Annotated in this window: 47 protein-coding genes and 3 pseudogenes (1 of these 50 running past the window's edge); 35 read left to right on the top strand and 15 right to left on the bottom strand. The window is 68.9% G+C overall.

The genetic code is table 11. From position 1 onward, the window contains the following. Positions 1 to 72, bottom strand: the start of a protein-coding gene (locus tag ACMV5O_RS15345) for an EAL domain-containing protein (RefSeq protein WP_416164273.1). It extends 2580 nt beyond the left edge of the window; 72 of the gene's 2652 nt are visible here — the first part of the coding sequence; it begins with the start codon at positions 70 to 72; its stop codon lies beyond the left edge, outside the window. Positions 73 to 293: 221 nt separating this feature from the next. Between ACMV5O_RS15345 and prfB the strand changes: the two genes are divergently transcribed. The 5 genes from prfB (at position 294) to ACMV5O_RS15320 (ending at position 7383) form a co-directional block, all read left to right on the top strand. Beyond that, positions 294 to 1398 (top strand): peptide chain release factor 2 gene (prfB, locus tag ACMV5O_RS15340; RefSeq protein ID WP_416164272.1). Its coding sequence is split into 2 segments (ribosomal slippage): positions 294 to 374 and positions 376 to 1398, totalling 1104 coding nucleotides; the frame shifts between segments, so codons are not numbered across the junction. Between the two features lie 3 nt (positions 1399 to 1401). Beyond that, a complete protein-coding gene (locus tag ACMV5O_RS15335) occupies positions 1402 to 2709 on the top strand; it encodes a hypothetical protein (protein ID WP_416164271.1) in 1308 nt (435 codons plus the stop codon). A 27-nt stretch (positions 2710 to 2736) separates the two neighbouring features. Then, positions 2737 to 3447 carry a hypothetical protein gene (locus tag ACMV5O_RS15330; protein ID WP_416164270.1) on the top strand — a complete coding sequence of 237 codons (711 nt, stop codon included), beginning with the start codon at positions 2737 to 2739 and terminating at the stop codon, positions 3445 to 3447. 3 nt (positions 3448 to 3450) lie between these two features. Continuing rightward, positions 3451 to 4569, top strand: coding sequence for a tRNA (uridine(54)-C5)-methyltransferase TrmA (gene trmA / locus ACMV5O_RS15325; RefSeq protein ID WP_416164269.1), 1119 nt, complete (start codon positions 3451 to 3453; stop codon positions 4567 to 4569). A gap of 21 nt (positions 4570 to 4590) precedes the next feature. Then, complete coding sequence (locus ACMV5O_RS15320; RefSeq protein WP_416164268.1) at positions 4591 to 7383, top strand: AAA family ATPase; 2793 nt, start codon at positions 4591 to 4593, stop codon at positions 7381 to 7383. A gap of 13 nt (positions 7384 to 7396) precedes the next feature. Here the strand turns inward: ACMV5O_RS15320 and ACMV5O_RS15315 are convergent, their stop codons facing one another. Then, positions 7397 to 9193, bottom strand: coding sequence for a methyl-accepting chemotaxis protein (locus ACMV5O_RS15315; RefSeq protein WP_416164267.1), 1797 nt, complete (start codon positions 9191 to 9193; stop codon positions 7397 to 7399). 69 nt (positions 9194 to 9262) lie between these two features. Continuing rightward, positions 9263 to 11392 carry a putative bifunctional diguanylate cyclase/phosphodiesterase gene (locus ACMV5O_RS15310; RefSeq protein ID WP_416164266.1) on the bottom strand — a complete coding sequence of 710 codons (2130 nt, stop codon included), beginning with the start codon at positions 11390 to 11392 and terminating at the stop codon, positions 9263 to 9265. Positions 11393 to 11654: 262 nt separating this feature from the next. Here ACMV5O_RS15310 and lysS point away from each other — a divergent pair, with 262 nt between their 5' ends. Both lysS and ACMV5O_RS15300 read left to right on the top strand, forming a co-directional pair. Beyond that, a complete protein-coding gene (gene lysS, locus ACMV5O_RS15305; protein ID WP_416164265.1) occupies positions 11655 to 13154 on the top strand; it encodes a lysine--tRNA ligase in 1500 nt (499 codons plus the stop codon). Between the two features lie 108 nt (positions 13155 to 13262). Continuing rightward, positions 13263 to 14075: an undecaprenyl-diphosphate phosphatase gene (locus ACMV5O_RS15300; RefSeq protein ID WP_416164264.1), complete on the top strand. Its 813-nt coding sequence runs from the start codon at positions 13263 to 13265 to the stop codon at positions 14073 to 14075. Between the two features lie 57 nt (positions 14076 to 14132). On the opposite strand, the gene ACMV5O_RS15295 is transcribed toward ACMV5O_RS15300, so the two are convergent. Further along, entirely contained in the window at positions 14133 to 14963 is an 831-nt protein-coding gene (locus ACMV5O_RS15295) for an ion transporter (RefSeq protein WP_416164263.1), read from the bottom strand. Between the two features lie 118 nt (positions 14964 to 15081). Between ACMV5O_RS15295 and mnmC the strand changes: the two genes are divergently transcribed. The 7 genes and pseudogenes from mnmC to ACMV5O_RS15260 all read left to right on the top strand — a co-directional run bounded on the left by mnmC (position 15082) and on the right by ACMV5O_RS15260 (position 22239). Next, the gene (mnmC, locus tag ACMV5O_RS15290) at positions 15082 to 17004 is read left to right on the top strand and encodes a bifunctional tRNA (5-methylaminomethyl-2-thiouridine)(34)-methyltransferase MnmD/FAD-dependent 5-carboxymethylaminomethyl-2-thiouridine(34) oxidoreductase MnmC (RefSeq protein ID WP_416164262.1); all 1923 of its coding nucleotides are present in this window, start codon (positions 15082 to 15084) and stop codon (positions 17002 to 17004) included. Continuing rightward, complete coding sequence (locus tag ACMV5O_RS15285) at positions 17001 to 18122, top strand: ATP-binding protein (RefSeq protein ID WP_416164261.1); 1122 nt, start codon at positions 17001 to 17003, stop codon at positions 18120 to 18122. Before mnmC ends, ACMV5O_RS15285 begins: the two co-directional genes overlap by 4 nt. After that, positions 18119 to 18787: a response regulator gene (locus ACMV5O_RS15280; RefSeq protein WP_416164260.1), complete on the top strand. Its 669-nt coding sequence runs from the start codon at positions 18119 to 18121 to the stop codon at positions 18785 to 18787. The genes ACMV5O_RS15285 and ACMV5O_RS15280 overlap by 4 nt, the downstream gene beginning before the upstream one ends. A gap of 130 nt (positions 18788 to 18917) precedes the next feature. Continuing rightward, a complete protein-coding gene (locus ACMV5O_RS15275; protein WP_416164259.1) occupies positions 18918 to 19358 on the top strand; it encodes a phasin family protein in 441 nt (146 codons plus the stop codon). A gap of 182 nt (positions 19359 to 19540) precedes the next feature. Continuing rightward, positions 19541 to 19660: pseudogene (locus tag ACMV5O_RS15270) on the top strand (cytochrome D1 domain-containing protein); the annotation flags it as partial. A 36-nt stretch (positions 19661 to 19696) separates the two neighbouring features. Continuing rightward, complete coding sequence (locus ACMV5O_RS15265) at positions 19697 to 21232, top strand: type IV pili methyl-accepting chemotaxis transducer N-terminal domain-containing protein (protein WP_416164258.1); 1536 nt, start codon at positions 19697 to 19699, stop codon at positions 21230 to 21232. A 53-nt stretch (positions 21233 to 21285) separates the two neighbouring features. Beyond that, positions 21286 to 22239, top strand: a complete 954-nt coding sequence (locus ACMV5O_RS15260) for an HPP family protein (protein WP_416164257.1) — start codon at positions 21286 to 21288, stop codon at positions 22237 to 22239. A 36-nt stretch (positions 22240 to 22275) separates the two neighbouring features. On the opposite strand, the gene gltX is transcribed toward ACMV5O_RS15260, so the two are convergent. The 4 genes from gltX to ACMV5O_RS15240 all read right to left on the bottom strand — a co-directional run bounded on the left by gltX (position 22276) and on the right by ACMV5O_RS15240 (position 26476). Next, the gene (gltX, locus tag ACMV5O_RS15255) at positions 22276 to 23682 is read right to left on the bottom strand and encodes a glutamate--tRNA ligase (RefSeq protein ID WP_416164256.1); all 1407 of its coding nucleotides are present in this window, start codon (positions 23680 to 23682) and stop codon (positions 22276 to 22278) included. 66 nt (positions 23683 to 23748) lie between these two features. After that, complete coding sequence (locus ACMV5O_RS15250) at positions 23749 to 24543, bottom strand: ABC transporter ATP-binding protein (RefSeq protein WP_416164255.1); 795 nt, start codon at positions 24541 to 24543, stop codon at positions 23749 to 23751. Between the two features lies 1 nt (position 24544). After that, on the bottom strand, positions 24545 to 25435 hold the full coding sequence (locus ACMV5O_RS15245) for an ABC transporter permease (protein ID WP_416164254.1): 891 nt from the start codon (positions 25433 to 25435) through the stop codon (positions 24545 to 24547). 69 nt (positions 25436 to 25504) lie between these two features. Next, on the bottom strand, positions 25505 to 26476 hold the full coding sequence (locus ACMV5O_RS15240) for an ABC transporter substrate-binding protein (protein WP_416164253.1): 972 nt from the start codon (positions 26474 to 26476) through the stop codon (positions 25505 to 25507). Between the two features lie 204 nt (positions 26477 to 26680). On the opposite strand from ACMV5O_RS15240, the gene ACMV5O_RS15235 reads away from it, so the two are divergent. Beyond that, positions 26681 to 30031 (top strand): error-prone DNA polymerase, encoded by a 3351-nt coding sequence (locus tag ACMV5O_RS15235; RefSeq protein WP_416164252.1) that lies wholly within the window; start codon positions 26681 to 26683, stop codon positions 30029 to 30031. Between the two features lie 10 nt (positions 30032 to 30041). Here ACMV5O_RS15235 and ACMV5O_RS15230 read toward each other — a convergent pair whose 3' ends face one another. Continuing rightward, positions 30042 to 31220 carry an MFS transporter gene (locus ACMV5O_RS15230; protein ID WP_324540221.1) on the bottom strand — a complete coding sequence of 393 codons (1179 nt, stop codon included), beginning with the start codon at positions 31218 to 31220 and terminating at the stop codon, positions 30042 to 30044. 411 nt (positions 31221 to 31631) lie between these two features. Between ACMV5O_RS15230 and katG the strand changes: the two genes are divergently transcribed. Continuing rightward, on the top strand, positions 31632 to 33806 hold the full coding sequence (katG, locus tag ACMV5O_RS15225) for a catalase/peroxidase HPI (protein WP_416164251.1): 2175 nt from the start codon (positions 31632 to 31634) through the stop codon (positions 33804 to 33806). 217 nt (positions 33807 to 34023) lie between these two features. Here the strand turns inward: katG and ACMV5O_RS15220 are convergent, their stop codons facing one another. Together ACMV5O_RS15220 and ACMV5O_RS15215 are read right to left on the bottom strand one after the other, a co-directional pair. After that, entirely contained in the window at positions 34024 to 34536 is a 513-nt protein-coding gene (locus ACMV5O_RS15220) for a hypothetical protein (RefSeq protein WP_416164250.1), read from the bottom strand. Between the two features lie 145 nt (positions 34537 to 34681). Then, positions 34682 to 35872, bottom strand: coding sequence for a class I SAM-dependent rRNA methyltransferase (locus ACMV5O_RS15215; RefSeq protein WP_416164249.1), 1191 nt, complete (start codon positions 35870 to 35872; stop codon positions 34682 to 34684). Positions 35873 to 36069: 197 nt separating this feature from the next. Here ACMV5O_RS15215 and ACMV5O_RS15210 point away from each other — a divergent pair, with 197 nt between their 5' ends. After that, on the top strand, positions 36070 to 37602 hold the full coding sequence (locus tag ACMV5O_RS15210) for an IS1096 element passenger TnpR family protein (RefSeq protein ID WP_416164248.1): 1533 nt from the start codon (positions 36070 to 36072) through the stop codon (positions 37600 to 37602). A gap of 203 nt (positions 37603 to 37805) precedes the next feature. Here ACMV5O_RS15210 and ACMV5O_RS15205 read toward each other — a convergent pair whose 3' ends face one another. The 3 genes from ACMV5O_RS15205 to ACMV5O_RS15195 form a co-directional block, all read right to left on the bottom strand. Beyond that, positions 37806 to 40742: a DEAD/DEAH box helicase gene (locus ACMV5O_RS15205; RefSeq protein ID WP_416164247.1), complete on the bottom strand. Its 2937-nt coding sequence runs from the start codon at positions 40740 to 40742 to the stop codon at positions 37806 to 37808. Then, positions 40733 to 42310, bottom strand: a complete 1578-nt coding sequence (locus ACMV5O_RS15200; protein WP_416164246.1) for a site-specific DNA-methyltransferase — start codon at positions 42308 to 42310, stop codon at positions 40733 to 40735. The genes ACMV5O_RS15205 and ACMV5O_RS15200 overlap by 10 nt, the downstream gene beginning before the upstream one ends. A gap of 174 nt (positions 42311 to 42484) precedes the next feature. Further along, a complete protein-coding gene (locus ACMV5O_RS15195; protein ID WP_416164245.1) occupies positions 42485 to 43927 on the bottom strand; it encodes a PLP-dependent aminotransferase family protein in 1443 nt (480 codons plus the stop codon). Positions 43928 to 44021: 94 nt separating this feature from the next. Here ACMV5O_RS15195 and ACMV5O_RS15190 point away from each other — a divergent pair, with 94 nt between their 5' ends. The 10 genes and pseudogenes from ACMV5O_RS15190 (at position 44022) to gstA (ending at position 49444) form a co-directional block, all read left to right on the top strand. After that, complete coding sequence (locus ACMV5O_RS15190; protein WP_416164244.1) at positions 44022 to 44672, top strand: pyridoxamine 5'-phosphate oxidase family protein; 651 nt, start codon at positions 44022 to 44024, stop codon at positions 44670 to 44672. 101 nt (positions 44673 to 44773) lie between these two features. Further along, positions 44774 to 46045, top strand: a complete 1272-nt coding sequence (locus ACMV5O_RS15185) for a bifunctional O-acetylhomoserine aminocarboxypropyltransferase/cysteine synthase (RefSeq protein WP_416164243.1) — start codon at positions 44774 to 44776, stop codon at positions 46043 to 46045. Between the two features lie 83 nt (positions 46046 to 46128). Beyond that, positions 46129 to 46263: pseudogene (locus tag ACMV5O_RS15180) on the top strand (D-aminoacyl-tRNA deacylase); the annotation flags it as partial. 116 nt (positions 46264 to 46379) lie between these two features. Beyond that, positions 46380 to 46637 carry a FitA-like ribbon-helix-helix domain-containing protein gene (locus tag ACMV5O_RS15175; RefSeq protein ID WP_324540195.1) on the top strand — a complete coding sequence of 86 codons (258 nt, stop codon included), beginning with the start codon at positions 46380 to 46382 and terminating at the stop codon, positions 46635 to 46637. Continuing rightward, the gene (locus tag ACMV5O_RS15170) at positions 46634 to 47053 is read left to right on the top strand and encodes a type II toxin-antitoxin system VapC family toxin (protein WP_416164242.1); all 420 of its coding nucleotides are present in this window, start codon (positions 46634 to 46636) and stop codon (positions 47051 to 47053) included. Before ACMV5O_RS15175 ends, ACMV5O_RS15170 begins: the two co-directional genes overlap by 4 nt. A gap of 153 nt (positions 47054 to 47206) precedes the next feature. Then, entirely contained in the window at positions 47207 to 47464 is a 258-nt protein-coding gene (locus tag ACMV5O_RS15165) for a type II toxin-antitoxin system Phd/YefM family antitoxin (RefSeq protein WP_416164241.1), read from the top strand. Further along, on the top strand, positions 47454 to 47732 hold the full coding sequence (locus ACMV5O_RS15160) for a Txe/YoeB family addiction module toxin (RefSeq protein ID WP_416164240.1): 279 nt from the start codon (positions 47454 to 47456) through the stop codon (positions 47730 to 47732). The genes ACMV5O_RS15165 and ACMV5O_RS15160 overlap by 11 nt, the downstream gene beginning before the upstream one ends. Positions 47733 to 47785: 53 nt before the next feature. After that, the gene (gene dtd, locus ACMV5O_RS15155) at positions 47786 to 48235 is read left to right on the top strand and encodes a D-aminoacyl-tRNA deacylase (RefSeq protein ID WP_416164239.1); all 450 of its coding nucleotides are present in this window, start codon (positions 47786 to 47788) and stop codon (positions 48233 to 48235) included. Positions 48236 to 48285: 50 nt separating this feature from the next. Then, positions 48286 to 48669, top strand: a complete 384-nt coding sequence (locus tag ACMV5O_RS15150) for a DUF423 domain-containing protein (RefSeq protein WP_416164238.1) — start codon at positions 48286 to 48288, stop codon at positions 48667 to 48669. A 169-nt stretch (positions 48670 to 48838) separates the two neighbouring features. Further along, positions 48839 to 49444: a glutathione transferase GstA gene (gene gstA, locus ACMV5O_RS15145; RefSeq protein ID WP_416164237.1), complete on the top strand. Its 606-nt coding sequence runs from the start codon at positions 48839 to 48841 to the stop codon at positions 49442 to 49444. Positions 49445 to 49497: 53 nt separating this feature from the next. On the opposite strand, the gene ACMV5O_RS15140 is transcribed toward gstA, so the two are convergent. After that, on the bottom strand, positions 49498 to 50034 hold the full coding sequence (locus tag ACMV5O_RS15140) for a sterol desaturase family protein (RefSeq protein ID WP_416164236.1): 537 nt from the start codon (positions 50032 to 50034) through the stop codon (positions 49498 to 49500). Positions 50035 to 50346: 312 nt separating this feature from the next. Here ACMV5O_RS15140 and ACMV5O_RS15135 point away from each other — a divergent pair, with 312 nt between their 5' ends. The 8 genes and pseudogenes from ACMV5O_RS15135 to ACMV5O_RS15100 form a co-directional block, all read left to right on the top strand. Further along, entirely contained in the window at positions 50347 to 50862 is a 516-nt protein-coding gene (locus tag ACMV5O_RS15135; RefSeq protein WP_416164235.1) for an SUF system Fe-S cluster assembly regulator, read from the top strand. Continuing rightward, positions 50859 to 52331: a Fe-S cluster assembly protein SufB gene (gene sufB, locus ACMV5O_RS15130; protein ID WP_416164234.1), complete on the top strand. Its 1473-nt coding sequence runs from the start codon at positions 50859 to 50861 to the stop codon at positions 52329 to 52331. The genes ACMV5O_RS15135 and sufB overlap by 4 nt, the downstream gene beginning before the upstream one ends. A 17-nt stretch (positions 52332 to 52348) precedes the next feature. After that, positions 52349 to 53125, top strand: a complete 777-nt coding sequence (sufC, locus tag ACMV5O_RS15125; RefSeq protein ID WP_416164233.1) for a Fe-S cluster assembly ATPase SufC — start codon at positions 52349 to 52351, stop codon at positions 53123 to 53125. After that, on the top strand, positions 53122 to 54429 hold the full coding sequence (sufD, locus tag ACMV5O_RS15120) for a Fe-S cluster assembly protein SufD (protein ID WP_416164232.1): 1308 nt from the start codon (positions 53122 to 53124) through the stop codon (positions 54427 to 54429). Before sufC ends, sufD begins: the two co-directional genes overlap by 4 nt. After that, entirely contained in the window at positions 54426 to 55694 is a 1269-nt protein-coding gene (locus ACMV5O_RS15115; RefSeq protein WP_416164231.1) for a cysteine desulfurase, read from the top strand. Before sufD ends, ACMV5O_RS15115 begins: the two co-directional genes overlap by 4 nt. Next, positions 55691 to 56155, top strand: a complete 465-nt coding sequence (gene sufU / locus ACMV5O_RS15110) for a Fe-S cluster assembly sulfur transfer protein SufU (protein WP_416164230.1) — start codon at positions 55691 to 55693, stop codon at positions 56153 to 56155. Before ACMV5O_RS15115 ends, sufU begins: the two co-directional genes overlap by 4 nt. A gap of 21 nt (positions 56156 to 56176) precedes the next feature. Continuing rightward, on the top strand, positions 56177 to 56746 hold the full coding sequence (gene sufT / locus ACMV5O_RS15105) for a putative Fe-S cluster assembly protein SufT (RefSeq protein ID WP_416164229.1): 570 nt from the start codon (positions 56177 to 56179) through the stop codon (positions 56744 to 56746). A gap of 101 nt (positions 56747 to 56847) precedes the next feature. After that, positions 56848 to 57098 (top strand): annotated as a pseudogene (locus tag ACMV5O_RS15100) (hypothetical protein); the annotation flags it as partial.

Below are 57098 nucleotides of genomic sequence, written 5' to 3'. Positions count from 1 at the left end.
CCCCGTGAAGGCGTTGAGTGCCAGCACGGTGGCGATCAAGGCCAGGAAAACCGTCTTCTTGTTCTGATGCATGGTTCCGCCGGACGAATGTGAGGGGCGATGACGGTCGGTTCGTCGTCGATCCAGCCTGGATGTTAACTGCGCCGGGCCGCTCGCTTCCAGTCATTGCGCGCACCGTGCGGGCACCCCGCGCAAGGCCGGCGCCGACCTGCCCGCGCCACAAACCCGACTGCAGCCCCCGGCGCGCTGCCGCTATAATGCGCGGTTTCCCAGATTGAGCCGGAGCCGCAGCCATGGAAGCCGAACGCCAGAACGCCATTGCCGAAAAACTCGCCGACCTCGCCGCCCGCGGTCGCGAACTACGGAGGTATCTTTGACTACGATGTGAAAGCATCGAAGCTCGAAGAAGTTAACCGCGCGCTCGAAGACCCGGCGGTGTGGAACAACGCCGAGCGCGCGCAGGAACTCGGCAAGGAAAAGCGCCAGCTCGAGGACGTGGTGCTGACGCTGCAGAAGATCGACGCGCAGTCGCGCGACCTGAAGGATCTGTTCGAGCTCGCCGAAGCCGAGGACGACGACGACACCTTCGAGGCGGTCGAGGCCGACCTCGTGGAGCTGCAGGGCGCGATCGAGAAGCTCGAGTTCCGCCGCATGTTCAGCAACCCGATGGATCCGAACAACTGCTTCATCGAGATCCAGGCCGGCGCCGGCGGCACCGAGGCGCAGGACTGGGCGGGCATGCTCGAGCGCATGTACCTGCGCTACGGGGAGAAGAAAGGCTTCACCGTCGAGCTGATGGAAGAGACCGAGGGTGAAGTCGCCGGCATCAAGAACTGCACGATCAAGCTCTCCGGCGAGTATGCCTACGGCTACCTGCGCACCGAGACCGGCATCCACCGCCTGGTGCGCAAGTCGCCGTTCGACTCCAACGCGCGCCGCCACACCAGCTTCACCTCGGTTTTCGTGTTCCCCGAGGTCGACGACTCGATCGAGATCGAGATCAACCCCGCCGACCTGCGCATCGACACCTACCGCGCCTCGGGCGCCGGCGGTCAGCACATCAACAAGACCGACTCGGCGGTGCGCATCACGCATGAGCCGACCGGCATCGTCGTGCAGTGCCAGAACGACCGCTCGCAGCACAAGAACAAGGCCGAGGCCATGTCGATGCTGAAGGCGCGCCTGTACGAGCTCGAGCTGCGCAAGCGCCAGTCCGAGCAGCAGAAGCTGGAAGACTCCAAGAGCGACATCGGCTGGGGCCACCAGATCCGCAGCTACGTGCTCGACCAGTCGCGCATCAAGGACCTGCGCACCAACTACGAGGTCGGCAACACCCAGAGCGTGCTCGATGGCGACCTCGACGACTTCATCGCCGCGAGCCTCAAGCAGGGCGTCTGAGGTTTGACCGAGCCCTTTCTCTCCGACTTCCTCGCGCCCGGCGTCGACGCCGACGAAGTGCCCGAGCTGGCGACGCTGACCTCGGCGCGCCCGCTGCTCGAGGCCTTCATCACGCTGTTCCGCGGCACCGAGGCCGAGGTGTTGATGCGCCTGCTGGTGCTGCGCGAGATCGGCCGCGAGGCGGACGCGCCGCGTTGGTCGCCCGAGGCGCTGCGCGCGCGCTTCACCTATCTCGACCCGGTCAAGCTCGAGACGGTGCTGAAGCGCCTGCGCGACAACGGCCTGCTCGCGATCGGCGAGGACGGCCACTACGCGCTCTCCGACGTCGGCCGCAACGCCGTCGCCGCCATCGCCATGCTGCTGCGATTTGGCGAGGAGGAGGATGCCGAGCTGGGCTTTCTCACCGCCCAGCTCGCCGGACTGCAGGCGGTGGGCAGCATCACGCCCGAAGCGCTCGGCCATCTGCTGTCCAAGCTCAACGACCTCAGCTGGCACTTCGAGGAGTCGATCGCATCCGGCTCGGAGTTCCGCATCCTCGATGCCCGCCGCCGGCTGTCGGCCAACGGGCGCTGGCTCGCGCGCGGCACCGACATCCTCAACACGCTGCTCGCCGACCCCGAGGTCGACTTCGACATCGCCCGCATCGCGCAGCGCATCGGCCTCGCGCAGTCGCGACTGGCGCGGGTGGATGCGTCCTTCCAGCGCGCCCTGAACAAGATCGAGGCCCAGCGGGTCACGCTCGGCGGCTCGGGCATCTCCTCGTCCGACGTCGCCGCCTGGCTGCGCAGCCTCGATGCGTCGGTCATCGCCGGCCTGGCGCTCGACAGCTTCGCCGCGGTGCCGGAGCTGGCGCTGCTGGCCGGCGGCCACGAGCTGCTCGATCGCGCCGAGGCGATGCTCGAAGGCGAGGCCCTCGCCGCCGAGTCGCCGGTCGGCCTGCCGCCGCCCGACGCGGCCGCCTCCGATGTCGCCCTGCAGGCCGAGGACCTGCGCCTGCTCGAGCACTTCACCCAACGCCTCACCGCCTTGCCCGCGCCCCAGCCGCTGCATCAGGTCGTCGCCGGCGGCGGTTTCGCCCCCGCCAGTTATCGCCTGTCGCTGCTGGCGCTGCTGGCCGACGGCGCCGAGGCCGGCCCCGAAGACGGCCCGGTCGGCAGCCTGATGCGGCTGCCGGTGGAGGTCGACTTCGGCGACAGCCTGACCCCGGTCGGCGCCGATGAGATCGCCGCGATGACACTGGGCGAAGTGCGCCCGCGCACGCCCGCCGCGGCCGCATCCCTCGCCCCCCTACAGCCCCAGGCGGCGGGCTGAGCCCGCCACCGACACGCCGCGCCCGTCATGGAACACGAACTCAAGACCCTCACCGCGCGCCTGCTCGCCCAGCGCTGGCTGCCCCGCAGCGACCGCCTGGTGCGGCGCGCGCTGGTGGACGAGACCTTTCGCCTCGAACTCGACCGCCGCCTCGCCGAGGTCGGCCTGCGCCTGCTCGACAACCCCTACGCCGCCCACGTCGGTGTCGCGCTGCAGCCCGAACTGGCCGAGCCGGTGTTCGGCGCCGGGCGCGAATACGCGGCCAGCAACCTCGGCCTGAACCGCGACGAAGTCGCCCTGCTGGTGATCATCTGGTCGCTGATCGTGCTGCCCAAGCGCGAACGCCAGGTCACCCGGCGCGAGCTGGTCGATGACGGCCAGACCGACCTCTTCGGCGGCGACAAGCCGGTCGCACACGGCGAGTCGGTGTCCGGCACGCTCACCGAGGCCTCGCTGATCGCCGACTTCGGCCCCCGCCTGGGCGGACGCACCAAGGTGCGCAACTTCATGCTCGGCAAGCTCGCCCGCCTCGGCTTCATCGAGCGCCGCAACGGCCTGATCAGCGAAGGCCCGCTGCTCGACCTCGCGCTCGACTACCGGGTGCTGGCCGACCGCATCATCCACGGCACCCTGGGCGAAGTGCTCGCTGCCGCCGGCCACCACCTGCCCGGCGCCAATGCCTTCGCCCTTGCCGACCGGCTGCCCGACGAAGCCGACGACGAAGAGGAGGCGCCCTGAGCCATGGCCCTGCCCGTCATCGACCCCGCGCGCTACGAGGACCAGCTCGCCGCCAAGCTCGACCGCTACCGCGCCGACTTTGCCGAGTTCGACCTGCCCGAGCCGGCGGTCTTCCGCTCCGCCCCGCTGCACTACCGGCTGCGCGCCGAGTTCCGCCTGTGGCACCAGGACGGCCGCGTCGACTACGCGATGTTCGACCGCGCCAACCCCAAGCAGCCGATCCTGCTCGAGACCTTCCCCGCCGCCGCCGAACCGATCGCGAGCCTGATGCCGCGCCTGCGCGACGCGATCCAGGCCAGCGAGCCGCTGCGGCGCAAGATCTTCCAGGTCGAGTTCCTCGCCACCCTGAGCGGCGAGTGCCTGGTGAGCCTGGTCTACCACCGCCCGCTCGATGAGGCCTGGGAGGCCGCCGCGCGCGCGCTCGCCGCCGCGCTCGACATCCAGGTCATCGGCCGCAGCCGCAAGCAGAAGATAGTGCTCGAGCGCGACTGGGTCCAGGAGGTGCTCGAGGTCGACGGCCAGCGCCTGCGCTACCAGCAGTTCGAAGGCAGCTTCACCCAGCCCAACGGTGGGGTGAACCAGCACATGCTGAGCTGGGCGCGGGCGCAGGCGCGGGCGCAGGCGCAGGCGGTGGGCGCGCGCCCCGAAGGCGCGGGCGACCTGCTCGAGCTCTACTGCGGCAACGGCAACTTCACCGTCGCGCTGGCGCCGCTGTTCGGCCGCGTGCTCGCCACCGAGATGAGCAAGACCTCGGTGCGCGCCGCCCACACCAACCTCGCCGACAACGGCGTCGGCAACGTCACCATGGTGCGCATGGCGAGCGAGGAGATCAGCGACGCGCTCGCCGGCGGCCGCGAGTACCGCCGCATGGCGGGCGTGGACCTGGCCGGCTATCGCTTTTCCACCCTCTTCGTCGACCCGCCGCGTGCCGGTCTCGACGCGGGCACGATCGCGCTGGCGAAGGGTTTCGACCACATCCTCTACATCTCCTGCAACCCGGAGACCCTGCGCGACAACGTCGCAGCACTGGCGGAAACGCACCGCATCGCGGCCGCGGCCGCCTTCGACCAGTTCCCCTACACCCACCATCTCGAGTGCGGGCTGCTGCTGCAGCGGCGCTGAGCCTCACCGCGACCCAGGCCCATGTTCCACATCAAGACCCTCGAAGTCGTCCACTGGGACTTCTGGCGCCGCTTTGCGCTGCCGCTGGACGCCCAGATCATCACCATCGTCGGCCCCAACGGCTCGGGCAAGACCACCCTGCTCGACGCCCTGCGTACCCTGTTCGCGCTGCGCTGCTCGGGCAAGCGCGACTTCCGCCGCTACGTGCGCCGCGCCGAGCGCAGCTTCGCCTGGATCCGCGCGGTGGTCGCCAACCTGCCGGGCAGCACCGGCAAGCGGCCCTTCTTCCCCTGCCTGACCGACGAGGTCACCCTCGCCTGCCGCATCCGCAAGGCCGGCGGCGACTGGATCCGCGACTACACCATCGTCGATGGCAACCTGCCGATCGAGGCGCTCGAGCAGACCAACGACTGGATCGGCCTGCGCGACTACCAGAACCGCCTGGCCTGGGGCGGGCTGACGCCGGCCATCACCAAGGTGCTGGCGCTGGAACAGGGCGACACCGACAAGCTGTGCGAGTACTCGCCCAAGGCGCTGCTTGAGCTGGTGTTCGACGTCTTCGGCGACAAGGAGGTGCTGGACAACTACCAGGCCGCGCGCGAGGAACAGAAATCCGCCGAGCGCGAGCTCGGCGAGCTGGGCATCGACCTCGACCGCCTCAAGACCCAGGCCGAGGAGAAGAAGGCCGAGGCCAACCGCTTCCTCGAATGGAAGCAGCTCGCCGACGAGATCCACGCCCTGGAAGCCGAGATCGTGCCACGCCTGGAAATTGCCGAACTCGAGCGCGACATCGCCACCGAGCGCGAGGCCTTGCAGCGCGTGGGCCACGAGCGCAGCGACAAGCTGGTCGAGCAGCGCGAGTCGCGCCACCGTCTGGAGATCGTGCGTGCCGAGCAGAGCGCCGCCCAGGCCGAGCGCAAGCGCCTCAAGGATGAAGACAGCGCGACCGAACAACGCTACCTCGCCGCCCACGACCGCGTGCGCGACCTGGAGAAGCTGCTCGCCGAGCGCGACGTGCTGCGCGCCCAGCTCGCCAGCGAGCACGGTGCCGACGCCGTGGCGCTGGAAAAGGAGCACGAGGACGCCGACACCGCGCTCGCCAGCCTGCGCCGCAAGGAACGCGAGCTCGTCGCCGCCTTCGAGGACAAGACCGACACCTTGCGCGGCGAGCGTCACCGCGCCGGCCCGCCGGGCGACGCCGAGGTTGCCCGCTTCCGCGTCACGCTGAGCGCCGAGGGCATCGCCCATCGCAGCCTCGCCGAGGTGGTGGAGGTGACCGACCCGGCCTGGCAGGCCGCCCTCGAAGCCATCCTGCGCCCCTATCGCCACCTCATCCTGCTCGAACGCGACAGCGACCGCCACACCGCCTGGGCGCTCGGCGAGCGCGAACGCTTCCGCCACTTCATCGTGGCGGAACGCGAGACCGCGCCGCCGCCACGACCGCTGAGCCTGGCCGAGGTGGTCGAGTTCGGCGCGCCGGTGCCGCGCTGGCTCGCCGACCTGCTGAACCGCATCCGTCGCGTCGACGACGCCGAGGCCGCACGCGATCTGCCGCGCGAGCAGGAGTGGATCACCCGCGACGGCTATCACCGCGAACGCCGCGGCGCCCGCCACCTCGGCCGGCCGCAGGAATTCCACTTCGGCGAGCTCGCGCGCCAGTCGCGCATCGCCGCACTGCAGGACGAGATCGCCGGGCTGGACAAGCAGCTCCACGCCCTGCGCCCCAAGCTCGACGCCGCCGCCGCCCGGCTCACCGCCATCCGCCAGCGCCTGCTCGGGCTGCAGTCTGCGCAACTGCTCGCGGCCAAGGCCGACACCTATGCCAGCGCCGAGGCCGAGCTGCCCGCCGCGCGCAAGGCGCTCACCGGGGCGATCGCCGAGCGCAGCGAGACGCGGGGCGCGTTGGACCGTCTTTCCGAAACGCTCAACGGCATCCAGATCGAACTCGATCGCCGCAATCGCGAACTCAAGGCAGTCGAGCTGCGCCTGGCCGACCTCGCCCGCGAGCACGGCCCGCGCCGCCACGCCCAGGCCGAACGCATCATGAAGCTACGCCGCCGCCGGCGCGGCATGCCTCCGCACTGGCTGGACGCCGGCGAGCTCGCCCTGCTCGCCGACAAGTACGGCGACGCCCGCGGCGCCCGCCTGCAGCTCGAACGCCTGCGTCGCCACCTCGACGAGGGCGACTGGATCACCGACCCCGCGGTGCTGGTCGTGCGCGACCGCCTCGCCGCCGACGTCGCCGTGCGCGAACGCGACTATCTCAACCGCCAGGGCTACTGCACCACCGCGCGCCTGCATACCGACAATGCGCGCGCCGCCTACATCGCCAAGCTGCGCGCCACCGTGCGCCAGTACGCCAGGAATCTGAAGGCGCTCGGCGAACTCGCCAACGTCAGCGTCGACTGCCCGACGCCGCACCTGGAGAACGACGACCTGTCGCTCGCCCAGGCCGGGCTGGAGGTGCGCTTCGACTTCGACCGCAAGGGCGCGGTCGGCCTCAACGACGGCGAGGCCTCGGGCGGCCAGCAGGTCATGAAGTCGCTGATCCTGCTCATCGGCCTGCTGATGGACGAGGCGCGCCCGGGCGGCTTCGTCTTCATCGATGAGCCCTTCGCGCATCTGGACGTCGCCAACATCGACCGCGTCGGTACCTTCCTGCGCGCCACCCGCGCGCAGTACCTGATCACCACCCCGGTCACCCACAACGCCAACGTCTTCGCCCCCGCGCAGCTCACGCTGGTCACGCGCAAGAAGCAACCCGGCAGCGACTGGGCGCCGCCGATCGGGGTGCTGCAGCGGGCGGTGGATTGAGTCCCCGCTGCCCTCAGGGCTCCAGCAGCGCTTCGGCCGGGACACCAACGCGGACGTTGCCCCAGTGGCGGCCGCCGACGCTGAGCGGCATGGCGATGTCGCACAGCACCTCGCCGGTGTCGCGCAGGTAGGTCTGCAGCAGCATCGGCTCGGTGTTGCGGGCGGCGCGCAGTTCGGGCGGGCGCTCGAACTTGCGGCAGGTGCGGTTGCCGCTCAGATCCTGCGCGGGATCGCCGGTCAACGGCCTGGAGAACTTGCTGTTGTGCGCCGACAGGTAGCTGTCGGTGTTGACGGCCACGGCAAAGGCCGCGCCGCGCGCCGCCGCCAGCGACTCGTCGAGGATGGACTGGCAGCGGCGGGTGAATTCGTCGCCCCAGCTCACCTTGAACTTCTGCGGATTGGTGCCGGCAAGCGGACGGTAGTTGCGGTCGAAGACATCGACGCGCGCATCGAGCATGGCCTGCAGTTCGGCCTGGATGCGATCGCGGAAGAGGCGGGTCTGGTTCACCACCGTGTCGAAGGCGCCGCTACCGATCCTGAAGCGCGAGACCATCTCCTGCACGGCCTCGGTCGCCTTGGCGAGCTCCTGCGTGCGCCGCTCGCAATCGACCATCTCCTGCACGACGGTTCCCGACAGGTCGTGGATCGCGGTGACGTTGGCATGGACATGGGCGTTGGTGTCGGTCAGCGACTCCATGCCGGCAGCGATGTGGATGAGCTGCTCGCTGGTGCGCTCGAATTCGCCCACCATGTGGTTGAACTGGTCGGCCGAGTTGGCGACGACGACGCGCGTCTGCGTCACGTCGGCGTTGATCACCTCGTTCTCGGCGCGCGTGTCGCCCACCAGCTCGAGCATGCCGTTGATGTTGCCGACGATCTCCTGGGTGGCCTTGTTGACGCGCTCGGCGAGCTTGCGCACCTCGTCGGCGACCACGGCGAAGCCGCGCCCGGCCTCGCCCGCGCGCGCCGCCTCGATCGCCGCATTGAGGGCGAGCAGGTTGGTCTGGTCGGCGATCTCGCGAATCAGCGAGGCGATCTGCTTGACGCTCTCCGAGCGCTGCGACAGGTCGTCGACGGTGTGGTTGAAACGCTGCAGCTTCTCGCCGACGGCATTGATCTTGACCTCGATGTTCTGCACCTCGCCCAGCGACTGACGGGCGATCTCGAGGTTGCGGCGGGTCGATGCATCGATCTCGCGCGCATTGAGCGACACCTCACCGATGGCGGCGGTCGAGCGCGTGCTGGCGTCGAACACGGTCTCGGTCATCTCGCCCTGCTGGCGCGCGTCGCGCGCCGAGGTCTCGACCCCGAGCTTGACCTGCACCGCCTCGCGGGCGATGCGCACGCTCATCTGGCGCACCTTGCCGATGATCTCGCGCATCTTCCCGGCGAAGCGGTTGTAGCTGGCGGCAAGCTCGCGCAACTCGTCATGCGTGGTCAGCGGCAGGTCGCGCGAGAAGTCCCCCTCGCCACGCGAGATCTCGTCGAAGATCCCGGTGATGACGCGGATCGGGCGCACGATGAGGTGCCGCAGATAGAGAATCTGGCCGACCATCACCACGAGCACCGCCACGGACAGCCCGAGCATCGCGTAGAGCCCGCCATCGAAGATCCCGGCCACGGCGGCCGCGGTGTGCGCCGGGACCTCGCCCGCCTGAAGCGCGGCCTCGATGCGCGAGCGCTGCAAGTGCCAGACCAGCAGGTAGCCGAGATTGAAGACGAACAGCAGCAACAAGCTGAAGAGCTTCTTGGTCAGCGAGTTCCAGAACGTCTTCTCGATGGTTTCGTACAGCTCCCTGTAGGTGCTCATGGGGCATTCCCGTGTGAAGGCGACAGCGACTGGGCTGTTATCGGTCCCCGTGCTGGCGACTTTAGGGCCTCAACGGCATTCCTCACTGAGGCTCGAGGAGGCCTGCAGCAGCAAGTACTCGCGAAACGCGTCTGCGGGCATCGGACGTGCGCACAGATAGCCCTGCACCCGCGTACAACCATGCGCGAGCAGGAAGTCGAGCTGCTCGTGCGTCTCCACGCCTTCGGCAATCGTCTCGAGGCGCAGGATGCGCCCGAGCTCGATGATCAGCCGCACGATGGCGGCATCCTCGGCGTCGGCACCGATGTCGCGCACGAAAGCCTGATCGATCTTCAGCTTGTCGATGGGAAAGCGGCGCAGATAGGCAAGGCTGGAATAGCCGGTGCCGAAGTCGTCGATGGCCAGCCTCACGCCGAGGGCCTTGAGCCCGCGCAGCGTATCCAGCGTGCGACCCGCGGGGTCCTCCAGCAGCAAGGACTCGGTGAGCTCGAGTTCAAGGCAGTGCGCCGGCAGCCCCGTTTCGGCGAGGATGCGGGCGACGAGCTCGACCGGATCGTTGCGACGAAACTGCAGGGCCGACACGTTTACCGCGATCGTGTGCAGCGCCAGGCCTTCGGCCCGCCAGCGGCACGCCTGCAGGCAGGCCTCGCGCAGCACCCACTCGCCAATGGGGACGATCTGGCCACTGCTCTCGGCGACCGGGATGAAGCGGTCGGGCGGCACCCTCCCGAGTTCGGGGCTGTGCCAGCGCAGCAGCGCCTCCGCCCCGGCAATGGCGCCGGTGACCAGGTCGACCTGGGGCTGGTAATGGAGCTCGAGCTCGCCGCGCCCGATGGCGTGACGCAGATGTCCCTGCAGCAGCAGTCGATCGTGCGCATCGGCGTTCATGCGCGCCGCGAAGAAGCGGTAGGTGTTGCGTCCCGCCTCCTTGGCCGCGTACATGGCCGTGTCGGCCTTCAGCAACAAGGCGTCGAAGTCGGCGCCGTCATCGGGATGCATGGCGATGCCGATCGAGAACGAGCAGGTCAGCGCATGGCCGTCGACCTCGAAGCCGGGCGTCATCGCATCGAGGATCTTCTGCGCCACCTGCGAGGCCGACTCGGCGCCGTGCAGGCCCGGCAACACGATCAGGAACTCGTCACCGCCCTGCCGGCTGATGGTGTCGCTGTCGCGCACGCAGGCCGACAGTCGTGCCACGACCGCCTGCAGCAGACGATCGCCGAGGGTGTGGCCGAGCGTGTCGTTGATGATCTTGAAATGATCGAGATCGAGGAACAGCAGCGCCACCTGCAGCTTCTCGCGTGCCGAGAAGGCCAGCGCCTGCTGCAGGCGGTCACGCACCAGCACGCGATTGGGCAGGCCGGTCAGGGCATCGTGGTGGGCGAGATAGGCGAGTTTCGCCTCCATCGCACGGCGCTCGGTGAGGTCGGCGAAGATCGCCACGTAATGGGTCGCACGCCCGTCATCGTCGCAGACGGCGCTGATGCGCAGCCATTCGGCCAGCGCCTCGCCGCTGGCCCGCCGGCTCCATGCCTCGCCCTCCCAATGCCCGCTGTCGCCCACGGCCGCCCACACCGTGGCCAGATCGGCGGCGCCCGCACGCTGCTCGATCAGCGAGTCGATGCTGAGCTGATCGATGTGTTCGGCGCCATAGCCCATGATGCGCTTGAAGGCGGCATTGGCCGCCACCGCCCGGCGCCCGGCATCCAGGATCAGGATCGCCTCGCCGCTGCGCTCGAATACCTGCGCGGCGAGCCGCAACTCGCGCTGGGCTTCGCGCTGCGGGCGCAGGTCGACGTCGACGCAGTACATCTCCGGCCGATCCTGCTCGTTCTTTAGCAGGACGTGACTGGAGAAGACCGGCAGCAGGTGACCGTCCTTGTGCCGCAGTTCGATCTCGCCGGCGGGAATCGGCCGACCCAACTCGACCCAGTCGCGATGCAGGGCGATGACGTCTTCCCGCATCGGCTCCGGGATGATGAGCTCCTCCAACCGCCGCCCCAGCGCCTCTTCGCGCGTATGGCCGTACAGCCGTTCGCTCGCCGAGTTCCACACCACCACGCGGCGCTCGATGTCGTAGCCCTGCACGGCGATGTTGTCGATGTCCTCGAAGACCGCGCGCAGGCGCTGCTCGCTCGTCGGTGGAGCACTGGGTGCCGGGCCGCCATCGGCGAAACCAGGTTGGGGCGGAGAGTTCATGACAATGACGCGGACGACAGGGGTCCGCCATCATGCTGCGCGGCAAGCTGGCCGGTCGCGGCAATAGCTCACGACGGCAGACGAATTCCGGCGGTGACGCGCCGCGCGCGCCGCGACCGCGCACCACGGCGAGCCGAACGCCGCAGGCGTGCGCACGGCCCGGCAATTGCTCCGTCTTCACGGGCCTGCCACAATTACGCCTTTCGCGCCGGCGCAGCGCCTCGCCGCCCCACCCCAATCTCCACGCATCGAACGCCAAGCCATGTCCGACCAGACGAACTCCCAGCCGCAGGACGAAAACCACCTGATCGCCGAGCGCCGCGAAAAACTCGCCGCCTGGCGCGCCAGTGGCCGCGCCTTCCCCAACGACTTCTCGCGCGAGAACACCGCCGGCAAGCTCGACGAACTGTATGGCGACAAGGAGCCCGAGGCGCTCGAGGCGACACCGGTCGAGGTGAAGGTCGCTGGCCGCGTCATGCTCAAGCGGGTGATGGGCAAGGCCAGCTTCATCACCATCCAGGACCTGTCGGGCCGCATCCAGCTCTACGTGCAGCGTGACGGCGTGGGCGAGGACGTGTATGCCGAATTCAAGACCTGGGACATCGGCGACATCGTCGGCTGCGTCGGCACGGTGTTCAAGACCAAGACCGGCGAGCTCACCGTCAAGGCGGCCGAGATCCGCCTGCTGACCAAGAGCCTGCGTCCGTTGCCGGACAAGTTCCACGGCCTCACCGACGTCGAGCAGAAGTACCGTCAGCGCTATGTCGACATGATCATGAACGAGCAGACGCGCTTCACCTTCGTGGCGCGCAGTCGCATCGTGCAGTCGATCCGCAACTACATGACCGGCCACGGCTTCCTCGAGGTCGAGACGCCGATGATGCACCCGATTCCTGGCGGCGCAACGGCCAAGCCCTTCACCACCCATCACAACGCCCTCGACATGGAGCTGTTCCTGCGCATCGCGCCCGAGCTCTACCTCAAGCGCCTGGTGGTCGGCGGCTTCGAGAAGGTGTTCGAGGTCAACCGCAACTTCCGCAACGAGGGCCTGTCGCCGCGCCACAACCCGGAATTCACGATGATGGAGTTCTATGAGGCGTATGCGGACTACCGCAGCCTGATGAACTTCACCGAGGGCCTCATCCGCCAGGCCGCGCGCGAGGCGCTCGGCACCGAGTCCTTCGTCTACCAGGGGCGCGAGCTCGACCTGTCGCGCCCCTTCCATCGCCTCACCATCGTCGAGGCGATCCGCAAGCACCACCCGGGCTTCAACCTCGAGCAACTGGCCGACGCCGAGTGGCTGAAGGAAAAGATCGTCGCCTTCGGCGAGAAGGTGAAGCCGGGCGGCCTGGGCAGCCTGCAGCTGCAGCTGTTCGAGGCCTGCGCGGAAGACCAGCTGTGGGAGCCGACCTTCATCATCGACTACCCGGTCGAGGTCTCGCCGCTGGCACGCGCCTCGGACACCAACCCCGAGATCACCGAGCGCTTCGAGCTCTTCATCGTCGGCCGCGAGATCGCCAACGGCTTCTCCGAGCTCAACGATGCCGAAGACCAGGCGGCGCGCTTCCTGGCCCAGGTCCGGGCCAAGGACGCCGGCGACGAAGAAGCCATGTACTTCGATGCCGACTACATTCGCGCGCTCGAATACGGCCTGCCCCCGACCGGCGGCTGCGGCATCGGCATCGACCGCCTGGTGATGCTGCTCACCGACGCCCCCTCCATCCGCGACGTCATCCTGTTCCCGCAGATGCGCAAGGAATGAGCGCCTGAGCGCTGTTCCTGCCCGCGGCGCCCATCCGATCCCCGCCGGCGCCCCCGCTCATGAGCCGGGGCGCCGGCGGCCGCATCCGTCCAACTGCCTCGTGCCGCCATGGATACCGTCCAGATCGTCGTCCTCGCCATTCTCCAGGGGCTCACCGAGTTCCTGCCGATCTCCAGCTCGGCGCACCTGATCCTGTTCCCGCGCCTTGCCGGCTGGGAAGACCAGGGCCTGGCCTTCGACGTGGCGGTGCACCTGGGCACCCTCGTTGCGGTGCTCGGGTACTTCCGCGACGAGATCCTCGCCATGACGCGCGACTGGGCGGCGTCGCTGCTTCGACGCCAGCGCGTGGGCGACAGTCGGCTGGCGTGGGCGGTCATCCTCGGTACCATCCCGGTCGGACTCGCCGGACTGCTGCTCAAGGGCTTCGTCGAACAGGCGCTGCGCTCGCCGCTGATCATCGCGTGGACGACGATCGGCTTCGGCCTGCTGCTCTGGGTGGCGGACCGCCACTGCCGCACGGTCGAGCGTCCGCGCAGCGAGCATGCGCTCACCCGCCGCGACATTCTGCTCATTGGCTGCGCGCAGGCCCTCGCCCTCATCCCGGGCACCTCGCGCTCCGGCGTCACCATGACCGCCGGCCTGCTGCTCGGCCTGTCGCGCTCGGGCGCGGCGCGCTTCTCGTTCCTGCTGTCGATCCCGGTCATCGTGCTGGCCGGCGGCCTGAGCGCACTCGACCTGATCAAGGAAGAGCACGTCGTGAATTGGTCGGCGATGGCCATGGGCGCGCTGCTCTCCGCGCTCAGCGCCTATCTGTGCATCCACCTCTTCCTGAAGCTCCTCGACCGGGTCGGCATGCTGCCCTTCGTCATCTACCGGCTCGCCCTCGGCGCCTTCCTGCTGGCACTGTTCTGGGGCCAGTAAGCTGAGCGCGGCCACCCGCACGCGGATCGCGCTGGGCGCCGACGTCCGCCTGACCCGCTACCGGCGGATCGCGGCCGCCTGACCGGCCTCGCCCGGCGCACCGCCGGCACGTTCGGCGCGCAGTTCGGCCAGTTCCTGGCGCAGGTTCCTGAGCTCGGCCATCACCTGCTCGTGTTCGCTCGCCACCAGCTCGCGCGTTTCTTCCTGCTCGGCGTGGTCGCTGGTGTTCATCGCATCGACGACGATGGCGATGAACAGGTTGAGCACGGCAAAGGTGGTCGTCAGGATGAAGATCACGAAGAACAGCCAGGCCAGCGGGTGCACCGCCATCACCGGACGCACGATGCCCATCGACCACGACTCCAGCGTCATGACCTGGAACAGCGTGTAGAAGGACGCGCCGATGCTGCCGAACCACTCGGGGAAGTCGCCGGCAAAGAGCTTGGTCGCCATCACCGCCGACACGTAGAACACCAGCAGCAACAGGGTCAGCACCGAGCTCATACCCGGGATCGCGCGCAGCAGCGCACTGACCACCTTGCGCATCGAGGGCACGACCGAGATCAGGCGCAGCGCACGCAGGATGCGCAGGGCACGCAGCACCGACACCCCCTCGCCCACCGGCAGGAGGGTCACGCCGACGATCAGGAAATCGAACACATTCCAGCCGCTGCGAAAGAAGTTGTGCCGATACACGATGAGCTTGAGCACGATCTCGAGCACGAAGATGGCGAGCGCGATGCGATCGAGCACGACCAGCAGGCTGCCGGCCGTGGCCATCACCGAGGGCGAGGTCTCGAGACCGAGCGTGATCGCGTTGATGACGATCACCGCAATGATGAAGTTCTGGAAGCGGGAAGATTCGACGAGAGCTTTGAGTGCGGGCATGGGTCAATACGGGCTGATCAAAATGGCCGGCGCGCAAGCTACCATTACGCGCTTGCAAAAACCACCTCGAGGCCGGGCCCACGCCCCGGGCCTCGACGCCCCCAGGCAGCCGCCGCCCATGCCCATCGTTCCCGCCCGCCTCGAACACAGCGCCGAAGGCGTCCCCTACTCCAGCGCCTTCGACGACATCTATCACGCCAGCGACGGCGGCCTGGGCCAGGCCCGGCACGTGTTCCTGGCCGGCAACGGACTGCCGCGGCGCTGGCAGGGGCGCGAGCACTTCGTCGTGCTCGAGACCGGCTTCGGCCTCGGGCTCAACTTCCTCGCCACCTGGGCCGCCTGGCGCGAGGACCCGAGCCGTTGCACCCGCTTGCACTTTGTCTCCTGCGAACTGCACCCGTTCACCCGCGAGGACCTCGCCTGCCTGCAGGCACGCTGGCCCGAGCTCGGCGCGCTGGCGGCGCAATTGCAGGCGCAATGGCCGGCCCTGACCCCCGGCGTGCATCGCCTGCACCTGGACGAGGGCCGCGTCATGCTGACCCTGTACCTGGGCGACGCCCGCGACGGCCTGGCACAGCTGGTGGCGCGCGCGGATGCCTTCTACCTGGACGGCTTCGCCCCGGCAAAGAACCCCGAGCTATGGTCGCCGCGGATTTTCCATCTGCTCGCCGGCCTGGCCGCGCCCGGCGCCACGCTGGCCACCTGGTCGGTCGCCGGCGAGGTCCGCAACGGCCTGCGCCACGCCGGCTTCGAGCTCGAGAAGGTGCCGGGCTTCGCCAGCAAGCGCCAGATGTTGCGAGGCCGGCTCGTCCACGGCCGCGGCCAGCTCGAACGCAGCGCCGGGGCGCCGGAAGCGGCCCGGCACGCCCTCGTGATCGGTGCCGGCCTGGCCGGCTGCAGCATCGCCGAGCGCCTCGCCGAGCGCGGCTGGACGGTGGAACTGATCGAGCGGGCGACGGGGCCGGCCAGCGGCGCCTCGGGCAATCTGGCCGGCGTGCTGCGCCCGCTGCCCAGCCTCGACGACAACCGCATGAGCCGGCTGACCCGCGCCGGCACGCTCCATGGCTGGGCCCACATTGCCCGCCTGCGGGCACGCGGTGTCCACGTGCGCGCCGAGGCCTGCGGCGTGCTGCACCTGGCGCGCGATGGAGCCCAGGAGGCCAAGATGCGGGCCGTGGCCGAACGCCTGGCCATGCCTGAGGCCCACCTGCGCTACCTCACCGCCGGCGAAGCGGCGGACCTGGCAGGCTGCGCGGTGGCCGCCGGTGGCTGGTGGTTTGCCGACAGCGGCTGGGTTCAGCCCCCCAGCCTGTGCGCGGCCAACCTCGCCGCAGCGGGGCCCCGACTGCGGACCCTTTTCGGCCAGGCCGTGAGCCGGCTCGAGCGCCACGCCGATCTGTGGCAGGCAATGGATGCTGCGGGCCGCTGCATCGCCGCGGCGCCGGTGGCGATCCTCGCCGCGGGGGTGGGCGTGCGTGAGCTGATCGGCGCCGAACGCCTGCCCGTGGTCAGCGCCCGCGGCCAGGTCTCGCTGCTGCCGGCTGACGCTGCCAGCCCACCGCGCGTCGTCGTGTGCCGCGGCGGCTATGTCAGCCCCGAAATCGACGGCCTGCGCTGCGCGGGCGCCACTTTCGACGTCAACGATGAGGACCCCGCGCTGCACGCAGCGGATCACGCCGAGAACCTCGCCAGGCTCGAAGCGATGCTGCCGGGCTTCACCCGCGCACTGGGCACGGTTCCGCTGCAGGGCCGCGTCGGCTTCCGCCCGGCCTCGCCCGACCGCCTGCCGATGGTCGGTGCCCTGCCGCAGGTCGGGGTGACCCACGCCAATGAAGGGCTGGCCGGGCTTGCTCGCCAGCCCGGGCTCCACGTGCTGTCGGGCTACGGCGCACGCGGCCTGGTGTGGTCGGCGCTGGCAGCCGAAGCCCTCGCCAGCGCGCTGTCGGGCGAGCCGCTGCCGCTCGAGCGCGAGCTATGGGACGCGCTCGACCCCGGCCGCTTTCTGCTGCGTCCAGCCCGACAAGGCGCCATCAGGGAATGACGACCGCGCGCATCAAGGCGCTGCGGGCAGCCCTCGATCTGACCGAGTGGCGCCTGGAGACCACCCAGCGCCTCGCCCAGGTGGGCGACTGGGAGCTCGACCGCGACAGCGGACGCATGACCTGGTCGCGTGAGCTGTTCCGCCTGTTCGAGCGCCCCGAGGCGCTGGGCGAGCCCGACATCAACGAGGCGCTCGCGCATTACACCCCTGCCTCGCTGGACCGCACACGCGACCTCTTCTGGCACGCGATCGACACCGGCGACCGCTGCACGCTCGAGCAGGAGGTGCTGCTGCCCTCGGGCCAGTTGCGCCACCATGTCACGGTGATCGAGCCGCACAAGGATGCGAACGGGCGGGTGTTCAGGCTCTACGGCACGGTGCAGGACATCACCGCGCGCAAGCGCCTCGAGGCCGAGCGCCTGCGCCACCTCGCGCGCCTGGCCGAGCTGTCGCGCCACCTGATCGCGGTCGAGGAGTCCGAGCGCCGCCAGCTCGCCAGCGCCCTGCACGATCGCGCCAGCCCCAACCTCGCGGCGCTGCACATCCTGCTCGCCAACCTGGTCGACAGCCTGCCCGACGCGGTTCGCCGCGCGTGCGAGCCCACGCTCGAGGACGCTGCTGCCCTGCTTGCCGACACCACGGCGGGAATTCGCGAGATCTGCACCGACCTCAGGCCGGCGACGCTGGACTACGCCGGCCTCGAACCTGCGCTGCGCGAGTATGTCGAAGCCTTCAGGAAGCGCACCAGGATCGACGTGGTGTTCGCAGCGACGGGCGAGCACATCCACAGCCTCGAATCGAGCGCGCAGACCTTGCTGTTCAGGCTCGTGAAGGAGGCCCTGACGAACTGCGCCAAGCATGCCTGTGCCGGGCGCATCCAGATCGCTCTCGACAGCAATGCGAGGCAGACGCGGCTGAGCATTGCCGACGATGGCGTCGGCTTCGATTTCGCCCAGCTCGGCGAACCAGGCAACACCCCGGGTCTGGGCCTGATCACGATGCGCGAACGCGTCGAACTGGCCGGGGGCGTGTTCGTCCTGTTGACCCGTCCGGGAGACGGCACCGTGATCGAGGTGTCGATCCCCCACTCCCGTCCGCTGCCGGAGCGACCATCATGAAGCTTCGCATCGCGCTTGCCGACGACCACCAGATGTTTCGTCACGCCCTGCGTGCGCTGCTCGCGCGCGCCCCCGATCTCGAGGTCGTGGCCGAGGCGGCCAGCGGCGCGGAGGTGCTCGCCGTCGCCGCCACACAGCCCATCGACCTCGTCTGCATGGACATTGCCATGCCCGGCATGAACGGCATCGAGGCGACGCACAAGCTGCTTGCCGCGCATCCTGCGATACGCGTGATCGGGCTGTCGGCCTACGCCGACCGCCAGTTCGTCATCGAGCTCCTCAACGCCGGCGCCCGCGGCTACATCACCAAGGCCGAAGCAGGCGACGAACTGCTGCGTGCGATCCGCACCGTGCGCCAGGGCCGCACCTACCTGTGCCCCGACGTGGCGGGCACGGTGACCGGCGCCTTGCGCGACCGCGACGAACTCGACACCGCCGTACCCCGCCTCACGGCGCGCGAACGCCAGGTGCTGCAACTGATCGCCGAGGGCTACACCTCGCCGCGCATCGCCGAGCGCCTGCACGTCGCGCCCTCCACCGTCGAGGTGCATCGGCGCAACATCATGCGCAAGCTCGACCTGCACAACGTGGCCGAGCTCACCCGCTACGCGATCACCAACGGCATCAGCCCGAGCGCGGTCAGCGAGGTTCCACGGCAGGTTTGAAGGGTGCACAGGGGACGCCTACCGGTTTCCAGGTAGGCAGAACAAGCGGAAGCGGGTATGTGCCCACGATGGGCATTTCGCTAGCATTTACAGCTTGAGGTTTTCCAGTACCTCGCTTCCGGAGATCGCCATGAGCACCTATTCCACCACCGCAAGATTCGCCGCAACGGCCAACACCAGCATCGCGCACCTGCAGGCCTACGCCCAGATCGCCATCGACGCCTCCGAGAAGCTTCTCGCCCTCAACCTCGACACCGCCCGCACGCTGTGTGAACTGGCCTCCAGCAGCGCCGCGCAGATCGACCTCAAGGATCCGCAGGACACGCTGGCCAGGCAGTCCGCCTCGCAGAGCAAGGGCTTCGAGCACCTCACCGACTACCTGCGCGGCGTCGGCGAACTGTACGTGCAAACCCAGAACGACGTCGCCGATGTTGGCGCGCGCCAGTTCGCTGACCTGCAGCGCTCCTTCCAGTCGCTGTTCGACGAGGCCGGCAAGCTGACCATGGTCAACCCGCTCGACATCATCGCCGCACCCGAGACGAGCAGCCCGCGCCAGCGCAAGGCGGCCTGATCGCCCCCGCTCGCAGCCAGAAAAGCCCCGGCCCGACCGGGGCTTTTTCTTGCCCCCGAGCGGGATGCTTGATGATCATCAAGCATCCATCGGCACAGAGCCCGCGGATCGACTGAGGCTTCACGATTCTTGATGCCGATCAACGCGGCTATCCGTCAGCCTGCAAGAGTGCGCACCAGGAGTCGGTCATCGTCGTGGTCGACGACAGGACGCGCAAGCTCAAGGTGGTGATCCGCGATCCGCGCCTGATCACACCGACCGGCAAGTTCAACGTCTATAACACCCAGCACGACGTCCCTTAAAATCGAGGGGCCCGGAGGGCACAGCGTCCGACCGGCATGGTGCCGGCACCGCCGGTCGGACGACGGACGAAGGGCCTGACTCTCTTGAACACACGGTTACGACGCGGTACTTGGGCACAACGGGACTTCCTGTCCCGCTGTGCCATCTTTTTTGGACTCTCGCCCGAACGCCTCGACGGGCTCGAGCGCGCCGGGCGCCTGCTCGAGCTTTCGAGCCACGCCATGCTGTATCGCGCCGGTGAGCCGGTACGCGAGGCCTGGCTGCTGTGCAGTGGCAGCGTCGTGCGTTTCCTGCCCCTCGAGGACGCTGGCCGCAAGGTCATCGAGGTCGTGCAAACCCCGCAGCTGCTCAACCTGGGTGAAACCTTCAGCGCCACGCACTACCAGTCATCGTGCGAGAGCAGCACGCGCTGCATCCTCGTCGCCATCGACCTGCGGGTGCTGCGTGCGATGATGGCCGCGGAGCCCGCGCTGAGCGCGAACCTGATCGAGACCCTGGCCCGCCGCCAGGTTGCGGTCGAAACCGACAGCCGCGGACATCATCGCAGCACCACCGGCGCCCAGCGCATCCTCGACTACCTCCTCGCACAGGCAGGCGACCGCAACGCGCTGGCCGGTGAGACCACCGTCACGCTCAAGGCCACCAAGAAGGTGATCGCCTCGCAGGTGGGCCTCACGCCCGAGGCCTTCTCGCGCAGCCTGCGCCAGTTGATCGACCAGGGCGTGCTGATGGTCGACAAGCGCAACTTCCATATCCAGCACGCCGCCCTGCTCGATACCGGACTGGGCGACTCCGCCCACCGTCTGAAGTTCGCGCGCAAGTCGCGACGCGATGCCGCGAACACGGCTGGCCAACCCGCCCCCGGTGCGCTCATCAATCTCTGCGGTCGGCTGCGGTTTCTGTCGCAGCGACTGGCGATTGCCTGGGCCCGGCTCGCCTGGTCGATCTCGCCCGCCGATGCGAGCGTCAGCCTGCGTCAGTTCGACAGCGAGTTCGAGCGCATGCTGGCACGCCTGCGCGGGCTGCCGCTCGAGGCCGCCCTGCACGAACCCCTGGCGGCCGTGCTCCAGGCCTGGCCCGCCTACCGCCAGGCCCTGTTTGCCGGCGGCGTCTCCGCGGCGGACAGCGCGAGCCTCCTGCGCCAGAGCGAAGCGCTGCTCGAGGCCGCAGACCGCCTGACCGGCGCGGCCGAACACTGCGCCGGTACGCCGGACGCGCGCTACGTCAACGTCGCAGGCAGAAACCGCATGCTGTCGCAGCGCATCGGCAAGCTGTACCTCTTTCGCGAGCTGGTCGACGCCCGCAGTTGGGTCGACGAGCAGATCGCCGCCTCGATTGCCGAGTTCGAGGCCAATCTTGACGAACTGCGCCACAGTGGCCGCCGGCTCGCGGAACTCGTCGCCCAGCTCGACGAGGTCGGCCAGCAGTGGGAAAAATTCCGCCGCGCGCTCGAGCCCGACCCGTCCCATCTGAACAGAACCCGACACGCCCGCCTGCTGCTCGCCGAGGGCGACCGCCTGCTGCGCTATGTCGACACGACCGTCAAGCTCTACGAAAGGCTGAGCAAGTGAGGCGCCACGACCCGGGCCGGGGCTGGCGCATGGATACAGGCACCTGAACGTCAATGTCATCGAAATCAACCCTGAAGCACGGCCTTGAGCATGTCCGCGAGCTGCTCGGCATTCCCCACCGCGGCCAGCACGGCGGCGAGCCCTGGGTGGCGAGCGTGGGCGGCCTGCTCGGCATCGCGCTCGTGGTGGCGGTCACCCAGGCCATGCTCGGCACCGAGGCGGCGGTCTTCGTCGTGCCCTCGCTCGGCGCGGCCGCGGTGATCGTGTTCGCCGCGCCACACAGCCAGTTCGCCCAGCCCTGGCCGCTGCTTGCCGGCAACATGTTGTCGGCGCTCGTGGGCGTGCTGTGCCAGCTCGTGATCCGCGAGCCGACCCTGGCGGGCGCGGCGGCGGTGGGGGGCGCGATCGGCGTCATGCACCTGGCGCGCTGCATCCATCCGCCGGGGGGCGCGACCGCGCTCGCCGCCGTGGTCGGCGGCCCGGCGATCCACGAACTGGGCTTTGCCTACGCGCTCTACCCGGTCGGGCTGAACTGCCTGATCCTGGCCGCTGCCGCGGCCCTCTTCAACTACCCCTTTCCGTGGCGGCGCTACCCGGCCAGCCTGACGCACTACGCGCCGCTGCCGCCGGGCCGTGGCGGCGCCGGCTACCCCCGGCCCAGCGACGATCAGGTGCGCGAGGCCATGGACGAGCTCAATGTCGTCATCGACGTCAGTCCGGAAGAATTGCGCCAGGTGATCCACCACGCGATGTCGATCGCGCAGCGCAACGCCGACAGCCTGCTGCCCCAGGTGAAGGCCGGACACTTCTACTGCAATGACCGCCCCGGCCAGCAATGGTCGGTACGCCAGATCATCGACGAGCACCGCTCGGCCAATCCGGACCAGGACATCGTCATCTACCGGGTGGTCGCCGGGAAGGGCTTGAATCGCACCGGGAGCTGCACCCGGCTCGAGTTCGCACGCTGGGTGGGGAGCGAGTTCCGCCCCCGACGCAAGCCATCGTGAGGCGGGCCCAGGCCGCTTGGCCCAGGCAGTGAGGCTTCAGAGCTGACGATCGAGTCGTGCCAGGACGCGATCGCGGCCGAGCACCTCGAGCACGGCGTCGATCGACGGCGTCTGCGGCACGCCGAGCACCGCCACCCGCAGCGGAATCGCCACCTGAGGCATCTTCAATCCGTGCTCGGCCATGGTGTCCTTGATCGCCTGGCTCAGCGCCGCCCTCTCCCACGCGACCTCGGCGAGCCGGCCGCGCAGGCTGGCAAGGGCCGCACGCGCGGTCTCGGTCAGGTGCTGGCCGATGACCTCCGGCGCAGGATGGACGTCGGCGACGAAGAGCGCCGCCGAGTCGGCCAGCTCATTGAGGTTGGCGACCCGGTCCTTGTACAGCGCCACCACCGCCTCCAGCGCCACCCCGGTTTCGGGATTCACGCCACGGCGCGCCAGGCGGTTGGCCACCTCGGCCGCCAGCAAGCGATCGTCGGCCTTCTTGATGTACTGCGCGTTGAGCCAGTTGAGCTTCTCGGTGTTGAACTGCGCCGCCGAGGGCGTGATGTGGTCGAGGTCGAACCACTCGACGAACTGCTGGCGGCTGAAGATCTCGTCGTCGCCATGGCTCCAGCCCAGGCGCGCGAGGTAGTTGATCACCGCCTCGGGCAGGTAGCCGTCGTCGTCGTACTGCATCACGCTCACCGCGCCGTGGCGCTTGGAGAGCTTGGTGCCGTCGTCACCGAGGATCATCGACAGGTGGGCGTACAGCGGCACCTCGGCACCGAGCGCGCGCAGCACGTTGATCTGGCGCGGGGTGTTATTGACATGGTCGTCGCCGCGGATGACATGGGTGATGCCCATGTCCCAGTCATCGACCACCACGCAGAAGTTGTAGGTCGGCGTGCCATCGGCGCGGGCGATGATGAAGTCGTCGAGCTCCGCATTGCCGATCTCGATGCGGCCCTTGACCAGATCGTCCCACGCCACCACACCCTCGGTCGGGTTACGGAAGCGCACCACCGGCTGCACGCCTTCGGGCGGCGGCGGCAGGACCTTGCCCGCCTCGGGCCGCCAGCGGCCGTCGTAGCGCGGCTTCTCACCGCGCGCGCGCTGCTCCTCGCGGATGCGGTCGAGCTCTTCGGGCGACATGTAGCAGTGATACGCGGTGCCGGCAGCCAGCATCTGCCGGATGACCTCCTTGTACCGGTCCATGCGCTGCATCTGATAGAACGGGCCTTCGTCGTGCTCCAGGCCCAGCCAGTGCATGCCGTCGAGGATGGCCTGCACCGCCTCGGGCGTGGAGCGAGCGACGTCGGTATCCTCGATGCGCAGGATGAAGGCGCCGCCGTGGCGACGGGCGAAGGCCCACGAGAACAGCGCGGTGCGGGCGCCACCGATGTGCAGGTAGCCGGTGGGGCTGGGGGCGAAGCGGGTACGGATGGGGCGGGATGCTGAAGTCATCGTTCTAAGTCGGTTCTGGGTCGATTGAATGCAGTGTTATCTCGGGTCGAGGCGCCGGGGCTGAGCTCAGCTCAGCAACAGCTTGTCGTCGTCGACCTCCTCGCCGCGCACCTTCTCGAACATCTCGAGCAGGTGATGCACGTCGAGGCCTTCGCGCTCGGTGCCGGACACATCCAGCACGACCCGGCCCTGGTGCAGCATCACCGTGCGCTGGCCGACGTCGAGCGCCTGGCGCATCGAGTGCGTCACCATCATCGTGGTGAGCTTGTGCTCGGCGACGATGCGCACCGTGAGCTCGAGCACGAAGGCCGCGGTGCGCGGGTCGAGCGCCGCGGTGTGCTCGTCGAGCAGCAGCAGGCGCGAGGGCTGCAGCGCAGCCATCAGCAGGCTCACCGCCTGGCGCTGGCCGCCCGAGAGCAGGCCGATGCGGTCGGACAGGCGGTTCTCCAGGCCCAGGCCCAGGGTCGCCAGCTGGGCGCGGAACTCCTCGCGCAGCGCCGGCTTGACCGCAAACGAGAAGCCGCGCCGCTCGCCGCGCATCTTGGCGAGCGCCATGTTCTCCTCGATCGTCAGGTCCTCGCAGGTGCCGGCGAGCGGGTCCTGGAACACGCGCGCGACGTGGCGCGCACGCGCCCACACCGGCTGGCGGGTCATATCGATGCCGTCGATCTCGATCGTGCCGCTGTCGACCCGCTGCTCGCCGGACACGGCATTGAGGAAGGTCGACTTGCCGGCGCCGTTGGAGCCGATCACGGTGACGAACTGCCCGGTCGGGATCTCGAGCGACATGCCGCGCAGGGCCTGGGTCTCGATCGGCGTGCCGGGGTTGAAGGTCAGATGCAGGTCGGTTGCCTTGAGCATGTCAGTTTCCTTTCCTCCCGGACCAGTGGGCGCGTAGCCTGGGCACCACCAGCGCGACCGTCACCAGCACGGCGGTGACGAGGTTGAGGTCCTGCGCCTGCAGGCCGATGAAGTCGGAATTGAGCGCCACGGCGATGAAGAAGCGATAGACGATGGCGCCGACGATGACCGCGATCGTCGCCAGGTAGAGCTTGCGCGAGGGCAGCAGGCTCTCGCCGACGATCACCGCCGCGAGGCCGATGACGATGGTGCCCACGCCCATCGAGATGTCCGCCCCGCCCTGGGTCTGCGCGAACAGCGCGCCCGCCAGGCCGACCAGCGCGTTCGACAGCGCCATGCCGGCGAGCACCGCCAGCCCGGTATTGACGCCCTGTGCGCGCGCCATGCGCGCGTTGGAGCCGGTGGCGCGGATGGCGAGCCCGGTCTGGGTGGAGAAATAGGCGTCGAGGCCGAGCTTGACCACGATCACGATCAGCACCAGCAGCAGCGGCCGGAAGACGTAATCGACCAGCGCCTCGGGCTGCAGCAGGTTGAACACCGTCGGCTCCATGATCAGCGGCACATTGGGCTTGCCCATGATGCGCAGGTTGATCGAGTACAGCGCGATCATCATCAGGATGCTGGCGAGCAGGTCCATGATCTTGAGGCGCACGTTGAGCCAGCCGGTGATCATGCCGGCGACCGCCCCCGCGACCGTCGCCGCGATGGTGGCGGTGAAGGGGTCGGAGCCGGAGGCGATCATGGTCGCGGCGACGGCGCCACCGAGCGGAAAGCTGCCATCGACGGTCAGGTCGGGAAAGCGCAGCAGGCGAAAGGAGATGTACACACCGAGGGCGACCAGGCTGAAGATCAGACCGATCTCCAGCGCCCCGAGCAAGGTGTAGAGCGACATGAGCAATGACCGATGAGGGAAGACAGTGGGGCACCCGCGACGGGCGCCCCGCGCCGGTGCGCCGGCGGCTTACTCGACGACCTGGGCCGCGTCCTTGACGAGATCCTCGGACAAGCTGATGCCCTGGCGCTGGGCCGCCGCCGGGTTCACATACAGCTCGAGCGTGTTGCTGGTCTCGGAGGCGATGTCGCCGGGCTTCTCGCCGTTGAGGATGCGCGCCACGATCTGGCCGGTCTGCACGCCCAGCGCCTTGTAGTCCATGCCGTAGGCTGCCACCGCGCCGCGCTTGACGCTGTCGGTGTCGGCGGCCACCAGCGGAATCTTCGCATCCATGCCGACCTTGACCAGGGCCTCGTAGGCCGACACCACGTTGTTGTCGGTGCTGGTATAGAAGACGTCGACCTTTCCGATCAGGCTGCGCGCGGCCGAGCCGACGTCGACCGAACGCGGCGCCGCCGCCTCGACCAGGCTCATGCCGTGCTTGGGCAGCAGGCTGCGCATGTGCTCGAGCACCACCACCGAGTTGGCCTCGCCCGGGTTGAACACCATGCCGACGCGCTTGGCCTCGGGCGTCACGCGCTTGATCAGCTCGATCTGCTTGTCGAGCTCGAGCGCATCGGACACGCCGGTGATGTTGCTGCCCGAGGCGGTGAGCGCGGGCACGAGCTTGGCCGCGACCGGGTCGGTCACCGCGGAGTACACCAGCGGGATGGTCTTCGTGGCCGCCGCCACCGCCTGGGCCGAAGGCGTGGCGATGGCCACGATCACATCGACCCGGTCGCCGACGAACTTGCGCGCGATCTGCGCCGCCGTGCCGGTATTGCCTTGCGCGCTCTGGTACTGCCACTTGAGGTTGCTGCCCTCCTCGAAGCCGGCCTCGGCCAGGCCCTGCTTGACGCCATCGCGCACGGCGTCCAGCGCCGGGTGCTCGACGATGGCGGTGATGGCGACGGACTTCTGCTGGGCATGGGCCGGGGCGGTCATCGCAAAAGCCAGCGCCAGCGCGCCGAACAAGGCATTGCGGGTGATCTTGAAGCGCATGAAAAACTCCTTGGCGGCCCTGTCGGCCTGAAATGGTCAGCAAACGCAGCCTGCCGCGGCGCAGGCGAAAACGCGCAAGTGTACCGAGGGCAAGCGTTTTTCGCGACAGAAACCGACAAGGCCAGCGAAGCCTGCCGCGCGCAGGACGAGCCGCGCCACCGGCATCCGCTTGCATCAAAGACTGTATTTTTTTACAGTTCCAAAGTGATTCCAGCGTATGCCGAACTCCATTGCCTCAGCAACTTCAGCTTCCAGCGTGGCGCCTCGCACCCCGAGGAGCTCGTCGCGCAGGCGGCGGCCTTCGGCTATGCCGCAATCGCCCTCACCGACGAGTGCTCGCTCGCGGGCGTGGTACGCGCCCACCGCGCCCTGCAGGCCCTGCCTGGCGAGCACCGCCCGCGGCTGATCATCGGCAGCGAGCTGCAGCTCACCGACGGCCCCTGCATCGTGCTGCTGGCGACGACGCGCGCCGGCTACGGCCAGCTGTCGCGCCTCATCACCCAGGCCCGGCGTGCCGCAGTCAAGGGGACGTACCAGCTCACGCGGGCCATGCTCGATGCGGCCTGCAGCGCCGGCGCGCAGCGCGACTGTCTCGCCTTGCTGGTGCCACCCGCCGCCTTTCCTCCCCCGGCCTTCCCCGCCGCCGCCTTCCCACCCTCGGGACACCCACCCCTCACCGCGCTCGACCCCCCCCTCGACGCCGCCAGCACAGCCCCTGAAGGCCCCCAAGCCTCCCCCGCCCACCAAGCTCTCGAAGCCGACGCGGTCTGGCTGGCGCAGCGTTATCCCGGCCGCGCCTGGATGGCGGTGACGGTGCGGCTCGACGGCCGCGACCGCGCGCGCATCACCCTGCTGCGCCGCATCGCCCGCAGCGCCGGCATCCCGGCGGTGGCCGCCAGCGGCGCGCTGATGCACGCCCGCGAGCGCCGCCCACTGGCCGACGTGATGACCGCGCTGCGCCTGCACTGCAGCGTGGCCGAAGCCGGGCTGGCGCTGGCCGCCAATGCCGAGCAGCGCCTGCACGACCGCGACACCCTCGCCCGCCGCTATCCGCCCGCCCTGCTCGCCGAAACCCTGGCGGTCGCCGAACGCTGCAGCTTCAGCCTCGACGAGCTGCGCTACGAATACCCCGCCGAACTCGTCCCCGACGGCGAAACCCCGGCGCGCTGGCTGCGCCGGCTGGTCGAGGGCGGGCTGGCATGGCGCTACGGCAAGGATGCAAAGGCCCCCTGCGCGCCCCCTTCCGCGCCTGCGGGCAGGCAAACCACACCGCCGCGCATCGCCCGCCCCGCCTCCACCGCCACCCCGCCACGACCGGCCGAGGACCCCGCACCACCGCCGGTGCGCGCGCAAATCGAACACGAGCTGGCGCTGATCGCCGAGCTCGGCTACGAGCCCTACTTCCTCACCGTGCACGACATCGTCCGCTTCGCCCGCGAGGCCGGCATCCTGTGCCAGGGCCGCGGCTCGGCGGCGAACTCGGTGGTGTGCTGGGCGCTCGGCATCACCGAGGTCGATCCGCAGCTCGGCATCATGCTGGTCGAGCGCTTCATCTCGCGCGAGCGCAACGAGCCGCCCGACATCGACGTCGACTTCGAGCACGACCGCCGCGAGGAAGTCATCCAGTACATCTACCGCAAGTACGGCCGCGAGCGCGCCGCGCTGGCCGCCACCGTGATCAGCTACCGCGCGCGCAGCGCGCTGCGCGACGTCGGCCGCGCACTCGGCCTGGACGAAGCGCTGGTCGAGCGCCTGACGCGCGCGCACCACTGGTTCGACGGCCGCCGCATCCAGCCCGAACGCCTGATGGAGGCCGGGCTCGACTCCGCCAGCCCGGTCACCCGGCGCCTGGTCGCACTCACCGAGGAACTCATCGGCTTTCCGCGCCACCTGTCGCAGCACGTCGGCGGCTTCGTCATCGCCCGTGGCCGGCTCGACGAGCTGGTGCCGGTCGAGAACGCCGCCATGGCCGAGCGCACCGTGATCCAGTGGGACAAGGACGACCTCGACGCCGTCGGCCTGATGAAGATCGACGTGCTCGCGCTCGGCATGCTGTCGGCGCTGCGCCGCGGGCTGGCACTGGTATCGGCCTGGCGCGAGCGACCGCTGACGCTGGCGACGATCCCGCGCGAGCGACCCGAGGTGTACGAGATGCTGTCGCGGGCGGACTCGGTCGGCGTGTTCCAGGTCGAATCGCGCGCCCAGATGACCATGCTGCCGCGCTTGAAACCGCGCCGCTTCTACGACCTCGTGGTGGAAGTCGCCATCGTGCGCCCCGGGCCGATCCAGGGCGGCATGGTCCACCCCTACCTGCAGGCGCGCGAGCGCGCCGCGCGCGGCGAGGATCCGATGGACGGGCTGCGCGAGGAGATCCGCGGCGTGCTGGCGCGCACGCTGGGGGTGCCGATCTTCCAGGAACAGGTGATGCAGCTCGCCGTGGTGGCGGCCGATTTCAGCGGCGGCGAGGCCGACCAGTTGCGCCGCGCGATGGGCGCCTGGCGACGCCCGGGCGAGCTCGAGCGCTACCGCGAAAAGCTGCTCGCCGGGCTGGCGAAGAACCGCTACGACCCCGACTTCGCCCAGCGCCTGTGCCAGCAGATCGAAGGCTTCGGCAGCTACGGCTTTCCCGAATCCCACGCCGCCAGCTTTGCGCTGCTGGTCTATGCCTCGGCCTGGTTGAAGTGCTTCGAGCCTGCAGCCTTTCTCGCCGCCCTGCTCAACAGCCAGCCGATGGGCTTCTATTCGCCTTCGCAACTGATCCAGGATGCGCGCCGCCACGGCGTCGAGGTGCGCGCGGCGGACGTCACCCGGAGCGAATGGGATTGCACCCTGGAGCCTGCCACCTCGCAGCCCGCTGTGCGCCTCGGCCTGCGCCTGATCCGTGGCCTCGCCCGGGACGCCGCCGCGCGCATCGTCGCCGCCCGCGCCGAGCGCGCCTTTGCCGACACCCAGGAGCTCGCCGCCCGTGCCCGGCTGGACGCCGGTGACCTGCGCACGCTCGCCGCCGGCGGCGCCCTCGTCACCCTCGCCGGCCATCGCCGCCAGGCCCTGTGGCAGGCGAGCGGCGCCGCGCCCCTGCCCGGCCTGCTCGCCGGCGCCCCCGGCGGCGACGTCGCCGCCACCCTGGCGGCACCGGCCGAGGCCGAGGATCTGCTGGCCGATTACGCCCGTCTCGGCTTCACCCTCGGCCGCCACCCGCTGTCATTCGTGCGCGAGCAGCTCGCCCGCCTGCGCTTTCTCACCGCGGCCGACATCGCCCTCGCCGCCGACCGCATGCTCGCCCGCGGCGCCGGCCTGGTCACTTGCCGCCAGCGCCCCGGCACCGCCAAGGGCACGCTGTTCGTCACCCTGGAAGACGAAACCGGGCTCACCAACGTCATCGTCCGCGCCGAACTCTTCGAGCAGCAGCGCCGCATCCTGCTCGGCGCGCGGCTGCTGGGCGTGTTCGGCCAGATCAGCCGCCAGGGGCGCGTCGTGCATCTGGTGGCGAGCCGGGTGGTCGACCACTCCGCGCTGCTGGGCACGCTCGAGGCCAGCAGCCGGGACTTTCACTGAAGGCCCGCGATCACCCCTGCTGCATCGCCTCGCGCCGCTGCCGCAGCGCCAGCCAGATCAGCGCGACACCGGTCAGCCCCACCGGGACCAGCGAGCCGACGTTGAGCCAGGTCCAGCCTTGCGTGGTCACCAGCGCACCGGAGGCGAACGAGGTCAGCGCCATCACCGCGAACACCGCGAAGTTGATCGCCGCCTGCGCCTTGTCCTTCTCTTCCGGCCGATAGGCCTGCATCGCCAGCGTGGTGCTGCCGGTGAAGAGGAAGTTCCAGCCCACGCCGAGCAGGAACAGCCCGATCAGGAACTGGTGCAGGTCCTGACCCGACAGCGCGACCCCGATGCAGGCCAGGTTGAGCGCCACGCCCACCCCCATGACCTGCAGCACGCCGAAGCGCTTGATCAGGTGCCCGGTGAAGAAGCCCGGCGCGAACATGCCGATCACGTGCCACTCGAGCACCAGCGCGGCGTCCGAGAAAGGCATGCCGCACACGTCCATCGCCAGCGGCGTGGCCGCCATCAACAGGTTCATCACCCCATAGCCCAGGGCCGCACCGAGGGTGGACACGATGAACACCGGCTGGCGCATGATCTCGGCGAGCGGGCGACCACCGCCCGCTCCGGCCTTCTTCCCGGGCTCGGGCGGAAACGCGATGCCGGCCATGACCGCCATCGACACCAGGGCCACCACCGCCAGCGCCAGGTAGGAACCCATGAAGGGCGCCCCCATCGCCTCGCGAGTGTGATTGGCCAGGTTGGGGCCGACCACCGCGCCGATCAGGCCGCCCGCCAGCACCAGCGACACCGCCTTCTCGCGGAAGGCAGGCGGCGCCAGTTCGCCGGCGGCAAAGCGGTAGAGCTGGCCGTTGGCGCTGTAGTAGCCCGCGATCACCGTACCCGCCACCAACAGCCAGAAGCTGCCGATCGACAGCGCGAAGGCGCACAGCAGCGCGGTCGCGAAGGCCACCGCCAGGCCGAGCTGGAACGAGACCTTGCGCCCCCATTGCCGCTGCGTGCGCGCCACCAGCCCGGTCGACAGTGCCCCGCCCACCACGTAGCCCATCACCGGCAGGGTTGCCATCCAGGCCGCGGGCGCGAGCGCCAGCCCCACCAGGCCGTTGATCGCGATGAAGACCACGTTGTTCGTCAGGAACAGGCCCTGGGCAATGGCCAGCAGCCAGAGGTTCTTCTTCATAAGGAAATGCTTGTTTTAAAGGATGGGAAATGTACCTGTAATTGACCGCTCACCCCAGCCTTGCGCGGCAGGCGGAACCATTCGCCGCCCGTCTTCTCTTCTTTTTTAGCCGGTAACGTGCACCAGCGGGCCTCAATTTGAGCTCGGGTCAGGTCGGTCCAAGCCTGCGACCATAGCGGGCTGCGTCTAGAATAGCTTTCATTGTGCGTCGCAGCATTAACTCATAGGTCGGCACAATGATGCTCATTGACTCGCAGATGCCGTTGTTTTGCTAACCTGCAGATGTGAGCAGCGAAGACAGGGCCGGGCGATGCTTCCGGGCAGCCCTTGCTGGAGCGGCGAAAGTCAGCTTTGCCGGTCGATCACGAAGTTGTCGTTCCTGAGCCAATACAGCCAACCAAGGAGATGCAAATGAGTGCGGACAACACCTCAAGCGCCGGCAAGTGCCCGGTCATGCACGGCGGCAACACGGCGGCGGGCAATTCAGTCATGGAATGGTGGCCGAAGGCCCTGAACCTCGACATCCTCCACCAGCACGACACCAAGACCAATCCGCTGGGACCGGACTTCAACTATCGCGAAGAGCTCAAGAAGCTGGACGTCGACGCGCTCAAGAAGGACCTCAAGGCGCTGATGACAGACAGCCAGGAATGGTGGCCGGCCGACTGGGGCCACTATGGCGGCCTGATGATCCGCATGGCCTGGCACGCCGCCGGCACCTACCGCGTGGCCGACGGCCGCGGCGGCGGCGGCACCGGCAACCAGCGCTTCGCGCCGATCAACTCCTGGCCCGACAACGGCAACCTCGACAAGGCGCGCCGCCTGCTGTGGCCGATCAAGAAGAAGTACGGCAACAAGATCAGCTGGGCCGACCTCATCATCCTCGCCGGCAACATGGCCTACGAGTCGATGGGCTTCAAGACCTTCGGCTTCGGCTTCGGCCGCGAGGACATCTGGCACCCCGAGAAGGACACCTACTGGGGTGCCGAGAAGGAGTGGCTGGCCCCCAGCGGCAGCGAGGGTAGCCGCTATTCGGGTGAACGCGACCTGGAGAACCCGCTCGCCGCGGTGATGATGGGCCTGATCTACGTGAACCCGGAAGGCGTCGACGGCAAGCCCGACCCGATCAAGACCGCCCATGACGTACGCGTGACCTTCGCCCGCATGGCGATGAACGACGAGGAGACCGTGGCGCTCACCGCCGGCGGCCACACCGTCGGCAAGACGCACGGCAATGGCAGCGCGGCCAACCTCGGCCCGGCCCCGGAAGGCGCCGAGATCGAGGAGCAGGGCCTGGGCTGGATGAACCACACCACCCGTGGCATCGGCCGCGACGCCGTGACCAGCGGCATCGAAGGCGCATGGACCTCCCATCCGACGAAGTGGGACAACGGCTACTTCGACATGCTGTTCAAGCACGACTGGTGGCTGCAGAAGTCGCCCGCCGGCGCCTGGCAGTGGGAGCCGGTCAACATCGCCGAGGAAGACATGCCGGTCGACGTGGAAGACCCGTCGATCCGCCGCAAGCCGATCATGACCGACGCCGACATGGCGATGCGCTTCGACCCCGAATATCGCAAGATCGCCGAACGCTTCCGCAACGACCAGGCCGCCTTCGAGGACGCCTTTGCCCGCGCCTGGTTCAAGCTGACCCACCGCGACATGGGCCCGAAGGCGCGCTACATCGGCCCCGACGTGCCTTCTGAAGACCTGATCTGGCAGGACCCGACGCCGGCCGGCAACAAGAACTACGACGTCGCCGCGGTGAAGGCGAAGATCGCCGCCGCCGGCCTGTCGGTTGGCGACATGGTTGCCACCGCCTGGGACAGTGCGCGCACCTTCCGCGGCTCGGACTACCGCGGTGGTGCCAACGGTGCGCGCATCCGGCTCGCCCCGCAGAAGGACTGGGAAGGCAACGAGCCGGCGCGTCTGTCCAGGGTGCTGGCGGCGTACGAGAAGATCGCTGCGGAGTCCGGCGCCAGCGTGGCCGACGTGATCGTGCTCGGCGGCAACGTCGGCCTGGAGCAGGCGATCAAGGCCGCCGGCTTCAATGTCGACGTCCCGTTTGCCCCGGGTCGTGGCGATGCCAGCCAGGCGCAGACCGACGTCGAGTCCTTCGAGGTGCTCGAGCCGCTGCATGACGGCTTCCGCAACTGGCAGAAGAAGGACTACGTGGTCCAGCCCGAGGAGATGCTGCTCGACCGCGCCCAGTTGCTCGGCCTGACCGCGCCCGAGATGACCGTGCTGATCGGCGGCCTGCGCGTGCTCGGCGCCAATCACGGCGGCAGCCAACACGGCGTGTTCACCGATCGCGTCGGCGCGCTCACCAACGACTTCTTCGTCAATCTGACCGACATGGCCTTCAGCTGGAAGCCGACCGGGCGCAACAGCTACGCCATCGTCGATCGCAAGTCCGGCGTCACCAAGTGGACGGCAACCCGCGTCGATCTGGTGTTCGGCTCCAACTCCATCCTGCGCGCCTACGCCGAGGTCTATGCGCAGGACGACAACAAGGAGAAGTTCGTGCGCGACTTCGTCGCCGCGTGGACGAAGGTCATGAACGCCGACCGCTTCGATCTGGCCTGAGGTCCTCCGGGCCCTATCCGCCCGCCGCGTGCGCAAGCATGCCGCGGGCGGAGCGCGGATCGTGTCATGCCATCGAGCCCAATGGGGCCCCTGCTTCGGCGCCTGCTAGTGATCCTTGCCGGCCTCCGCCAGCATGGCGCCGAAGTATTTCTCACCCACCCAGATCAGCACCGCAGGCGGGATCATTTGGCCACGCGCCGGGTTGACCGATGTGCGGTCAAGGACGGCTGCGCCTGTTGCCGAAGCGGCTGCCGCCAGGCCGACGCCCTTGCGGACGGCGCCGTTCGTCCTCATCGTCGCGCTTGGGTTTGGGCATCAGCAGATTCTTTCCGCCCTGCTGCGCCAGCTTGGCGTGCTCCTGCAGCGCGGCTTCGAAGTTCGCCGCACTGATCTCTGCACTGGTCTCAACTCCCGCCTGCTCGGCCGCCGGCTTCCAGGCCGCCAGGCGCTCACGCACCAGGAAGACACGCTCGTCGGCTTCGGCCTTTTTGGGCAGACCCTCGACCAGTTGCACGGCCACCGGCGTCAGGACGTAGCCCTCGCCTGCCTTGACCAGAAGGCCATGGGTGAAGAAGCGCGCAAAGGCCGTCGCCCACGCGCCGGGCGCGGTGACCGGAAAGCCCATGAACTCGGCCGCCGCGACGATATCGGTCAGCGCGGCGGGCCGCCGCTTGGCGGCGATCAGGGTCGCCAGCAGCAGCTGCGCGTCGGTGTCGTGGATGGGATACATGGAGGGTCTGTCTGCCGGTTACGTTGTCAAGCGCGCCATGATGCCTGAGGCGCGGCGATCCGGTGGGGCGGAATTCGGCCGCAATCGGGCGTGCGGGGTCGTCGCAAGGGTCGTGACGAATCGCTCGGCGCCACACCCGGACGACTCACCCGACCTGGCAGGCCAGCCCCTTGAGGTATTCGCCTTCCGGCACCGCGAGCCCGATCGGATGATCCGGTGCGGCCGAGAGCCGGTAGATGATGCGCGCGTCCACACCGGCATCGATCGCCGCGCCGGCGACGATCTTCTGGAACAGTTCCTGGCCGATGCCACCCGAGCACGAGTAGGTCATCAGGATGCCGCCCGGATTGAGCAGGCGGAAGCCGAACAGGTTGATGTCCTTGTAGGCGCGCGCGGCACGCTCGGCGTGCGCGGCCGAGGGTGCGAACTTGGGTGGATCGAGCACGATCAGGTCGAACTTGCGGCCCTCGTCCTTCAGCGCGCGCAGGGCCTTGAACACGTCCGCCTCCTGCCACTCGGCGCGGCTCACATCGAGCTGCGGGTTGAGCGCGAGGTTGCGGCGCGCCGAATCCAGCGCCGGAGCGGAGGAATCGATCGAAAGGACGGACTCCGCGCCGCCGGCGAGCGCCTGCAGCGAGAAGCCGCCGGTGTAGCAGAAGCAGTTCAGCACCGCGCGCCCGGCGGCGAGCTGGCCGGTGAGCAGGCGGTTGTCGCGCTGGTCGAGGTAGAAGCCGGTCTTGTGCCCGCCCTCCACATCCACCTCCATGCGCACACCGTTCTCGACGATGGTGATCCCGCCCGCCGGCAGTTCGCCATGCGCGCAGCCGGTGCGCGGCTCCAGGCCTTCCAGCCCGCGCACTTCCGAATCCGAACGCTCATACACCGCTGCGCAGCCGGTGGCCTGCACCAGCCCGGCGACGATGGCCTCGCGCCACTTGTCCGCGCCGGCGCTGGTGAGCTGCAGCACCACCACGTCGCCGTAGCGGTCGGCGATCACACCCGGCAGGCCGTCCGATTCGCCATGGATCAGGCGCACGCCCGCCTGCCCACGCAGCGCCGGGATCGCAGCGCGGCGCGCCACCGAGGCCGCCACCGCGCGCTTGAAGAAGGCGTGGTCGATCGCCGCCTCGGCATCGAAGCTCCACACCCGCGCGCGGATCTGCGAAGACGGCGACCACGCTGCACGCGCCAGCGCCTTGCCTTCGGCCGTCACCACCGTGACCGTGTCGCCCGGCCGCGCGCGGCCGTCAAGGCGCTCGACCGAACCGGCGAAGATCCAGGGATGGCGGCGGAACAGCGAGCGTTCCTTGCCGGGGTGGAGGATGAGTTGGGCCATGGCGGGATTCCAGGGGGGATGCAATCAGGTCGGCGAGTGTACCGGCTCGTCGTGCCATGGCCCAAGCGCAGCACCATGCGTGCGGCAGCATCGACAATGACGATGGACGTAACGCGCGACAAAAAGCTAAGGTTCGCCCCACGCCCAGGGAGCCAGATGAATCCATGAACAGCCGCGCCAAACCGACGATGCCAGCGATGCAACAATCCGTGCCGACTGATGCCGACCTCCAGACAATCATGGAGCTCGCCTTCCAGAGCGCTGTCGGCGTCATCATCGCGTCCAACGACATCGCGGCGGTGATCGCCCACCTGCGCCAAGCGCTGCAGCCGCTTGCCGCGCTGGTCGTCAATGAACAGGGTGGCACGCCAGCCGAGATCGAACGCGCAGCGCAAGGCATGGCGATACGACTTGCTTACGAGCTGTGGAACGCCACCCCGATTCCCGAGAATCACTTCCGTCCGCGCAAGCTGGCGCCCCCCGAGCGCAACGCGCCCTGCCCCTGCGGCTCCCAACGCAAGTACAAGCAATGTTGCGGTGCGGGTAACGAAGGTCCGCTGATCCTGCCGCCCGACGAAATGCTCGGGCGCGTGCTCGATCACCTGCCCCGAGCGCGGCTCGGCGAGCCTGTTTCGCAAGGCGTTTCACCGCACCTGCTCGCGCTGGTCGCCAGCCGCTGGTGCGACGAGCAGCGCTTCGACGACGTGATTTCCCTGCTCGAGCCCCTGTTCATCGACCTCGGAAAGCGCGACGAACGCGCCACCGACGCCGCCAACATCCTGATGAACTGCTATCTCGCACGCCAGCAGTACGATGCACGCAACGCGCTGGTCGAACGTCTGAAGAAGTCCCACAACCGCGTGTTGCGCAGTGCCGGAATGCAACGCGAAGCAACGGTCTGTTCCGACCGTGGCGACGTCCGCAACGCCTGGCGGGCCTTCAACGAGGCACGCCACCTGACCCCTGACGACCCGTCGCTATCGCATCTGGAAGTGCTGTTGTTGCTCGCCGAAGGACGCGACATCGAGGCGCGCGAGCGCGCGGACTACTGGATCGCCGTGCTCGCCGCCGACCCGCGCCACGACAACCGTACCCTGATCGAGGCCCTGCACGCCCTCGTGGCAGAAGCGGCTGCGGACGACCCGCTGCACGATCTGCCCCAGGACTACCCGGCGCGCCGGCTGGTGCTGCACATCGCCCTGGAAGACATCGACCCGCCGATCTGGCGCCGCGTCGAAGTGGAGAACACCCTCACCTTCGAGGCGCTGCACCACGTGATCCAGGCCGCGATGGGCTGGGAGGATGCGCACCTGCACGAGTTCAGGGTCGGCGACTACCGCATCGGCATGGGCGACAGCTACGACAACCCGTTCGACGAGGAGGTCCTGCCCGGCGAGGATGTCGAACTCGGGCAGGTCATCGGCCGCCGCCGCAGCTTCATCTACGAGTACGACTTCGGCGACGGCTGGCGCCACCGCATCACCATCGAAAAGCGTCTGCCGAGCGCCCCGCGGCGCAAGCCCGCCGCCCTGCTCGACGGCGAACGCGCCTGCCCGCCCGAGGACTGCGGCGGCGTGCCCGGCTACTACAACATTCTCGAGGCCAAGCGCTCGCCGCGCAGCGCAGAGAGTCGCGAGATTCTCGACTGGCTCGGGCCGTACAAGCCGGGATCCTTCAAACTCACGACACACCAGAAACAGGTGGACGCGCTGTTCAAGCGCATTCGATAAGGCCAGACGCGCATAGCCACCCACCCGGGGTGCGGGCTCGCACGCTCGTCACGCAGCGGGGTAGGCAGTCACCAACCGAGGACAGCCTGCGCCGGCGCGCAACTCCCAAACGGTGCGAATGCACGGTGCGGAGTCGTCCGGCATCGTTACGTGGCAATCGTCGACCTGAGCGCACTCCACCCCCGGCAGCCTGCACGCCCCGGTCACGACGGCACCCTGCGCAGCGTGCCGGCAGCGGCGAAGACCACGCCCATCTCGCCCGCCACTGCACCGAACTCGACGGCATAGCCGGCACCTTCGTCATATACCGACACCACGGTACCCAGGTTGCCGGCCGGCACCACGCCGCCGTCGAAGGCGATGTCGACCAACGCCACCACCCGGGCGTGCTCCGCAATCGCAGCGCTGCCAACGCAGGCGCGCAACTGCTCGGCCACGCCACGCCCGTGCACGTCGCGCGCCACGGCGAGCAGGAACAGGTTGCCGCTCAGGCGCGCCCACAGCTCGCCCACGCGCCGCTTCTCGATCGCATCGTCGGCGCTCTTGTAGCCCTCGCCCTTGTATTCGACCACCAGCAGGCGGCCATCTTCGAGTTCGGCGACGAAGTCGGGATAGAAGCGGTCGCTCGCGGTCGGCAGCCAGAACGAGAACTCCGGAAAGCGCGCCAGGTTGCGCACCCAGTGCCGGACCTGCGGCAGACCGTCGAGCGCGACGGCGCAGTGATATTCATGGTCGGTCTGGCGCGCCCCCGCCTCCTGCAGATCGCCGATCACCCCGTAGTAGTGCTTCGCGAAGCGGTGACGGCCGGTGTAATACGGCGGGCGCGCCGGATACAGCCCGCGGCCGAACACGAAGACGTACTCTGCGCTGATGCAGCCTGGCGTCTCGAAACCGGTCAGCACGCGCTGCAGGCCCTGGCGCTGCGCCTTCTCGCGCAGCACGCGCAGACGTTCGGCGAGCGCGTCGGCGAGCCGGTTGCGGTGGCGCACCAGGGCGGTCAGGGTGTGGCCCTCGTGGTGCTCCAGCCAGCGCAGTACGCGGCTGAGCCAGGCGAGCATCTGCGGTTGCGGCGTGCCGGGCTCGCGCAGGCGGGCATCCAGCCAGTGCAGCAGGTCGGCCTCGGTCACCGTGGTCGGTACCAGATCCAGGTTCACCGCATAAGCGCCGCGTTCCTGCTCGATGCGCAGACGGCCATGGTCCAGATCCACCAGGTAGGCGCCCGGCGATTCGTCGGGGCGGAAGCCGGGCAGTTCGGGCGGCTGATCGGCGAGGACGAAGCCGGCCAGATCGAGCAGGGTCTCGCGCTCGGCCAGCTCCAGCTCGCCCTGCGCATCGCGCACGCACAGCAAGGGTAGCGGGCGGAAGTCCACGCCACGCTGGGAGGGCGAGGCGAAGGTCCGGTGGCGCAGTTCGAAGCGGTCGAGCTCGCGCGTCAGGGCCTCGCGCGCCTTGCGCTCGGGTAGTGCCGCGACCAGCGCGGCGCGCAGCGCGGGCGGTGGCGGCTGGTCCAGGCTCACGCGCAGTTCGCCATCCGGCCGGGTCTCGATGCGCAGCGCCGGCGTTGCCGCGCCCACCTCGAGCGCGAACAGGTCGGCCGCCGCGGCCGCCGGCAGCACCAGCTCCAGCGCAGGCAAGGCTGGGGCGGACGGTTCGCCCACCGCGCTTGCATCACCGAACAGCGGCAGGCTGGTCGGGAACACCGCCTGCACCGCCTCCAGCTCCTCGAAACCCATCGCCACCAGGCGGTCGGCGAGCTCCCCGGCCACGCGCGTGCTCTGGGCGCTCGCCAGGTGGGCATAGGCGCGATTGAGCAGCTCGCTGCGTCGCCGCCTGGCGTAGGGCATGCGCAGCACGCGGCCGAGCAACTGCTCCATGTCGCGGCTCGAGCCGACGTTCTGCAGGCTGCAGAACACATAGGCGAAGGAGCAGTCCCAGCCCTCCTTGAGCGCCTCCACGGTGATCACCACCTCCACCGGGCAGGCCGGGTCGAACAGGTTCACGCCGTCCAGTTCGCGCTGCGTGCCGGTGGCGACGGCGATGCGCTCGGGCGCGATGTTCTCCTGTGCGATCAGATGCTCGCGCAGGCGCTCGACGTTCATCTCGCCGCGCTTGTCCTCGGCCTGCAGCAGTAGGATCGGACGCAGGTAGTCGCCGCCCGCGGCCAGCTCGCGCGCGGCCTCCTCGGCGAGCCGGGTGCGGGTGAGCAGCGCGTCGCGCACCGCCTCCTCCCAGTTGGGATGGGCGCTCAGCACGATCGGCAGCTTGATCATCTCCTCGGCTTTGAGCTCCTCGGCCGAGACGTGGTAGAGCACGTTGCTGCGGTGGCGGCCCTGGCGCACCGGGGTGGCGGTCATCTCGATCAGCGCCGCGGGGCGCAGGCGGGCGAAGCTGTCGTAGCTCAGCGGCGTGCGCGCGTTGTGCGCCTCGTCGATGATCACCACCGGGCGGTGCCAGTACATCAGGTTGGCGAAGCTGCGCTTGACCTTGCCGAGGTCGGCGCGACCGAGGTAGGGCTGGACCTCGAGGTCGCGCTCGCTCACGCGCTCGAAGCCGGGCAGCTCGGGGGCGCGCTCGAAATGCGGCTCGAAGGCCTCCTTGTAGGCATAGACGTCGCGCCCCGAGGTGTCGTCCACCCGCAGCGTCTGCAGCGTGCCGACGATCACCAGCGCGCGCGCGCCGATGTCCTGCGGGCGGATCTGGTCGCTGTCGGCGATGTCGAGCACACGCACACCGTCCACGCCGAAATGCGCCTCCAGCGCCTCGCGGTAGGGGTGGCCGGGAGTCTTCAGCGCGCTGAGCGTCTGCTGGCGGATCACGTTGGTGGGCACCAGCCACAGCGCCAGCGGCCGGTCCTGACCGGTGTAGTGGCGGGCCGCGGCGGCGAGCGCGTGCGCGCCGAGCAGGGTCTTGCCGCCGCCGGTGGGGATGCGCACGCACACGTAGGGCGTGGCCCCTTCGTCGCTGACGAAGCCCTGCGCCAGATAGGGCGGGATGGTGTCCGCCGCGTGCTCCTGTTCGAGCAGGGTCTGGCGGAAGGCGGCGTCGAGCGCCGCCTCGTCGCGCGCGCCGCGGGCCAGGGCGAAGAAGCGCGCGAGCGCGGCGAGCGCCTCGCGCTGGTAACGCTTGAGGGTCAGCGCCATGCCGGAGCCTCCTGCCGCGCGCGGATGTCGTAGGGAATCTGGCGGAAGTCGATGCCGAGCGCGCGCCGGCGCATCTCGGACAGCCGGCAGGCCTCGCCGAACACCACCCGCGGCGTGCCTGCCGCCACCCCGGCGCCTGCGGCCGCCTCGTCGAGCAGCGCCGCCACCGCCGAGGTCAGCACGTTGCCGCCCTGCGGCCGGCGGTCGCCGAGCACGCCGTTGAAGAGCAGAAAGTAGGCGCGGCCCTCATGCACGCCGAGCAGCGGCGAGGCCGGCTGGGCGTCGGCGCTCTCGGGCCGCCAGGGGGTGCGCGTCTCCTGGTACCAGATCCACGCTGCCAGGGTAGCGAAGCCGATAGCGGGGTCGACCTGGCCGTCGGGCAGGAACACCGGCGCGCCGAGGCGGGCGAAGCGCAGCCCGCCGCCGCCCTGCCAATCCACCGCCTTCGAGATCCCGCCCTGCTCGCCCGCGATCACCTTCTGCAGGCGCGGCAGGCAGTGGGTGTGGGCGTGCTCGCCCATCTCGATGCCGATGTAGCGCCGGCCCATCTTGTGCGCGACCGCCGCGGTGGTGCCGGAGCCGAGGAAGCTGTCGAGCACGAGGTCGCCGGGGTTGGTGGAAATATCAACAATGCGCTTGATTAGGGACTCGGGCTTTGGCGTATCGAAAAGCTCGCCGTCCGCAAAGAGTGCCTTGAGATGCTTCTTTGCAAGGTCATTGGTTCCTACGTCGGACGCAGACCAGAGCGTGTCAGGCGTCAAGCCAGCATTAACTTCCGTCAAGAATTTCTTTACCCTTGGCACGCCGTTCCCATTGCTACCGAACCAGATATTTCCCTTGGCAATTTCTTCTTCCATTCGCTCTCGCGTGTATAGCCAACAGCGCCCCTTGGGCAGGCGATGCAGCTTCCCATTTGGCGCGACCAAATCGTAGAACTGGCTCGGGGTCGCATGACCAGCCTGAGCATTCGCCGACACCGACTGCCACGCGCCTCGCGGATCCTCATCAGGATTCTTGTACCTCGCCCGAACCTCCTCAGTTAGCGGCAAGTCATTTCGCGCTGCAGCGAACTTCGCGTAATCCTTTGCAAAGACGTGCAAATATTCGTGGTTCGCTGAAAAGACCTTCCGATTCTCGCGAGTTGTTCGTTGCTGCCAAGCTATCGTCGTCACGAAATTCCCCCGCCCGAACACCTCGTCCATCAACACCTTCAGGTAGTGTCCCTCGTTGTCGTCGATCGACACCCAGATGCTGCCGTCCTCGGCGAGCAGCTCGCGCAGCAGCTCCAGCCGCGGCGCCATCATCGACAGCCACTGGCTGTGCTCGAGGTTGTCGTCGTAGTGCTCGAAGGCGGAGCGGGTGTTGTAGGGCGGGTCGATGTAGACGCACTTGACCCGGCCCGCATGGAAGGGCAGCAGCGCCTTGAGCGCGTCCAGGTTGTCGCCCTGGATCAGCCAGTTATCGGCCGCGGGGTCGCCGTGGACGGCGTCCACGTCGATCAGCCGGTAAGGTACGGCCGCGGCGGCCTGCAGGGCCTGGCGCTTGTTCAGCCAGTCGAGGATGGGCATGGGTGGGAGTCGTTCGAATCGATGTTGATGTCATTGTAGCCGCGACCGCTGGCCGGGCGCGCGCGCTGCGCGTCCGCTCCGGTTTGCGGGCGGCGCCCGAGGATAACGCATCGCCTCCCGGGCCGGCAGCCTTGCTGCGTGAGCGAGGACGCAGGGCTGATGACCGGGCCGGGATCACCCGCCCACCGCCCGCTTGAGCCGCGCCACCGCCCCCTCGACGGCCCCCTCGTCCAGGTTCCCGCAGCCGAGCACCAGCCCGTTGCAGCGCACCGGCGGGCGGGTGTAGGCGGACAGGGCGCGTACCCCCAGCCCCAGCTGCGCGGCGCGCTCGGCCACGCCCGTGTCGTCGAGTTGATCCGGCAGCCACATCACCAGATGGAGCCCGGCCTCGCCGCCGGAGAGTGCCAGGCCGGGCCCGAAGGCCTGCTGCAGGGCAGCGCGCAGCGCCGCCTGGCGGGCGTTGTAGCGGGCGCGCATGCGGCGGACGTGGGTGGTGTAGTGCCCGCGTCCGATGAAGTCGGCGAGCGCGCGCTGTTCGATGCCCTGCCCGGCGCGGGTGGCGAGCGCGGCGACGTGAATGAAATCCGCCGCGATCGTCCGGGGCAACACCAGGTAGCCCAGGCGCAGGCCTGGATACAACGTCTTGCTGAAGGTGCCGGCATAGACCACCGGTGCGTCGGCGTTCAGGCCGAACAGCGCCGGCGGCGCCGGGCCGGCGCGGCGGAACTCGCTGTCGTAGTCGTCCTCGACCACCCAGGCGCCGGCCGCGCGGGCGCGCTCGATCAGCTCAAGCCGACGCAGCAGCGACATCACCCGCCCGGTGGGGTACTGGTGCGAGGGCGTAACCATGACCAGCCGCGGCCAGCGGCGCAGCCAGTCGTCGGCGGTGGGGGCCAGGCCCTCGCCATCGACCGCGACGTCGTGCACCTGCAGGCCGGCGAGGCCGAAGGCGACACGGGCGGCGAGGTAGCCCGGGTTCTCGACCCAGACCGTGTCGCCGTGATCGGCGAGCAGGCGCGCGCACAGGTCGAGCGCCGTCTGGGTACCGCTGGTGATGAGGATCTGCGCGGGGTCCACCGCCAGGCCGCGCACGCTGCCAAGATGGGCCGCGAGCGCGGCGCGCAAGGAGGGATCGCCTCCCTGCGCGACATAGCCGAGCTGACGCCAGCTCGCATCACGCCATGCACGCTCGAGACAAGCGCGCCAGGCGCGGAAAGGGAAGGCACCGAAATCCGGCACGCCGGGCGAAAACGGCAGGGCTTCGGCATCGCGTGCCGGCTCACGCTGCAACGCTGCCGAAGCACGCGCCGACAGCGCCTGTGGCGCCTCCGCTGCGCCCGGGGCCTGCGGCGAGGCGCCTGGCGTGGGGGGCAGTTGGGAAACCCGGGTGCCTTGGCGATCCGCGATCAGGCAACCTTCGGCGACGAGTTGCTCGTAGGCGAACAGCACCGTGTTGCGCGCGATGCCGAGCGTCGCCGCGAGGCTGCGGCTCGCGGGCAGGCGCGTGTCGGCCGGCAGCCGGCCGCACAGGATGGCTTCGCGCAGGCGCAGGTAGAGCAGGCGCTGGCGCGGCACGGCGGCGGGCAAGGGTGGGGCGAGCAGCCAGTCGAGTTCCATCGTGGCTCCATACAAACCTGTTCTTATGGCACTACAAAAGGTACCACTCGAAGCCTAGGATGGCGCGATCGAAAACCTCCGGAGCCGCCTCGCCATGCCGCACTCCCCCGCCCCCTCCCCGCGCACCCGCATTCGCCGCATGCCCGAGCGCGCGCACTACGAGGCCGACACGGTCGCCGCCATCGTCGACGCCGCGATGATCTGCACTGTCGCCTTCCAGGTCGATGGCATCGTCCACGCCATCCCCACCATCCATTGGCGCGAGGGCGAGCACCTCTACATCCACGGCGCCAAGGCCTCGCGCATGCTCAAGGCGCTGACGGCGGGCGAAGCCTGCGTGACGATCGCGCTCGCCGACGGCCTGGTGCTGGCGCGCTCGGCGATGCACCACTCGATGAACTACCGCTCGGTGGTGATCTACGGCCGCTTCGAGGCGGTGACCGACCCCGCGTACAAGCTGGCCAGCCTGCGCACCTTCATCGACGGCCTCTACCCCGGGCGCTGGGACTCGCTGCGCCCGATCACCGACAAGGAACTGAACGCCACCACGCTGCTGCGGATTCCGCTCGGAGAGGTCTCCGCCAAGGTGCGCGACTGGGGCGTCAAGGACGATGAAGAGGATCTGGACTGGCCGGTGTGGGCGGGTGTGATCCCGCTACGTACGGTGCAGGGCGAGCCGCTGACGGACGCCGACAGCGTGCTCGCCGAGGCGCCGCCGAGCCGCTTCGACCCTGCATGGCAATGAAGTGCGATCGCGCGCGCGGTGGCGGGCCCGGCCGTCATTTCGCCATCCCGCCCGCGCTGGCTATACTCCCCCGCACTTTCACCGCAGGGGAGACCTGACCCATGAAGCTCGAAACCATCGCCGTGCATGGCGGCTATTCGCCCGACCCCACCACCAAGGCCGTCGCGGTGCCGATCTACCAGACCACCTCGTACGCCTTCGACGACACCCAGCACGGCGCGGACCTGTTCGACCTCAAGGTTCAGGGCAACATCTACACCCGCATCATGAACCCGACCACCGCGGTGCTCGAGCAGCGCGTCGCCGAACTCGAAGGCGGCATCGGCGCGCTCGCCGTGGCCTCGGGCATGTCGGCGATCACCTACGCCATCCAGACCATCGCCGAAGCGGGCGACAACATCGTCTCGGCATCGACGCTGTACGGCGGCACCTACAACCTGTTCGCCCACACCCTGCCGCAGTTCGGCATCGAGGTGCGCTTTGCCGACTACCGCGACCCGGACAGCTTCGCCGCGCTGATCGACGCGCGCACCAAGGCGATCTTCTGCGAATCGGTGGGCAACCCGCTCGGCAACGTCACCGATATCGGGCGGCTCGCCGAGATCGCGCACAAGGCCGGCGTGCCGCTGATCGTCGACAACACCGTGCCCTCGCCCTACCTGTGCCGTCCCTTCGAGCACGGCGCCGACATCGTGGTGCATGCGCTCACCAAGTATCTGGGCGGCCACGGCAACTCGATCGGCGGCGTGATCGTCGATTCGGGCAAGTTCCCCTGGGCCGAGCACAAGGCACGCTTCAGGCGCCTGAACGAACCGGACGTGTCCTACCACGGCGTGGTCTATACCGAGGCCCTGGGCGCCGCCGCCTTCATCGGCCGCGCGCGCGTGGTGCCGCTGCGTAACACTGGCGCTGCGATCTCGCCCTTCAACAGCTTCCTGATCCTGCAGGGCATCGAGACCCTGGCGCTGCGCATGGACCGCATCTGCACCAACACGATCAAGGTCGCCGAGTACCTGAAGCAGCACGCCAAGGTGGAGTGGGTGAACTACGCCGGCCTGCCCGACCACGCCGACCACGGCCTGGTGCAGAAGTACATGGGCGGGCGCGCCTCGGGCATTCTGTCCTTTGGTGTGAAGGGCGGTTTCGAAGCCGGTGGCCGCTTCCAGGACGCGTTGAAGCTCATCACCCGCCTGGTCAACATCGGCGACGCCAAGTCGCTCGCCTGCCACCCGGCGTCGACCACGCATCGTCAGTTGTCACCGGCCGAACTCGCCAAGGCTGGCGTGTCGCCCGACATGGTGCGGCTGTCGATCGGCATCGAGCACATCGACGACATCATCGCCGACCTGGAGCAGGCGCTGGCGGCGGTTTGATCCCACCCGCCGTCGCCCCCGCGACGGCCGCAATCGCACTTGACGCCACCTGCGGGTGGCGTCTTTCCTGTAAAGGAGCCCGAATGCTCGCAATGCTGCAACGCGTCTCCGAAGCGCGCGTGATCGTCGATGGCGAGACCCTCGGCGAGATCGGCCCCGGCCTGCTCGCGCTGGTGTGCGCCGAGCGCGGCGCCACGAGGGCCGAGGCCGACAAGCTGCAGGGAGGAATAGGGGACAGACCAAGATTATCCGCACCCACAGGAAACCCGGCATTGCACCGCTGATTGCACTCCACTAAAGTGCAATCATTCCCATCACGACGAGGCTTTGCAAGATGCCTTCCATCACCGTGCGCAATATCCCTGACGAGGTGCATCGCGCCATCCGGGTTCGTGCTGCGATGCACGGCCGCAGTGCTGAAGCCGAGGTGCGCAGCATTCTCGAGCAAGCGGCGAAGCCCCAGGGGCGCCTGAAGCTCGGGACCTTGCTGGCTTCGATCGCCCGCGAGGCGGGCGGACTGACCGACGAGGAGCTCGCGCTCTTCGAGAACGCGCGTGACAAGACCCCGGCCGAGCCGATGCGCTTCGAATGATCGTCGTCGACACCAACGTACTGTCGGAATTGTGGCGGGTCGCGCCCGATCCCAAGGTTCTCGCCTGGATGGATGCCCAGGTGGTGGAAACCCTCTTCCTCTCCGCCATTACCGTCGCCGAGCTGCGCTTTGGCGTCGCTGCCATGCCCCAAGGCAAACGCCGCACGATCTATCAGGAGCGGCTGGAACGCGAAGTGCTGCCGGCATTCGCCGGGCGCGTTCTACCCTTTGATCTCGACGCCTCGAAGGCCTACGGCGAGCTGATGGCGCGAGCGCGGGCGGCGGGCCTTGCGATCGGCAACGCAGACGGCTACATCGCGGCCACCGCCGCCGCGCGCGGCCTGATGGTCGCTACGCGCGACGCGAGTCCGTTCAAGGCGGCTGGCCTGGCAGTCATCGACCCTTGGGCGAGCTGACGGGCTCACAGGCCCGCTCGAACGGAACGGGCGAACGAACGGGGGACAGACCACGATTTCTGAAACTTCGCCTGCCTGTCGCCTGCCTTGCAGCCAAACGCCTAAGCCCGTAAACTTGGTCAGTTAATCGTACAAGTTAGAGAGGCAATCGCAATGCGCGTCGTCAACTTCTCCGAGGCCCGCAACAGCCTCAAAACGGTGATCGATCAGGTCATCGACGATGCCGACTACACGGTCATCACGCGCCGCGACGCGCCCGATGCGGTGGTGATGTCGCTTGACACCTTCAACGGCCTGATGGAGACCGTCCATCTGCTGAAGTCGCCCGCCAACGCCGCCCACCTGGCACGCTCGATCGAGCAATATCGTCAGGGCAAGGTCACCCAACGGAATCTGGCCGATGCCGATTGAGGAGAAGCTGCTCAGGCTGACCTGGACCCTGGCCGCCTGGGAGGATTACGAGTACTGGCAAGGCCAGGACCGCAAGACCCTCAAACGCATCAACGCCCTCGTCAAGGATTGCCTGCGTCAGCCCTTCGAAGGCATCGGCAAGCCCGAGCCCCTGAAGGAGAACCTCTCGGGTTTCTGGTCGCGACGCATCGACGACAGCCACCGACTCGTGTACTGCGTGGATGGCGGCGCCTTGGTGGTGCTTGCCTGCCGATATCACTACCAGTAACGCCATCACGCGACGAGTGGCCGCCAGACCACGCCCCGCGGGAGGAACCCCCAATGCTCGCAGTCCTGCAACGCGTCTCCGAAGCGCGCGTGATCGTCGATGGCGAGACCATCGGCGAGATCGGCCCCGGCCTGCTCGCGCTGGTGTGCGCCGAGCGCGGCGACACGACGGCCGAGGCCGACAAGCTGCTCGCCAAGATGCTGAAGCTGCGCATCTTTGCCGACGGGGCCGGCAAGATGAGCCGCTCGGTGCAGGATGTGGCAGGCGGCCTGCTCATCGTCAGCCAGTTCACACTGGCCGCCGACACCGCGGGCGGGAACCGCCCGAGCTTCACCAACGCCGCCGATCCGCAGACGGGCCGCGCGCTGTACGAGCACTTCGTTGCCCAGGCACGGAGCGCGCATCCGCGCGTCCGGGCTGGCCGCTTCGCCGCCGACATGAAGGTGCAGCTGGTCAACGACGGCCCGGTGACGATTCCGCTGCGCATGGCGCCGCCGGCCTGAGCGGCGCCCGACTCACCGATTCCTCAACGACCAAGGCCTGTCCCGCCCAGATGTCCGACGACCTTCCCCACTTCCCCCTCCTGGCCGGCGCCCTGCTCGCAGCGCTCGGCGTCGCCCTCGGGGCCTTCGGCGCCCATGGCCTGCGCAGCCTGCTCGATGCCACCGCGCTCGCCTGGTGGCAGACCGCGGTGCAATACCAGATGTGGCATGCGATCGGCCTGATTGCGCTGGCGGCGCTGCGCCTGCGCGGCAGCCTGCTGCCTGCCGCCCTGCTGGCGGCGGGCACGGTCATCTTCGCCGCCACCTTGTACGCGATGGCGCTGGGCGGCCCGCGCTGGCTGGGGGCAGTCACGCCGGTTGGCGGCAGCCTGATGATCCTCGGCTGGCTGGCGCTGGCCTGGCGGGTGCTGCAGTGCGCGGCGCGGCGTCCCTGAGCACTTGCCTCGGCCCGGCTGGCGGTCGCAACGGAAGATCCGCCCCCAGCCTGATCGTCATGCAACGCGGGCATAATCCGCCCTTCCACCCCCCAAGCGGAGAATCCCATGAAGCTCTTCATGCAAAGCGGGCATAATCCGCCCTTCCACCCCCCAAGCGGAGAATCCCATGAAGCTCTACATGAAGCCCGGCGCCTGCTCGCTGTCGCCCCACATCGTGCTCGAAGAGTCGGGTTTGGACTACGAGACCGAGACCGTCGACCTCAAGACCAAGCGCACCAGCAGCGGCGAGGACTTCACCCGGATCAACCCCAAGGGTTATGTGCCCGCCCTGCTGCTCGACAGCGGCGAGCTGCTCACCGAAGGCCCGGCGATCATCCAGTACATCGCTGACCAGGCGCCGGCGAAGAAGCTCGCGCCCGCCAACGGCAGCATCGAGCGCTACCGCCTGCAGTCCTGGCTCAACTTCATCGCGACCGAACTGCACAAGTCGTGCAGCCCCTTCTTCAACCCCGCCGCAGGCGAGGACTGGAAGAAGATCGCCGCCGCCAACCTCGAGCGCCGCCTCGCCTACGTCAATGAACAGCTCGAAGGCAAAGCCTACCTGCTGGGCGAGGACTTCAGCGTCGCCGACGCCTATCTCTTCACCGTCTTGAGCTGGATGAAGTTCATCGGCATCGACATCTCGAAGTGGTCGAACCTGGCCGCCTGCTACGAACGTGTGGGCGCCCGCCCTGCGGTGCGCGCCGTGCTGAAGACCGAGCAGCTGGGCTGAAGCCCTCAGCCTGAGCATTCCGGCGTCTCACCCCGCGCCACCGGCCTGCCCCGTCAGCCCGGTGGCGCAGTCCCCAGGCAGCGGTCCCAGAAACCGCTCAGCGTGCCAAAGCCGCGACGCTCATCATGCGTGTGATGAAAGCCGTGGTGCCGTCGCCGAGCCGCCAGCAGGCCACCGCCCGCTCCGCGATGCACACGGTCGTGCACCGCCTCCTGCAACATCTCGCCCACCAGCAACCCCAGCGACAGCGCCGCCGAGAAGGCCACGTTGCGCAGCAGCAGCGCGGGCGCGATCAACAGCACCAGCACCAGGGGCACGCTGAATGCCAACGGGATCCGGATGGGCTCGTCGGGCACACGATGGTGATGGGCATGCCAGGCCTTGAACGGCTCCACCCGATGCAGCACGAAGCGGTGCAGCAGGTACTCGAGCAGGGTCCACAGCACGAAGCCGCAAGCGATCAGCGCAAGCGCCAGCCACTGCGGCAAGCCCGTCGCCGCCAGCACGTACGCGGCGAGCAGCACGCCCGCCCCCGCCACCATCAGTGAAGCCGGATAGGCAAGCGCCAGTCGGCGTGGCGCATCATTCACGGCCTTCTCCCCGGGGCGCTTCGCTCATGCAACCCCTCGCCTCGCGCAGCCCTTCCGTCGCCTCGCACTGCCGTTCCATCGCCTCGCACTGCCGTTCCATCGCCTCCCGCTGCCAGTCCATCGCTCGTTCTCCTCACCGCTCGGGTGAGTCCTTCACCCGCTGTCCGGTCCCGTCTTCATGATAGTCGCTGCGATCGGGCGCGCTGCCGGCCCCCCTTGGGCCGCTCGCCGAACGCCTCGGCATCGCCCCTTGACTATACGGTACTAATTTAGTACTTTTTAGCCACACCGACAGGCGACAGGCACACAGACATGCTGCGCATCAGCAAGCTCACCGACTACGGCACCCTGATCCTTGCCCATATGGCAGGTTTCCCGGGCCGCCTGCACAGCGCCGCCGGGCTGGCAGAGGCCCTCGGGCTCGGGCTGCCCACGGTCAGCAAGGTGCTCAAGACCCTCGGTCGCCATGGGCTGGTGAGCAGCCAGCGCGGCGCTCATGGCGGCTACGTGCTGAACCGCCCGCCTTCACAGATCAGCGTAGCAGAGGTCATCGACGCCCTCGAGGAGCAACCCTTCGGCCTCACCGAATGCAGTGCGAGCACGGGCGTGTGCAGCATGGAGAACGACTGCCGCATCCGTGACCACTGGCTGCGCATCAACGGCGCGGTCCGCCTCGCCCTGCAAGCGGTCGCCCTGGCCGACCTGGTGCCGCAGCAAGGCGGGCCAGCCACCGAGCACCGCCTGCACGGCCCGCCCCACCTCGACAGCCGCATCGCCACCGCCTGCCTGCCCGCATCGCGTACCGACGACCAGGAGAACCGATCATGAACGCCCCCACGCTGACGCCCGCCCCCTCCCACGGCGACGCCATCGGTGCTTTCCTCGAGCAGGATTACACCGCCGGCTTCGAAACCCAGCTGGACAGCGACAGCCTGCCCAAAGGCCTGTCCGAAGAGGTCATCCAGATGATCTCGGCCCGCAAGGGCGAGCCCGAGTGGCTGCTGCAATGGCGGCTCGAAGCCTACCGCCACTGGCTGACGATGACGCCGCCGACCTGGGCGGCCGTGAGCTTCCCGCCGGTCGACTTCCAGGACATCGTCTATTACTCCGCGCCCAAGTCCAAGAAGGACGGCCCCAAGAGCCTGGACGAGGTCGACCCGGAATTGCTGCGCACCTTCGAGAAGCTCGGCGTGCCGCTGCACGAGCGCGCGCGCCTGGCCGGCGTGGCAGTGGATGCGGTGTTCGACTCGGTAAGCGTGGCCACCACCTTCAAGAAGGAGCTGGGCGAGCACGGCATCATCTTCTGTTCGTTCTCGGAAGCGGTGAAGGATCATCCCGAACTGGTGCGCCAGTACCTCGGCACGGTGGTGCCGCCGGGCGACAACTTCTACGCCGCGCTCAACTCGGCGGTGTTCTCCGACGGTTCCTTCGTCTTCATCCCCAAGGGGGTGAAGTGTCCGATGGAGCTCTCCACCTACTTCCGCATCAATGCCCGCGACACAGGTCAGTTCGAGCGCACGCTGATCATCGCCGAGGAAGGCGCCTCGGTCAGCTACCTCGAAGGCTGTACCGCGCCGATGCGCGACGAGAACCAGCTCCACGCCGCGGTGGTCGAGCTGATCGCGCTCGACGACGCCAAGATCAAGTATTCCACCGTGCAGAACTGGTACCCGGGCGACAAGGACGGCAAGGGCGGCATCTACAACTTCGTCACCAAGCGTGGCGACTGCCGCGGCGCGCGCTCGCACATTTCATGGACCCAGGTCGAGACCGGCTCGGCGATCACCTGGAAGTACCCGAGCGTGATCCTGCGCGGCGACGACTCGGTGGGCGACTTCCACTCGGTGGCGCTGACCAACAACCTGCAGCAGGCCGACACCGGCACCAAGATGATCCACATGGGGCGCAACACGAAGAGCACCATCCTCAGCAAGGGCATCTCGGCCGGGCGCGGCAGCAACACCTTCCGCGGCCTGGTCAAGGTCACGCCCAAGGCCGAGGGCGCGCGCAACTACACCCAGTGCGATTCGCTCTTGATCGGCGACCGCTGCGCCGCGCACACCTTCCCCACCATCGAGGTGCGCCACCCCACGGCGCACGTCGAGCACGAGGCCACCACCTCGCGCATCGGCGAGGACCAGCTTTTCTATGCGATGCAGCGCGGCATCAGTGCCGAGGACGCGGTATCGATGATCGTCAATGGCTTCTGCCGCGAGGTGTTCAAGGAGCTGCCGATGGAGTTCGCGGTGGAAGCACAGAAACTATTGGGCGTGAGCCTCGAAGGCAGCGTCGGCTGAGTAAAGGGAGAATCAACATGCTGAAAATCAACAACCTGCACGCCGCGGTCGACGGCAAGGCGATCCTCAACGGGCTGAGCCTCGAAGTGGCCGACGGCGAGGTGCACGCCATCATGGGCCCCAACGGCTCGGGCAAGAGCACGCTCGCCCAGGTGCTCGCCGGGCGCGAGACCTTCACCGTCACCGAGGGCAGCGTGAGCTGGGACGGTGCCGACCTGCTCGCCCTGCCCGCCGAGGAGCGCGCGCGCGCCGGGCTCTTCCTCGCCTTCCAGTACCCGGTCGAGATCCCCGGCGTGTCCAACGCCTACTTCCTCAAGGCCGCGGTCAACGCCATCCGCCGCCATCGCGGCCTGCCCGAATACGACGCCATGGACTTCCTCGCGCGGGTGAAGGCCGAGATGAAGGCCGTCGGCATGAAGGAGGAGTTCCTCTACCGCTCGGTCAACGAAGGCTTCTCGGGCGGCGAGAAGAAGCGCAACGAGGTGCTGCAGATGGCGCTGCTCGAGCCCAAGCTCGCGGTGCTCGACGAGACCGACTCGGGCCTGGACATCGACGCGCTGAAGATCGTCGCCGAGGGCGTCAACCGCCTGCGCTCGCCCGAGCGCTCGATGATCGTCATCACCCACTACCAGCGCCTGCTCGACTACATCGTGCCGGACAAGGTGCACGTGCTGTCGCAGGGCCGCATCGTGCGCTCGGGCGGGCGCGAACTCGCCCTCGAACTGGAAGCGCACGGCTACGGCTGGATCGGCGAGGCCAAGCCCGCGGGCGCCGCGGCGGGAGCGCGGCCATGAGCGCAATCGACTTCTGGCTGGCGCAGCAGCAGTCCGCTGCCGCGCACCTGCCCGGCACCGCACTGCCCTGGCTGGCGAGCTTGCGCGCGCGCGCCATCACCCGCTTCGCCGACGAGGGTTGGCCAAGCTCGCGGCAAGAGAACTGGCGCCACACCTCGCTCGCCTTTCTCGACCAGCACACGCTCGCCGCAGGGCAAGCGCCTGCGGCCGAGGATGTGCTCGCGGCCTCGCGCGCGGGCGCCCCGGACGACCACTGGCTGGTCTTCGTCGATGGCCGCTTTGCGCCTGCCCTGTCGGCCATCGGCGGGCTGCCGGCCGGTGCCCGCGTCGGCAGCCTGGCCGACGCGCTGCAACGCGAACCGGAAGCGGTCGAGGCCGCGTTCGGCACGGCCGAAGACGGCGACAGCCCGGCGGCGCTGAATGCGGCGCTGGCAGCCGACGGCGCCTGGATCCGGCTCGGGCGTGGCGTGGTGGTGGACAAGCCGCTGCACCTGGTCTTCATCGGCCAGGCCAGCGCCCACCGCCATGTGCGCAACCTCATCGTCGCCGAGGCCGGCGCCCAGGCAACCATCGCCGAACACTATCCGGCCGGCAGCGACACGGCGACGCTGACCACGGCGGTCACCCGCATCCAGGCCGGGCCGGACAGCCACATCAGCCACCTCAAGCTGCAACAGGAGGCCGCCAGCGCCATCCACCTCGCCACCATCTCGGCCGAGCAGAGCCGCGGCGCGGTGCTGGCCTCGCATTCGCTGTCCTTCGGCGCACGCCTGGCGCGCAACGACATTCGCACCCGCCTGCAGGGCGAAGGTGCGGAGGCGCTGCTCAATGGCCTCTACCATGCCGATGGTCGGCGCCATGTGGATCACCACACCCGCATCGACCACGCCCGCCCGCAAGGCACCAGCCGCGAGTACTACCGGGGGCTCCTCGACGGCAATGCGCGCGGCGTGTTCACCGGCCGCATCGTGGTGGCGGAGGACGCCCAGCGCACCGACGCGCTGCAGCGCTGCGACAACCTGCTGCTGTCGCGCCTGGCCGAGGCCGATGCACGCCCCGAGCTCGAGATCTACGCCGACGACGTCAAGTGCGCCCACGGTGCCACCGTCGGCCAGATCGACGAGGACGCGCTGTTCTACCTGCGCGCGCGCGGCATCGAGGCCGGCCATGCGCGCGAACTGCTCACCTACGCCTTCGCCGCCGAAGTCCTCGAACGCATCGCCTGCGCGCCGCTGCAGGCGCTCGGCCGCCGCGCCCTGCTTGCCCGCCTGCCCGGCGCCGCCCAACTGGAGGAACTGCAGTGAACGACCTGACTGCCTTGGCCGAAGCGACCACGGCCCCGCCGCTGCTCGAGCTCGCCGCCGACTTCCCGATCCTGTCGCGGCCGGTCAATGGCCGGCGGCTGGCCTACCTGGACAACGGTGCGACCACACAGAAGCCGGACGCGGTGATCGAGGCGGAGCGGCGCTTCTACCGCGAATCGAACGCCAACATCCATCGTGGCGTGCATTGGCTGTCGCAACATGCGACCGAGCTCTACGACGCCGCGCGCGCCAGCGTGCAGCGCTTTCTCAACGCGCCGAGCGCCGACGAGATCGTCTTCACGCGCGGCACCACCGAGGCGATCAACCTGGTGGCGCAGAGCTGGGGGCGACCGCGGCTGACGGCGGGTGACGAGATCCTCATCACCCACATGGAGCACCACTCCAACATCGTGCCCTGGCAACTGCTGTGCGAGCAGACCGGCGCCGTGCTGAAGGTGGCTGCGGTCGACGACAAGGGCGAGCTCGACCTGGCGACCTTCAACGCTCTGCTCGGCGAGCGCACCCGGCTGGTGGCGATCACCCATGTCTCGAATGCGCTCGGCACGATCACGCCGGTCGCCGAGCTCACGGCGAAGGCGCATGCCGCCGGCGCCATCGTGCTCATCGACGGCGCGCAGGCGGTGGCACACACCAAGGTCGACGTACAGGCGATCGGCTGCGACTTCTACGCCTTCTCCGGTCACAAGCTGTATGCCCCGACCGGCATCGGCGCGCTCTATGGCCGCGCCCGGCTGCTGCAGCACATGCCGCCGTGGCAAGGTGGCGGCGACATGATCCGCACGGTGGCCTTCGAGCGCACCACCTTTGCCCCGCCGCCGCAGCGCTTCGAGGCCGGCACGCCCAACATTGCCGGCGCCATCGGCCTGGCGGCCGCCATCGACTACGTCGGCCGCGTCGGCCTGGAGCGCATCGCCGCCCATGAACACGCGCTGCTGCTGCGTGCCACCGCCGCGCTGGGCGACATCCCGGGCCTGCGCATCGTCGGCACCGCACGCCACAAGGCCGGCATCGTGTCCTTCCTGGTCGACGGCATCCATCCGCACGACCTCGGCACCATCCTCGACAGCGAAGGCGTGGCGATCCGCGCCGGCCACCACTGCGCGATGCCGCTGATGGCGCGCTTGGGCATTCCGGGCACCGCACGCGCGTCGTTCGCGATGTACAACGACTTCGCCGACATCGACGCCCTGGTGGCTGCGATCCGCAAGGCGCAGGACATGTTCGGCACGCGGAGGCCGCGATGAGCGATCGGAACGACATGCTGCGCGAGCTGTACCAGGAGGTGATCTTCGATCACAACCGCAACCCGCGCAATTTCCATCCCATGGCCGAGGCCGACCACCAGGCCGACGGCCACAACCCGCTGTGCGGCGACCAGCTCACGGTGTATCTGCGCATCGCCGACGGCGTCGTGCAGGACGCCAGCTTCGTCGGCCATGGCTGCGCCATCTCCACCGCCTCGGCCTCGCTGATGACCGAAGCCGTGAAGGGCCGGCCGGTCGAGGAGGTGGAAGCGCTGTTCCGCGACTTCCATGCCCTGCTCACCGCGTCGCAGGAGGGCGAGGCACCGCGCCGCGATTTCGGCAAGCTCGAGGTGCTGGCGGGGGTGCGCGAGTTTCCCGCGCGGGTGAAATGCGCCACCCTGGCCTGGCACACGCTGCACAACGCGATCACGGGCGCGCACGACACCGCCCACACCGAATAGGACGCACGCAAGGAGCGCATCATGGGCGAACGTTATGGCGAAACCGATTCCCGCATCCTGCAGCGCGAGTGCGCAGCGGTCAGCGTGCCCTGGGGCCGACCCGAGACCCTGGAGGAAGGCAGCTACGCGCTGATCACCCAGCGCCTGGGCGGCTCGATTACGGTGATGAGCGGCGGCAACCTCTATCGCATCGACGAGCGCAACGCCGACGCCCTCGGCCTCGAGCCGCAACTGCCGCCAGCGCTGCCGACCCAGGCCGAGGGCGAGATCGACGCCGATAGCGTCGAGCGCGCCGCCTGGGCGCAGCTTGCCACCTGCTTCGACCCCGAGATCCCGATCGACATCGTCAATCTCGGCCTGGTCTATGCCTGCACCGCAGAGCCGCTCGGCGACGGCCGCTACCGGCTGGCGGTGAACATGACGCTCACCGCACCCGGCTGCGGCATGGGCACGCTGATCGCAGACGAGGCACGCGAAAAACTGCTGGGCATCCCGGGCGTGGCCGAGGCCGAGGTGAGCCTGGTGTGGGATCCGCCCTGGAGCCGCGAGATGATGAGCGAGGCGGCCAGGCTGGAGATGGGCATGCTCTGAGGGAGGCCGATTTGCGCTGGCGCAAGGCGCCGGGCGCAGGCGTGCTGCTATGCTTTCAAGGCCCCGTCACCCTTACCGATTCCCTGCCCCGGAGACCGGCCATGCGCCTTGCTGTTGCACTTGTCGCCCCCTTGTTCAGCGCGGCCGCGCTCGCGGCGCCCACCCCCATCGAAGCGCCAAAGCGCCTGCCCGGACTGTGGGCCATCGACACCACGCCCGCGACCGAAGCCGCGGGCGTGGCGAGCTTTCACCTGTGCGTCGCCGCCACCGACCAGGACATCCTGCGCCGCCCCGGCCACGACAGCCGCGACTGCCGCAGCGGGGGGGGGGGGGGGGGGGGGGGGGGGGGGGG

The sequence above is a fragment of the Thauera sp. WH-1 genome (assembly GCF_047806685.1).
Taxonomy (GTDB): Bacteria; Pseudomonadota; Gammaproteobacteria; order Burkholderiales; family Rhodocyclaceae; genus Thauera.
This window is presented reverse-complemented; position numbering and strand designations above follow the sequence as displayed.

Bases quoted from the DNA above. Each gene is read 5' to 3' on its own strand.
- ACMV5O_RS15330 (WP_416164270.1), top strand. From the start codon at position 2,737: ATGGAACACGAACTCAAGACCCTCACCGCGCGCCTGCTCGCCCAGCGC.
- trmA (WP_416164269.1), top strand. From the start codon at position 3,451: ATGGCCCTGCCCGTCATCGACCCCGCGCGCTACGAGGACCAGCTCGCC.
- ACMV5O_RS15320 (WP_416164268.1), top strand. From the start codon at position 4,591: ATGTTCCACATCAAGACCCTCGAAGTCGTCCACTGGGACTTCTGGCGC.
- ACMV5O_RS15315 (WP_416164267.1), bottom strand. From the start codon at position 9,193: ATGAGCACCTACAGGGAGCTGTACGAAACCATCGAGAAGACGTTCTGG.
- ACMV5O_RS15310 (WP_416164266.1), bottom strand. From the start codon at position 11,392: ATGAACTCTCCGCCCCAACCTGGTTTCGCCGATGGCGGCCCGGCACCC.
- lysS (WP_416164265.1), top strand. From the start codon at position 11,655: ATGTCCGACCAGACGAACTCCCAGCCGCAGGACGAAAACCACCTGATC.
- ACMV5O_RS15300 (WP_416164264.1), top strand. From the start codon at position 13,263: ATGGATACCGTCCAGATCGTCGTCCTCGCCATTCTCCAGGGGCTCACC.
- ACMV5O_RS15295 (WP_416164263.1), bottom strand. From the start codon at position 14,963: ATGCCCGCACTCAAAGCTCTCGTCGAATCTTCCCGCTTCCAGAACTTC.
- mnmC (WP_416164262.1), top strand. From the start codon at position 15,082: ATGCCCATCGTTCCCGCCCGCCTCGAACACAGCGCCGAAGGCGTCCCC.
- ACMV5O_RS15285 (WP_416164261.1), top strand. From the start codon at position 17,001: ATGACGACCGCGCGCATCAAGGCGCTGCGGGCAGCCCTCGATCTGACC.
- ACMV5O_RS15280 (WP_416164260.1), top strand. From the start codon at position 18,119: ATGAAGCTTCGCATCGCGCTTGCCGACGACCACCAGATGTTTCGTCAC.
- ACMV5O_RS15275 (WP_416164259.1), top strand. From the start codon at position 18,918: ATGAGCACCTATTCCACCACCGCAAGATTCGCCGCAACGGCCAACACC.
- ACMV5O_RS15265 (WP_416164258.1), top strand. From the start codon at position 19,697: ATGGTGCCGGCACCGCCGGTCGGACGACGGACGAAGGGCCTGACTCTC.
- ACMV5O_RS15260 (WP_416164257.1), top strand. From the start codon at position 21,286: ATGTCATCGAAATCAACCCTGAAGCACGGCCTTGAGCATGTCCGCGAG.
- gltX (WP_416164256.1), bottom strand. From the start codon at position 23,682: ATGACTTCAGCATCCCGCCCCATCCGTACCCGCTTCGCCCCCAGCCCC.
- ACMV5O_RS15250 (WP_416164255.1), bottom strand. From the start codon at position 24,543: ATGCTCAAGGCAACCGACCTGCATCTGACCTTCAACCCCGGCACGCCG.
- ACMV5O_RS15245 (WP_416164254.1), bottom strand. From the start codon at position 25,435: ATGTCGCTCTACACCTTGCTCGGGGCGCTGGAGATCGGTCTGATCTTC.
- ACMV5O_RS15240 (WP_416164253.1), bottom strand. From the start codon at position 26,476: ATGCGCTTCAAGATCACCCGCAATGCCTTGTTCGGCGCGCTGGCGCTG.
- ACMV5O_RS15230 (WP_324540221.1), bottom strand. From the start codon at position 31,220: ATGAAGAAGAACCTCTGGCTGCTGGCCATTGCCCAGGGCCTGTTCCTG.
- katG (WP_416164251.1), top strand. From the start codon at position 31,632: ATGAGTGCGGACAACACCTCAAGCGCCGGCAAGTGCCCGGTCATGCAC.
- ACMV5O_RS15220 (WP_416164250.1), bottom strand. From the start codon at position 34,536: ATGTATCCCATCCACGACACCGACGCGCAGCTGCTGCTGGCGACCCTG.
- ACMV5O_RS15215 (WP_416164249.1), bottom strand. From the start codon at position 35,872: ATGGCCCAACTCATCCTCCACCCCGGCAAGGAACGCTCGCTGTTCCGC.
- ACMV5O_RS15210 (WP_416164248.1), top strand. From the start codon at position 36,070: ATGCAACAATCCGTGCCGACTGATGCCGACCTCCAGACAATCATGGAG.
- ACMV5O_RS15205 (WP_416164247.1), bottom strand. From the start codon at position 40,742: ATGGCGCTGACCCTCAAGCGTTACCAGCGCGAGGCGCTCGCCGCGCTC.
- ACMV5O_RS15200 (WP_416164246.1), bottom strand. From the start codon at position 42,310: ATGCCCATCCTCGACTGGCTGAACAAGCGCCAGGCCCTGCAGGCCGCC.
- ACMV5O_RS15195 (WP_416164245.1), bottom strand. From the start codon at position 43,927: ATGGAACTCGACTGGCTGCTCGCCCCACCCTTGCCCGCCGCCGTGCCG.
- ACMV5O_RS15190 (WP_416164244.1), top strand. From the start codon at position 44,022: ATGCCGCACTCCCCCGCCCCCTCCCCGCGCACCCGCATTCGCCGCATG.
- ACMV5O_RS15185 (WP_416164243.1), top strand. From the start codon at position 44,774: ATGAAGCTCGAAACCATCGCCGTGCATGGCGGCTATTCGCCCGACCCC.
- ACMV5O_RS15175 (WP_324540195.1), top strand. From the start codon at position 46,380: ATGCCTTCCATCACCGTGCGCAATATCCCTGACGAGGTGCATCGCGCC.
- ACMV5O_RS15170 (WP_416164242.1), top strand. From the start codon at position 46,634: ATGATCGTCGTCGACACCAACGTACTGTCGGAATTGTGGCGGGTCGCG.
- ACMV5O_RS15165 (WP_416164241.1), top strand. From the start codon at position 47,207: ATGCGCGTCGTCAACTTCTCCGAGGCCCGCAACAGCCTCAAAACGGTG.
- ACMV5O_RS15160 (WP_416164240.1), top strand. From the start codon at position 47,454: ATGCCGATTGAGGAGAAGCTGCTCAGGCTGACCTGGACCCTGGCCGCC.
- dtd (WP_416164239.1), top strand. From the start codon at position 47,786: ATGCTCGCAGTCCTGCAACGCGTCTCCGAAGCGCGCGTGATCGTCGAT.
- ACMV5O_RS15150 (WP_416164238.1), top strand. From the start codon at position 48,286: ATGTCCGACGACCTTCCCCACTTCCCCCTCCTGGCCGGCGCCCTGCTC.
- gstA (WP_416164237.1), top strand. From the start codon at position 48,839: ATGAAGCTCTACATGAAGCCCGGCGCCTGCTCGCTGTCGCCCCACATC.
- ACMV5O_RS15135 (WP_416164235.1), top strand. From the start codon at position 50,347: ATGCTGCGCATCAGCAAGCTCACCGACTACGGCACCCTGATCCTTGCC.
- sufB (WP_416164234.1), top strand. From the start codon at position 50,859: ATGAACGCCCCCACGCTGACGCCCGCCCCCTCCCACGGCGACGCCATC.
- sufC (WP_416164233.1), top strand. From the start codon at position 52,349: ATGCTGAAAATCAACAACCTGCACGCCGCGGTCGACGGCAAGGCGATC.
- sufD (WP_416164232.1), top strand. From the start codon at position 53,122: ATGAGCGCAATCGACTTCTGGCTGGCGCAGCAGCAGTCCGCTGCCGCG.
- sufU (WP_416164230.1), top strand. From the start codon at position 55,691: ATGAGCGATCGGAACGACATGCTGCGCGAGCTGTACCAGGAGGTGATC.
- sufT (WP_416164229.1), top strand. From the start codon at position 56,177: ATGGGCGAACGTTATGGCGAAACCGATTCCCGCATCCTGCAGCGCGAG.